The organism is Kitasatospora sp. NPDC127116 (assembly GCF_042677365.1).
Lineage (GTDB): Bacteria > Actinomycetota > Actinomycetes > Streptomycetales > Streptomycetaceae > Kitasatospora > Kitasatospora lactacystinica.
Genome location: NZ_JBHXTL010000039.1, coordinates 1 through 57,671, shown reverse-complemented (window position 1 = coordinate 57,671; position 57,671 = coordinate 1). Strand labels below are relative to the sequence as shown.

Annotated in this window: 33 protein-coding genes and 1 pseudogene (1 of these 34 running past the window's edge); 24 read left to right on the top strand and 10 right to left on the bottom strand. The window is 71.3% G+C overall.

From position 1 onward, the window contains the following. The 7 genes from ACFVHV_RS17935 to ACFVHV_RS17905 all read right to left on the bottom strand — a co-directional run. Positions 1 to 1,676 carry the start of an SDR family NAD(P)-dependent oxidoreductase gene (locus tag ACFVHV_RS17935; protein WP_380351979.1) on the bottom strand. 3,724 nt of this gene lie to the left of the window's left edge, so only the first 1,676 of its 5,400 coding nucleotides appear in the window; the start codon lies at positions 1,674 to 1,676; its stop codon lies beyond the left edge, outside the window. Next, positions 1,676 to 6,226: an SDR family NAD(P)-dependent oxidoreductase gene (locus ACFVHV_RS17930; protein ID WP_380351989.1), complete on the bottom strand. Its 4,551-nt coding sequence runs from the start codon at positions 6,224 to 6,226 to the stop codon at positions 1,676 to 1,678. Before ACFVHV_RS17930 ends, ACFVHV_RS17935 begins: the two co-directional genes overlap by 1 nt. Further along, complete coding sequence (locus ACFVHV_RS17925; protein ID WP_359899084.1) at positions 6,226 to 10,854, bottom strand: SDR family NAD(P)-dependent oxidoreductase; 4,629 nt, start codon at positions 10,852 to 10,854, stop codon at positions 6,226 to 6,228. Before ACFVHV_RS17925 ends, ACFVHV_RS17930 begins: the two co-directional genes overlap by 1 nt. Then, positions 10,847 to 13,387, bottom strand: coding sequence for an amino acid adenylation domain-containing protein (locus ACFVHV_RS17920; protein ID WP_359899082.1), 2,541 nt, complete (start codon positions 13,385 to 13,387; stop codon positions 10,847 to 10,849). Before ACFVHV_RS17920 ends, ACFVHV_RS17925 begins: the two co-directional genes overlap by 8 nt. 65 nt (positions 13,388 to 13,452) lie before the next feature. Further along, positions 13,453 to 14,016: a class I SAM-dependent methyltransferase gene (locus tag ACFVHV_RS17915; protein WP_359899080.1), complete on the bottom strand. Its 564-nt coding sequence runs from the start codon at positions 14,014 to 14,016 to the stop codon at positions 13,453 to 13,455. Positions 14,017 to 14,331: 315 nt separating this feature from the next. Continuing rightward, the gene (locus ACFVHV_RS17910; RefSeq protein WP_380351976.1) at positions 14,332 to 16,323 is read right to left on the bottom strand and encodes a carbamoyltransferase C-terminal domain-containing protein; all 1,992 of its coding nucleotides are present in this window, start codon (positions 16,321 to 16,323) and stop codon (positions 14,332 to 14,334) included. A 327-nt stretch (positions 16,324 to 16,650) separates the two neighbouring features. Further along, positions 16,651 to 16,890, bottom strand: a complete 240-nt coding sequence (locus tag ACFVHV_RS17905) for an acyl carrier protein (RefSeq protein WP_359899076.1) — start codon at positions 16,888 to 16,890, stop codon at positions 16,651 to 16,653. 167 nt (positions 16,891 to 17,057) lie between these two features. Between ACFVHV_RS17905 and ACFVHV_RS17900 the strand changes: the two genes are divergently transcribed. The 19 genes and pseudogenes from ACFVHV_RS17900 to ACFVHV_RS17810 all read left to right on the top strand — a co-directional run. Next, the gene (locus ACFVHV_RS17900; RefSeq protein WP_359899074.1) at positions 17,058 to 18,101 is read left to right on the top strand and encodes a TauD/TfdA family dioxygenase; all 1,044 of its coding nucleotides are present in this window, start codon (positions 17,058 to 17,060) and stop codon (positions 18,099 to 18,101) included. 279 nt (positions 18,102 to 18,380) lie between these two features. After that, positions 18,381 to 19,454, top strand: a complete 1,074-nt coding sequence (locus ACFVHV_RS17895) for a pyridoxal-phosphate dependent enzyme (protein ID WP_380351974.1) — start codon at positions 18,381 to 18,383, stop codon at positions 19,452 to 19,454. A gap of 76 nt (positions 19,455 to 19,530) precedes the next feature. Continuing rightward, positions 19,531 to 20,673, top strand: coding sequence for an acyl-CoA dehydrogenase family protein (locus tag ACFVHV_RS17890; RefSeq protein ID WP_359899070.1), 1,143 nt, complete (start codon positions 19,531 to 19,533; stop codon positions 20,671 to 20,673). A 20-nt stretch (positions 20,674 to 20,693) separates the two neighbouring features. Next, positions 20,694 to 21,959, top strand: coding sequence for a condensation domain-containing protein (locus ACFVHV_RS17885; RefSeq protein ID WP_380351972.1), 1,266 nt, complete (start codon positions 20,694 to 20,696; stop codon positions 21,957 to 21,959). 211 nt (positions 21,960 to 22,170) lie between these two features. Beyond that, positions 22,171 to 23,907: an ABC transporter ATP-binding protein gene (locus ACFVHV_RS17880; protein ID WP_359899066.1), complete on the top strand. Its 1,737-nt coding sequence runs from the start codon at positions 22,171 to 22,173 to the stop codon at positions 23,905 to 23,907. Then, a complete protein-coding gene (locus tag ACFVHV_RS17875; RefSeq protein ID WP_359899064.1) occupies positions 23,904 to 25,661 on the top strand; it encodes an ABC transporter ATP-binding protein in 1,758 nt (585 codons plus the stop codon). Before ACFVHV_RS17880 ends, ACFVHV_RS17875 begins: the two co-directional genes overlap by 4 nt. 49 nt (positions 25,662 to 25,710) lie before the next feature. Then, the gene (locus ACFVHV_RS17870) at positions 25,711 to 26,481 is read left to right on the top strand and encodes an alpha/beta fold hydrolase (RefSeq protein ID WP_359899062.1); all 771 of its coding nucleotides are present in this window, start codon (positions 25,711 to 25,713) and stop codon (positions 26,479 to 26,481) included. A gap of 31 nt (positions 26,482 to 26,512) precedes the next feature. Next, positions 26,513 to 28,180: an AMP-binding protein gene (locus tag ACFVHV_RS17865; RefSeq protein ID WP_380351970.1), complete on the top strand. Its 1,668-nt coding sequence runs from the start codon at positions 26,513 to 26,515 to the stop codon at positions 28,178 to 28,180. Further along, on the top strand, positions 28,177 to 28,872 hold the full coding sequence (locus ACFVHV_RS17860) for an alpha/beta fold hydrolase (protein WP_359899058.1): 696 nt from the start codon (positions 28,177 to 28,179) through the stop codon (positions 28,870 to 28,872). Before ACFVHV_RS17865 ends, ACFVHV_RS17860 begins: the two co-directional genes overlap by 4 nt. Before the next feature lie 88 nt (positions 28,873 to 28,960). Next, positions 28,961 to 30,151 carry a cytochrome P450 gene (locus ACFVHV_RS17855; RefSeq protein WP_359899056.1) on the top strand — a complete coding sequence of 397 codons (1,191 nt, stop codon included), beginning with the start codon at positions 28,961 to 28,963 and terminating at the stop codon, positions 30,149 to 30,151. Between the two features lie 34 nt (positions 30,152 to 30,185). Further along, positions 30,186 to 30,368, top strand: coding sequence for a hypothetical protein (locus ACFVHV_RS17850; protein WP_380351968.1), 183 nt, complete (start codon positions 30,186 to 30,188; stop codon positions 30,366 to 30,368). Continuing rightward, on the top strand, positions 30,368 to 32,083 hold the full coding sequence (locus ACFVHV_RS17845; RefSeq protein ID WP_380351966.1) for an amino acid adenylation domain-containing protein: 1,716 nt from the start codon (positions 30,368 to 30,370) through the stop codon (positions 32,081 to 32,083). Before ACFVHV_RS17850 ends, ACFVHV_RS17845 begins: the two co-directional genes overlap by 1 nt. Beyond that, on the top strand, positions 32,083 to 32,811 hold the full coding sequence (locus tag ACFVHV_RS17840; protein ID WP_380351964.1) for a hypothetical protein: 729 nt from the start codon (positions 32,083 to 32,085) through the stop codon (positions 32,809 to 32,811). Before ACFVHV_RS17845 ends, ACFVHV_RS17840 begins: the two co-directional genes overlap by 1 nt. Before the next feature lie 73 nt (positions 32,812 to 32,884). Then, positions 32,885 to 33,553, top strand: a complete 669-nt coding sequence (locus tag ACFVHV_RS17835; RefSeq protein WP_380351962.1) for a 4'-phosphopantetheinyl transferase — start codon at positions 32,885 to 32,887, stop codon at positions 33,551 to 33,553. A 58-nt stretch (positions 33,554 to 33,611) separates the two neighbouring features. Then, a complete protein-coding gene (locus tag ACFVHV_RS17830) occupies positions 33,612 to 35,000 on the top strand; it encodes a condensation domain-containing protein (protein WP_380351961.1) in 1,389 nt (462 codons plus the stop codon). A 36-nt stretch (positions 35,001 to 35,036) separates the two neighbouring features. Then, positions 35,037 to 35,252 carry an MbtH family protein gene (locus ACFVHV_RS17825; protein WP_380351959.1) on the top strand — a complete coding sequence of 72 codons (216 nt, stop codon included), beginning with the start codon at positions 35,037 to 35,039 and terminating at the stop codon, positions 35,250 to 35,252. Next, positions 35,249 to 36,001, top strand: a complete 753-nt coding sequence (locus ACFVHV_RS17820; protein WP_380351957.1) for a thioesterase II family protein — start codon at positions 35,249 to 35,251, stop codon at positions 35,999 to 36,001. The genes ACFVHV_RS17825 and ACFVHV_RS17820 overlap by 4 nt, the downstream gene beginning before the upstream one ends. 55 nt (positions 36,002 to 36,056) lie before the next feature. Further along, entirely contained in the window at positions 36,057 to 39,509 is a 3,453-nt protein-coding gene (locus ACFVHV_RS17815; protein WP_380351956.1) for an amino acid adenylation domain-containing protein, read from the top strand. A 224-nt stretch (positions 39,510 to 39,733) separates the two neighbouring features. After that, positions 39,734 to 42,394 (top strand): annotated as a pseudogene (locus ACFVHV_RS17810) (amino acid adenylation domain-containing protein); the annotation flags it as partial. Between the two features lie 147 nt (positions 42,395 to 42,541). On the opposite strand, the gene ACFVHV_RS17805 reads toward ACFVHV_RS17810, so the two are convergent. Further along, positions 42,542 to 43,846 carry a condensation domain-containing protein gene (locus tag ACFVHV_RS17805; protein WP_380351954.1) on the bottom strand — a complete coding sequence of 435 codons (1,305 nt, stop codon included), beginning with the start codon at positions 43,844 to 43,846 and terminating at the stop codon, positions 42,542 to 42,544. Positions 43,847 to 43,918: 72 nt separating this feature from the next. Next, a complete protein-coding gene (locus tag ACFVHV_RS17800) occupies positions 43,919 to 45,115 on the bottom strand; it encodes a MalY/PatB family protein (protein WP_380351952.1) in 1,197 nt (398 codons plus the stop codon). A 609-nt stretch (positions 45,116 to 45,724) separates the two neighbouring features. On the opposite strand from ACFVHV_RS17800, the gene ACFVHV_RS17795 reads away from it, so the two are divergent. The 5 genes from ACFVHV_RS17795 to ACFVHV_RS17775 all read left to right on the top strand — a co-directional run bounded on the left by ACFVHV_RS17795 (position 45,725) and on the right by ACFVHV_RS17775 (position 56,351). After that, positions 45,725 to 48,019, top strand: a complete 2,295-nt coding sequence (locus tag ACFVHV_RS17795) for a non-ribosomal peptide synthetase (protein ID WP_359899033.1) — start codon at positions 45,725 to 45,727, stop codon at positions 48,017 to 48,019. Between the two features lie 606 nt (positions 48,020 to 48,625). Next, complete coding sequence (locus ACFVHV_RS17790; RefSeq protein WP_380351950.1) at positions 48,626 to 50,593, top strand: B12-binding domain-containing radical SAM protein; 1,968 nt, start codon at positions 48,626 to 48,628, stop codon at positions 50,591 to 50,593. Between the two features lie 166 nt (positions 50,594 to 50,759). Next, the gene (locus ACFVHV_RS17785) at positions 50,760 to 50,984 is read left to right on the top strand and encodes a transposase (protein ID WP_380351987.1); all 225 of its coding nucleotides are present in this window, start codon (positions 50,760 to 50,762) and stop codon (positions 50,982 to 50,984) included. A 568-nt stretch (positions 50,985 to 51,552) separates the two neighbouring features. Next, positions 51,553 to 55,731 (top strand): DnaB-like helicase C-terminal domain-containing protein, encoded by a 4,179-nt coding sequence (locus ACFVHV_RS17780; RefSeq protein ID WP_380351948.1) that lies wholly within the window; start codon positions 51,553 to 51,555, stop codon positions 55,729 to 55,731. After that, on the top strand, positions 55,731 to 56,351 hold the full coding sequence (locus ACFVHV_RS17775) for a hypothetical protein (protein ID WP_359899027.1): 621 nt from the start codon (positions 55,731 to 55,733) through the stop codon (positions 56,349 to 56,351). The genes ACFVHV_RS17780 and ACFVHV_RS17775 overlap by 1 nt, the downstream gene beginning before the upstream one ends. Positions 56,352 to 56,495: 144 nt before the next feature. Here ACFVHV_RS17775 and ACFVHV_RS17770 read toward each other — a convergent pair whose 3' ends face one another. Further along, on the bottom strand, positions 56,496 to 56,801 hold the full coding sequence (locus tag ACFVHV_RS17770; protein ID WP_359899025.1) for a hypothetical protein: 306 nt from the start codon (positions 56,799 to 56,801) through the stop codon (positions 56,496 to 56,498). Positions 56,802 to 57,671 lie beyond the last annotated feature (870 nt).

Sequence of the window (57,671 nt, the reverse complement as noted above, 5' to 3'; positions counted from 1 at the left end):
CAGGCGCGGAAGACGGCTTCCTGCTCGTACAGGTCACGGGCCATGCCGGAGTGCTGGGAGCCCTGGCCGCTGAAGACGAACACCAGCGGTGTGGCGCCGCCCGCGACGTGACCGGTGACGACGTTGGCCGGGTCCCGTGCCTCCAGAGCGGCCGCGACGGCTTCGGCGGAAGAGCCGGTGACGGTGCGGCGGTGGGGGAAGGTGCGGCGGCCGGTGGCCAAGGTGTGGGCGGCGTCGGCGAGGTTGGGGCTCTCGCGGCGCAGGTGGGCGGCCAGTCGGTCGGTGGCTTCTTCGAGTGCCTGCGGGGTGCGGGCGGAGAGGATGAGTGTTTCGGTGGGGCGTGTGCCGGCGGGGGAGGCTTCGACGGCCGGGGCTTCTTCGAGGATGAGGTGGGCGTTGCTGCCGCCGAAGCCGAAGGCGCTGATCCCGGCGCGGCGGACGCGGCCGTCGGTGCGTGGCCATGGGCCGGGCTCGGCCTGGACCCGGAAGGGGCTGTTGGCGAAGTCGATGTCGGGGTTGCCGCGGGTGTAGTTCAGCGAGGCGGGGAGGAGTTCCTGCTTGAGCGCGAGTGTGGTCTTGAGCAGGCCCGCGATGCCGGCGGCGGCGTCGAGGTGGCCGATGTTGCCCTTGACCGAGCCGAGGGCCCAGGACCCGGTGTCGCCGAACGCCCGCGACAGCGCCTGCACCTCGATCGAGTCACCGATCACGGTGCCGCTGCCGTGCGCCTCGACGTAGTCGATGTCCTCGGGGTCGACCTCCGCGACGGTCAGCGCCTCCGTGATCACCTCGGCCTGACCGCCGACGGTCGGGGCGGTGAAGCTCGCCTTGACCCCACCGTCGTTGTTGATCGCCGATCCCTTGATCACGGCGTGGACGGTGTCGCCGTCGGCCAGCGCGTCCTCCAGCCGCTTCAGCGCGACCACGCCGACACCGTTGCCGAAGACCGTGCCCCGGGCGTCCGCGTCGAACGGGCGGATGTGTCCGTCCGGGGAGAGGAAGGCCCCCTCCTGGTAGGGGTAGCCGGTGTTCTCCTGCACCTTGTAGGAGACCGCACCCGAAAGGGCCATGTCGCACTCGTAGTTGAGCAGGCTCTGGCAGGCGGCGTGCAGCGCCACCAGCGAGCTGGAGCAGGCGGTCTGGACCGGGAAGCTCGGCCCCCGCAGGTCGAGCTTGTACGACACCCGGCTGGTCAGGAAGGCGAGTTCGAAGCCCAGGCCGACGTTCTCACCCTTGATCGCCTCGCCCTGCTCCAGGTTGCCGAGAATGTTCCCGAGGTAGGCGGTGGTACTGGCGCCGCCGAAAACGCCGGTTCTGCCCTCGTACCGGGCGGCGTCGTATCCGGCGTGCTCCAGCGCCTCCCAGGCCGTCTCCAGGAAGAGCCGGTGCTGCGGGTCCATGATCTTCGCCTCGCGGGCGGTGTACCCGAAGAACTCCGCATCGAACAGGCTGATGCCCTCGAACCTGGGTGCGGCCTTGACGTAGTGGGGCCGGCCGAAGACCTCGGGCGGCACCCCGGCCGCCGTCAGCTCCTCGTCGGTGAGGGCGACGATCGACTCGACGCCGTCGCGCAGGTTCGACCAGAACTCGGTCAGGTCCCCCGCGCCGGGGAAGCGTCCCGCCATCCCGATGATCGCGACGCCGTCCCGTTCCGGGAGATCCGTGAACTCATTGGTCATCATTCGCCCCTTGCTGTCCGACGCCGTTGCTGGTGCTGACGCCGGCGCTGCTGCATCTTCTCTCTGCGTTCCTCAAGTGCCTTGAGGTTGCTGCCCGTTGTCTGCTGCAGGGGCTGCTCGGCCAGGCCGGCCAGGTGTGCCGCCGTCAACCCCTCGTACAGGTCGCCGAGGGCGAGCTTCGTGCCCAGCCGGGTGTTGATGGTGCTCACCAGCTGGATCGCGATCAGGGAGTTGCCGCCCAGATCGAAGAAACTGTCCTGGATGCCGACCGTCTCGATGCCCAGCAGCTCCTGCCACAGCTCGCAGATCGCGCGCTCGGTGTCGCCGCGCGGTGCCACGAACTCGGTGAGGATGTCCGGGCGTTCGTGCGCGGCGCTACGGGGCTCCGCGGTGTCGCCCTGCTCCAGCGAGAAGGCGTTCTCGAACAGCGCCGAGAGCTCGGCGGGCGACACGATGACCTGCGACTCCGAGACGCCGGCCAGGATCGTGTCGAGGGCCCGCAGCCCTTCGGCGGGCGACATGGCGCGCTCGTCCACCTGCTCGACGCCGGACGGCGCGGCGGTACCGACCGCCATGCCGATCTCCCGCCACGGACCCCAGTCGATCGAGATCACCCGCCGAGTGCGCCCCCGGTCCTGGGCGAAGGCGTCGAGGAAGCAGTTGGCGGCGCAGTAGTCGACCTGGCCGACACTGCCGATGTTCGCGCCGTTCGAGCCGAACAGGACCAGGAAGTCCAGCTCCTGGTCCGCCAGCACCTCCTCCAGCACCAGGGTGCCGTGCACCTTCGGGAGCAGGACCTCGGCGGCCGCCCGGAGGTCCTTGAGCTGGATCAGGCCGCCACCGGCGACGCCCGCCGTGTGGAAGGCGCCGTGGATGGCCCCCCACCGCTGGGTGGTCCGCCGGACGGCCTCGCTCATCGCCGCCCGGTCGCTCACGTCGGCCTGGAACACCAGGAGCTCCGCACCCGCGTCCCGCAGGCGGACCAACTCCCTTACGGTGTCAGCGAGTCGGCCCTTTCCCGGGTTGCCGGCGAGCCAGGAGTCCCACTGTGCGGCGTCGGGCAGCCGGGTGCGCGCGGTGAGCGCGATCCTCGCCCCCGCTGCCGCGAGGTGCCCGGCCAGGGCCAGGCCCAGGCCGCCGGTGCCGCCGGTGACCAGGTAGACACCGTCCTTGCGCACCACCGGCGACTCGTCGCGTCGGGGCAGCGGCTGCGGCAGGTAGTGCTGGGACCAGCGGTGCCCTCCTCGGTGCGCCACCGTCTCCGTGCCGGGCTCCGACGCTGCTGCCAACTCGGCCATCAGCTTGCCCAGTTGGGCCTGGGTGGGCGCTTCCTGGCAGTCGAGGTCGACGCTGCGGCAGGTGGTGCCCGGCAGCTCGCGGGGCAGCACGCGGCACGGGCCCAGCAGGGTGGCCTTCAGCGGCGAGAGCGGCTCGGCGCCGGTGACGTTGTGCACGCCGTTGCTGAGCACCCAGATCCGGCGCGGCTCGCCGTCCGGGTGCCGGACGAGGGCCTGGGCGAGGCGGATCAGACTCTCGAAACCGTGCTGGAGGCTGCCCTCCTCGCCCGGCGCGGTGACGCTCCAGCCGTGCACGATGTGGGTGGGCACACCGGCAGGGCCGTTCCGCAGGGTGCTGATCAGCCGCTCGTAGTCGGAGCTGTCGGCCGGGTCGATGGCGTAGCGGTTGTCTCCCCGGTCGGACCAGGCGCCGGCCGCCGCCACCACGGTGACGGTGGCACCGGCGGCCCGCAGCTGCTCGGTCACCGCCTCGCCCACACCCAGGCCGTCGGCGAAGACCAGCCAGTGCCGGGTGCGGTCCGGCCGCTCCCCGGCCGGGAGAGGCGCCCGCTGCCAGGACGGGGCGTAGAACCACTGCGTGATGTCGTCGCGGCGCGCCGCGGCACGACCGGTGGCCCGGGCCGTCGTGGCCTGTCGGTCGAGCCAGTAGCGCTTGTGTTGGAAGGGGTAGGTGGGGAGGGGGATGCGGCGGCGTTGTTGGTGGGAGTGGTAGGTGGTCCAGTCGGGTGTGGTGGTGCCGGTGAGCCAGAGGGTGGTGAGGGCGCGTTGGACGGTTTCGGAGGGGGTGCGGGGGTCGCGTTTGTGGGGGAGTGAGGCGAGGGTGGTGGCTTGGGTGGCGGTGTTGGTGAGGATGCGGCGGGCGAGGCTGGTGAGGGTCTGGCCGGGGCCGATTTCGAGGAGGGTGGTGCCCGGTTCGGTGGTGGTGGTGCGGATGCCGGTGGCGTATTCGACGGTGGCGCGGATGTGGTGGCCCCAGTAGGCGGGGTCGGTGGCCTGCTGGTCGGTGATCCAGGTGCCGGTGAGGTTGGAGACGAAGGGGGTGCTCGGTGCCTGGCGGGGCACTCCTGCGACGGCGGTGGTGAATTCCGTGATCACCGGTTCCATGAGGGGGGAGTGGAAGGCGTGGGAGGTGGTGACGGGTTGGGTGGGCCAGCCGTGTTCTTCGGCGAGGGTGGTGAAGGCCCGGATGGCGTCGTGGGGGCCGGAGACGACGCAGTCGCGGGGGCCGTTGTGGGCGGCGAGGGAGAGGCCGTGGGGTAGGGCGGCTTCGACGGTGGTGCGGTCGGCCATGACGTTGAGCATGGCGCCGGGGGGCTGGGCCTGCATGAGGCGGCCGCGCAGGGCGACGAGGTGGAGGGCGTCGGGGAGGGTGAAGACGCCCGCGAGGCAGGCGGCGACCCACTCGCCGAGGCTGTGGCCGAGCATGGCGGTGGGGGTGATGCCCCAGGAGTGCCAGAGCCGGGTGAGGGCGTACTCGACGACGAAGAGGGCGGGTTGGGCCCACTGGGTCCGGTCGAGTCGGGGGTCCTGGGTGAAGATCACCTCGCGGATGTCCTCGCCGAGGTGTGGTGCGAGGAGTTCGGCGCATTCGTCGACGCAGGCGCGGAAGGCGGGCTCGTGCTGGTAGAGGTCGTGGGCCATGCCGGGGTGCTGGGAGCCCTGACCGCTGAACAGGAAGACCAGTGGCGCGGTTTCGCGGGTGGTGTGGCTGGTGGTGACGTGGGCGGGGTCGCGGGTCTCCAGGGCGGTGGCGATGGTGTCGGGGGTGGTGCCGGTGACGGTGCGGCGGTGGGGGAAGGTGCGGCGGCCGGTGGCCAGGGTGTGGGCGGCGTCGGCGAGGTTGGGCTGTTCGCGGCGCAGGTGGGCGGCCAGCCGGTCGGTGGCCTGTTCGAGCGCCGCCGGGGTTCGGGCGGAGAGGATGAGTGTTTCGGTGGGGCGTGTGCCGGCCGGGGAGGCTTCGACGGCCGGAGCCTCTTCGAGGATGAGGTGGGCGTTGCTGCCGCCGAAGCCGAAGGCGCTGATCCCGGCGCGGCGGACGCGGCCGTCGGTGCGTGGCCATGGGCCGGGCTCGGCCTGGACCCGGAAGGGGCTGTTGGCGAAGTCGATGTCGGGGTTGCCGCGGGTGTAGTTCAGCGAGGCGGGGAGGAGTTCGTGCTTGAGTGCGAGTGTGGTCTTGAGCAGGCCCGCGATGCCGGCGGCGGCGTCGAGGTGGCCGATGTTGCCCTTGACCGAGCCGAGGGCCCAGGACCCGGTGTCGCCGAACGCCCGCGACAGCGCCTGCACCTCGATCGGGTCGCCCAGCGAGGTGCCCGTGCCGTGCGCCTCGATGTAGTCGATGTCCGTGGGTGCGAGGCCCGCGCCGGCGAGCGCGGCGGAGATGACCGCGGCCTGGCCGGTGACGCTCGGCGCGGTGAAACCGACCTTCACCGCGCCGTCGTTGTTGATCGCCGAACCCCTGATCACGGCGTGGACGGTGTCGCCGTCGGCCAGCGCGTCCTCCAGCCGCTTCAGCGCGACCAGACCGACACCCGTCCCGAAGACCGTGCCCCGGGCGTCCGCGTCGAACGGGCGGACGTGCCCGTCGGGGGACACGAAGGACCCGTCCTGGTGCAGGTAGCCGGTGCCCGGGTTCGGGTCGACGTGGACGCCACCCGCCAGGGCGAGGTCGCACTCCCCGGCGAGCAGGCTCCGGCAGGCGGTGTGGGCGGCGACCAGCGCGGTCGAGCAGGCGGCGCGCAGCGAGACCGCGGGGCCCTTCAGGTCCAGCTTGTACGACACCCGGGAGGCCAGGAAGGCGAGTTCGTTGGCCACCAGGATCTGGGTCCGGCCCAGGGTTTCCACGATCTGCTGGTGCGAGTAGACGTGCTGGACGTAGCGGTTGGCCCCCGCGCCGCCGAAGACACCGATGCTGCCCTCGTACCGGGCGGCGTCGTAGCCGGCGTGCTCCAGCGCCGCCCAGGCCGTCTCCAGGAAGAGCCGGTGCTGCGGGTCCATCACCTCGGCCTCGCGGGCGGTGTACCCGAAGAACTCCGCATCGAACAGGTCGCTGCCGGCGAAGGCGGGCGCGGCCTTGACGTAGTTCGGCTGCCCGAAGACTTCGGGTGGCACCCCGGCCGCCGTCAGCTCCTCGTCGGTCAGGGCGACGATCGACTCGACGCCGTCGCGCAGGTTCGACCAGTACTCGGTCAGGTCCTCCGCGCCGGGTAAGCGTCCCGCCATCCCGATGATCGCGACACCACCGCGCGCCGTCATCACCGCGCCGCCCGGAGGTTGTCGACGAGCGCGCCGAGGGTGCGCACGGTGGGGCCCTCGTAGACGATGGTCAGCGGTACGGCCACCGCCAGTTTCTGACGCAGTCGGTGGACGACCTGCAGGCCGAGCAGTGAACTGCCGCCCAGTTCGAAGAAGTTGTCCTGCACGCCGACGCTCTCCAGGCCGAGCAGCTCCTGCCAGATCTCCGCCACCCGGTGTTCGGTCTCGCCGTTCGGGGCGACGAACGGGTTGCGCAGGTTGGGGCGCTCGTGCCGTGCGGCCGGGGCCGGCGCCTCGGCCACCGGGTCGGCCCACAGTTCCTGACGCAGCGTCAGATCACCGGTGGAAGTGATGATCTGCGCTTGGGGCACCGCGTCGAGCAGGGCGTCGAACACCTGTCGGCCCTCGGCCGGGGTGAGTGCCAACTCTCGTACCGCAGCGCCGAGTTCGGAATTCGCCCGGTCCTCCTGGGAGAAGTGCCAGGCCTCCCAGTTGACGCTGGTCCAGGGCAGGGAGGCGCTGTGGTGCCGCTGGGCGAAGGCGTCGAGCGCGGCGTTCGCGGCGGCGTACGCCCCGAAGCCGAGTCCGCCGAGCAGCGAGGCGATCGAGGAGCAGATGACGGCGAAGTCCACCTGCTGGTCGGCCAGCACCTCGTGCAGCACCTGCGTGCCGTAGAGCTTGGGGCCGAAGTGCCAGGAGGCCTCCTCCGCACCCAGGACCGCGACCTCCCGGTGGGCCGCCGTGCCGGTGGTGCCGGCACAGTGCAGCACGCCGTCGATCGGGCCGAACTCCCGCAGGACGCGCTCCTTCAGGGCGAGCATGGCCGTGCGGTCGGAGACGTCCGTGGCGGTCACCAGCACCTCGGAGCCGAGCGCCTCGATCTCCTGGACGGCCCGGATCGCGGACCGGACCGCTTCCGGGTGCTGCGGATCGGCCCAGCTCTCCCGGGGCGGCAGACCCGTCCGTCCGAGCAGCACCAGGCGCACCTCGGCCCGGTCGGCGAGGGCACGGGCCATCAGCAGGCCGATCTTCCCGAGGCCGCCGGTGACCAGGTACACCCCGCCGGGGCGAACCGGGGACCCACCCCGCGGGCGCGGCGCGCCGGTCACGTACGTCGGCGCCCAGCGGTGCCGACCGCGCAGCGCGATGGTGCGCTCGGCGGGCGGGGCGGCGAGCTCGGCCAGCAGCCGGTCGACCAGCCCGGGTACGGCCTGCGGGCCTTCGGGGCGGAGGTCGAAGTGGACGCAGCTGAGCGAGGGGTACTCCTGCGGCAGCACCTTGCACAGGCCCTGGACGGTGGCCTTCGGCGGGCAGAGCGGCTCGTCCCCGAGGACGGCGTGCACCTCGGAGGACAGCACGTCCCAGCGCTGCTGCCGCGTCATCAGCTCGGCCTCGGTGGCCTGGACCCAGTGGACCAGGCTGTCGAAGGAGCGGTGCAGCAGGGCCCGGACGTCCTCGGGCGCCGTGGCCCGGTCGGCGTCGTCGCCGACGCTCCAGCAGTGCACCACCCGACCGGGCAGCGGCCCCTCGGCGCGCAGCGCCTCGGCGAGTCGCTCGAAGTGCTCCGGCCGGGCGGGGTCGAGGACGTACTCACGCTCGTCCTTGCGGTGCCACTCGGCTCCCCGTGAGACCGTGCGCACGGTGGCGCCGAGACCTTCGAGGCGGTCGGCGAGGTGGTGGCCGACACCGGTCTCGTCCGCGAACACGAGCCAGCGCTCGTCGGCCAGGCCGACCTCGGCGGGCTGCGGTGCGCCGGCCAGCCGCTGCCAGGACGGCGTGCAGAACCACTGGGGCAGGTCGCCGCGCCGCTGCTGGGCCGAGCCGCTGCCGGGCTGGGCGGTGCCGGGTTCGAGCCAGTAGGTGCGCCGCTCGAAGGGGTAGGAGGGGAGCGGGACCCGCCGGGCGCCGGCCGTGGCCGGGAAGGGGCGCTCCCGGCCGGCGAGCCAGAGGCGTCCGGCGGCCCGCAGGAGCGCGGTGCGGTCGCTCTGCCCGAGGAAGGCGCCGGGGAGGGACGGGAGGACGACCCGGTCGGTGCCGGCGGCGGCGGGGTGCTGGAGGGCCCCGGGGGTCAGGGCCGGCGCGGGGCCGATCTCGACGATCGCGATGTCCGGGACGGACCACAGGGTGGCCAGGCCGTCCGCGAACCGCACGCTCTCCCGTACGTGCCGGGCCCAGTACTCGGGGCTGGTGGCCTCGTCGTCGGTGATCCAGGTGCCGGTCAGGTTGGAGACGAACGGCACGGCCGGGGCGTTCAGCCGGACCGAGCGCACCAGTTCGGCGTAGCGCTCGACGACCGGGTCCATCATCGGGGAGTGGAAGGCGAAGCGGGTGGTCAGCCGGCGGGTGGCGATGTCGGCGGCCAGCAGTTCGCCGGCCACCCGCTCGATGCCCTCGACGGTGCCGGAGAGCACGCAGGTCTGCGGGCCGTTGATCGCGGCGAGGCAGACCTCCGCGTCGGTGTACCGTGCGACGGCCTCCTCGGAGAGCGGCACGGCGAGCATCGCGCCCTCGCCCTGCTCCTCGATCAGCCGGGCGCGCTCCGCGACCAGGCGCAGGGCGTCGGGCAGCGAGAAGACCCCGGCCGTACAGGCCGCGACGTACTCGCCCAGGCTGTGACCGATCATCACCTCGGGCTCGACCCCCCGGGCGGCCCAGAGCTTGACCAGGGCGTACTCGAGGGCGAACACCGCGGGGTAGCCGAGGCGTGGCTGGTCCAGCGGGTGCTCGCTGCGCTCCGGCTGGAGCAGCAGCCTGCTGAAGTCGAGGAGCTTTCCGGGGGCGGCGTCCGCGGACTCGTCGACGGTGAACACGAGTTCGCGGATGTCCGTGCCGATCAGCGGCTCCAGCAGTCCGGCGCACTCGTCCATCGCTGCCCTGAACTCCGGCTCCTGGGAGTAGAGTTCGCGCGCCATGCCGGGGAACTGGGAGCCGAAGCCGGTGAACATGAAGGCCACCGGCCGGTGCGGGGCCTCGGGCGCGGTCGCGGTGAGCAGCCGACCGTCGTCGCGGGCGTCGAGCGCCGCCAGCGCCTCCTCGGTGCCGCCGGCCACCAGCATCCGTCGGTACGGGAACGCCCGGCGGCCCTGCTGGAGGGTGAACGCGACATCGGCCAGCGGGAGTTCGGGGTGCGCCCGGAGGTGGTCGTGCAGCTGGTCGGTGGCCGCCTCCAGGGCCTCCGGGCTCTTCGCGGAGAGCACCAGCAGCTGCTCGGCGCCGTCGGCCTGCCGGGATTCGCGCGGCAGCTCCGGGGCCTGTTCGAGGATGACGTGGGCGTTGGTGCCGCCGAGGCCGAAGGAGCTGACCCCGGCGCGGCGCGGTCCGTCGCCCTCGGGCCAGGGCAGCAGCTCGGTGTTGACGTAGAACGGGCTGCCGGCCAGGTCGATCCGCGGGTTGGGCCGCTCGAAGTGCAGGGTGGGCGGCAGCTGCCCGTGCTCCACCGCCAGCACGGTCTTGATCAGGCCGGCGACCCCGGCGGCCGAGTCGAGGTGGCCGATGTTGGTCTTGGCGGAGCCGAGGGCGCAACTGCGCTCCCCGACCCCGGAGTAGGCCGAGGCGAGTGCGGAGAACTCGATCGGGTCGCCCAGGATGGTGGCCGTCCCGTGCAGCTCGATGTAGCCGATGCTCTCGGCCGGCACGTCCGCGTTCGCCAGCGCGGTGGAGATGACGGCGGACTGGGTGGCGGCGCTGGGCGCGCTGAAGCCGGCCCGGCGGGAGCCGTCGTTGTTCAGCGCGGAGCCCTTGATGACCGCGTGGATGTGGTCGTTGTCGGTGATCGCGTCCTTGAGGCGCTTGAGCACCACCATCCCGACGCCGTCGCCGCCCACCGTCCCCTGGGCGCGGGCGTCGAAGGTGCGGCAGTAGCCGTCCGGCGAGAAGATGCCGTCCGGGCGGTAGACGTAGCCCTTGCTCCTGGTCCCGTCGACGGCGACGCCGCCGGCCAGTGCGGTGTCGCACTGGTAGGCCAGCAGCGCCTGGCACGCCTCGACCACGGCGACCAGTGACGTGGAGCAGGCGGACTGGATGTTGAGGGCGGGGCCCTCCAGGCCGAGCTTGTAGGAGACCCGGCTGGCGAGGAAGTCCGGCCGGTTGCCGATCACCGTCTGCTTGTCGCCGAGGATCTGCGCGGCGCCGGGCTGGGAGGCGATGTTGAAGAGCAGGTAGGTGTTGTTGCCCGCGCCCGCGTAGACGCCGACCGGGCCGTCCTGCCGATCGGTGTCGTATCCGGAGCTCTCCAGGGCGGCCCAGGCGCATTCGAGCAGGACCCGGTGCTGCGGGTCCATGAGTTCGGCCTCGCGCGGGGAGTAGCCGAAGAAGGCGGCGTCGAACTTCTCGCTGTCCGCCAGCGGGTAGCCCGCGCCGACGAAGTTCGGGTCGGCCAGGGTGGCGGCGTCCACGCCCCGGGCGGCGAGCTCCTCGTCCTCGAAGCGGGTGACGGAGCAGACGCCCGCCTTGAGGTTGCTCCAGTACTCCTCGACCGTCCGGGCGCCGGGGAAGCGGCCGGCCATGCCGACGACGGCGATGTCCAGACTGTCGTCGAACTCGGAGAAGCCGTCGGCCCGTTCGGTGTCCAGCTCGGAGTCCAGTTCGGTGTCCACGGTGGGGTCGAGCTCGGGGGAGTACTCACTCATGGTGACCTCGCTTCGCTTGCAGCTGCTGCTGGCGGCGCTTCAGCAGGGCGTTCTGCTGGGCGCTCCTGCCGCGGGTGGCGGCCGGTGCCACCCCCTGCCTCTGCTGCGAGAGCAGCTCGGCCTGGGCCCGGACGGTGGTGTGCTGGAACAGGTCGAGCAGGTCGACCTCCCGGCCGGTCGTCGCCCGGAGCCGGTGGTGCAGCCCGACCATGAGCAGGGAGTGCCCGCCGATGTCGAAGAAGTTCTGGTCGGTGCCGACCGCCTCGGTGTGGAGGACCTCCTGCCACACCTGCGCCACCAGTCGCTCCAGTTCGTTCCGCGGTGGCAGCGGTGCGGTGGCGGGCTCGGCGGGCCGGGGCAGCCTGCCGCGGTCGACCTTGCCGTGCCCGGAGAGCGGCAGCCGGTCCAGCGTCACCATCGCCTGCGGCACCATGTGCGGGGAGAGCCGGTCCCGCAGGTGGCGCTCCAGCCCGGCGGTGCTGAACCCGGGGCCGTGCGGCTCGATGTAGGCGACCACCCGCCGGTCGCCGGGGACGTCCTCGCGGACGACGGCGATGGCGTGGCGCACCTCGGGGTGGCTCTTCAGCGCGGCCTCGATCTCGCCCAGGGCGACCCGGAAGCCGCGGACCTTGATCTGGTCGTCGCGCCGGCCGAGGAAGGCGATCGTCCCGTCGGCCAGGCGGCGGACGATGTCGCCGGTGCGGTAGAGGCGGTCGCCCGGCCCGCCGCCGAGGGTGTCGGGGACGAAGGCCGCCGCGGTGAGGTCGTCCCGGCGGTGGTAGCCGCGGGCGAGGTTGTCGCCGCCGATCAGCAGTTCTCCGGCGACGCCGACGGGTGTGGGACGGCCCGCCGCGTCCACCACGTGGGCCCGGGTGCCCGGGAGCGGAACGCCGATCGGCGCGGTCTCCCACTCCGCCTCCGGGTGGTCGGCCACGGCGAGGGTCAGCACACCGACGGTGGTCTCGGTCGGACCGTAGTGGTTGAAGACCCGGCAGTGCGGGACGAGGCGCTGGAGGGCGCGCAGCCAGCGCCAGTCGGAGGCCTCGCCGCCGATGACCAGCAGGCGGCGCGGCAGGAGCTCGGCGAAGCGCGGCGAGGTCTGGAGGGCCCGGAGGTGGGAGGGCGCGATCTTCAGGCAGTCGACCCCTCGGGTCTGCACCCAGTCGGCCAGCCTCTCCGCGTCCAGCGCGACGTCACGGGAGATCAGCTGGACCTCGCCGCCGGTGCACAGCGGCGGGGCGAAGGCCGTGACGCTGGAGTCCACCGTCAGCGGCTGCACCATCGCGTAGCTGAGCGGCCCGTCGATGCCGAGCCGCCGGACGACGGCGCGGGTGTAGCCGACGAGCTGGCGGTGCTCGATCACCACGCCCTTGGGCTTGCCGGTGGAGCCGGAGGTGTAGAGCAGGTACGCGGCGTCCCCCGGGGCCGAGTGCCCGGCCGGCGGGTCCTGGTCCGGCCGGCCGGCCAGCACGGTCAGTCCGGCGTCGAGCTCGACCACCCGGTGTCCGGTGTCGAGCGGGGCCGTCGCCACCACGATCCGCACGGCCGCGTCGGCGAGGATGCCGTCCCGCCGCTCGGCCGGGTCGTTCGGGTCCACCGGTACGTACGCGCCGCCGGCCTTGAGGATGCCGAGCACGGCCACCATCAGCCGTACGTCGCGATCGGCGCAGAGGCCCACCGTCACCTCGGGGCCGACCCCGTTCTCCCGCAGCAGGTGGGCCAACTGGTTGGCCCGGGAGTTGAGTTCCCGGTAGCTGAGGGCGGCGCCCTCGGAACGGACGGCGATCGCTTCGGGGGTGCGGGCGGCCTGCTCCTCGAAGAGCCGGTGGAAGCACCGGTCCGTCGGCTCGCCCGGGACGCCGTTCAGCGCCTCGACGACGCGTTCCTCCCCGGCGGTGAGCAGGGGCAGCTCGGCCACCGACCGGTCCGGATCGGCCGTCGCGCCTTCGAGCAGGCGCAGCAGGTGGTCCACCGCGCGGCGGGCGGTGGCCGGGTCGAGGACGTCGGTCGCGTGGACCAGGTGCCCGGACAGTTCGCCGTCGGGGCAGGAGAGCCGCAGGTCCAGGTCGCAGTGGGTGGTCCCGGGCACGGGACGCGGTTGCGGCCGGAAGGAGAAGCCCGGCCAGAGGTGGACGGCCGCGCCGGTGCGGACCTCTTCGGCCGCCGCCAGCGCGGCGCCCGCCCGCCGGACCAGGTCCCGGAAGCTCCCGCCGGCCTCGACGCGGACCGGCGTGGTCACCCCGGCGCCGTTGGTCACCCCGACCGCGAGCTCGGTCTGTCCGCCGTACCGGTGCAGCAGGGCCAGGTGGAGGGCGAGGGCCGCCGCCGGGAGCCCTCCTCCGCAGGCTTCACCCAGGTGCCGCAGGGCGGCGGTCGCCCCGGCGGGGACGACGAGGGGGACCGAGCCGGCCCGGTGGTCGCGCCGGGCCGGAGGGGTCCGGTCCAACGGGAGCTCCGGGGCGGCGGGCAGCTCGGCGGGGCGCCCTTCGGCATCGGGGCCGGGCACGGGAGGTGCGGGGTGGCGCAGTGTCATGAGGGTTGCCTCGAGGAGTCTGGGGGCAGGACGTACGTCACCCGTCTCGCCGGAACGGGCCACGGCTACGCGGATCGCTTGGTGCAGAGATAGACCTGGTTGCGGCGGTGGTCGGCGGGGACGTCGATGATCTCGACCGACTCCGAGAGCGAGTGCAGCAGCGCCTCGAACGGGCCGGCGGCGTAGCGGTTGAGCCAGATGTAGCCGTCGGCCGTCTCGCGCCGCAGCAGCACCTCGGTCTCCCGCGGCACCTGGAACATGCAGATCACCACGGTGCGGCGGGAGACCCGGAACAGTTCGCGGACGGCGGTCTCGTAGTACGGCAGGCTCTCCAGCACGTGCCGGCAGTTCACCACGTCGAACGAGCCTTCGGGGAAGGTGAGGTCGGTGACGCTCATCTGCTCCCACCGCGCCTCGGGGTGGAGCCCGCGGCAGTCGTCGATGGCGGCCTCGTTGATGTCGATGCCGGTGTAGTCGACCTCCAGGCCCGCCGTCAGCAGGTGGCGGTAGGTGACCCCGGAGATGACACCGCAGTCGAGCAGTTCGAACGGTTCCTCGCCGTGCAGTGCCGCGATCCGCTCGGTCACGACCGCGTGCGAGGGGTGCCCGGCCCGGGACTCCTCGCTCATGTGAGCCATGTCAGAGGTGTGCGCCCAGAGCGATTTCGTGTTCACTGCGTTGATCCTCCGTACTGCTGGAGCGAAGCCGGTCATGACGGCACGGCCGTCCGGACGGTGGCTGTTGGGAGAGTGCCGGGCGCGCGCGGGACGCCGCCGGACCAGGGCCGTCGGGCGGCGCATGGCGGACGGTCCGGAGGGCCGTTCCAGGGTTTCCGCGGGCGCGGCACCCGGTTCCCTGCCACCCTCCGGAGCGGGAGAACCCTGGCAGCCGGCGGTGCGCGCGTGACATCCGTCCCGTCCCGGAGCACGGGAACTGATGTCACATCAGAAAGCCGCGCCTTCCTGGGACTCGGTGTCGAAGACGGCGTCCGGGCCGAACATCCGGGCGTGCTTCGCCGCGGCGAGGGCCAGCGTGCCGCTTGCATCCCGGGCGCTCGCGACCTCGGCCAGTTGGTTGACCACGGAGGGCTTCGCCAACGCCTGATCGCGCAGCTCGGGGGAGCGGGACATCAGGACCATGGCCGCGGTGGTGTAGCCCGACTCGACCCAGGACTCCCAGATCGCGTCGCGGTCCTGCTCCTGGCCCGCGAAGAGCTCCTCGCGACGATCGTGCCGACGCGTGGGAACGGGGCTCCGGCCGGCGGCCTCCGTGCGCAACCGGACGCGGCGGCCCGCGATGTAGGCGACGGCAGCGCCCTTGCGGATGGCGAAGTTCAGGGCCTGGGCCGCCGTGTCCACCACCGGCTCACCCTTGTCGTTCAGGGAGGTGTTGCACACCATCGGCACCCCCGTGGCTTGCCGGAACGCTTCGATCGCCCGGTGGAGCAGGGGGTTGGTCTCGGCGGACAGGGTCTGACGCCGGGCCGAATCGTCGAGGTGGAGGATGGCCGGGACCAGCCGGCGCTTGGACTCGGTCACGTACGCCGTCTCGAGCATGTAGGGCGAGGGCCAGGGGTCCTCGAACCACTCGCCGCTGTACTCCTCCAGGACGATCGGGGCCACGGGGCGCCACCACTGCCGGCTCTTCCAGTCGTTCAGCAGCTCCTTCGACCGGGGTGAGCGGGGATCGGCGAGGATGCTCCGGTGGCCCAGTGCGCGCGGACCGATCTCGGCCGCTCCGTCCGCCCACACCAGCGGTCCGGTGGAGAGGTCCTCGACGAACCGGGCCTCGGTGAACTCCTCGACGTCCTCGATGAAGTCGTCGAAGTGCCGCAGCGCGCTCTCGACGTCGGTGAGCTCGGAGCCGTGGTAGGCGGACTCGAGCCGGAAACCACCGCCCGGGAGCAGCCCCTCGCCGAGGAGGCCGAGGAGGCCGATCCCGAGGGACTGGCCGGAGTCGTTCGCGCTCGGCGGCGTGAGCAGGCCCTTGAATCCGTAGCGGCGCAGGAGGAAGGAGTTGGTCGGACAGTTGAGGGCGAAGCCGCCGCTCAGGGAGAGGTACGCCTGGCGCGGGTCCACCCCTGCCGATTCGAGCAGCCGGTCGACGTTGCGCACCATGACGAGCTCGCAGGCCGTCTGGACGATCTTCATGACCGCGGACTGCAGGTGCTCCTGGTGGGTGAAGCGGCTGTCCAGCTCCATGGACGGCAGCTGGGACTCGGCTGCACGAATCACGGCCTGGACGAAGGGAAGCGTGTCGACCAGCGGTACTCGTCGGCCTCCGAACAGCTCCAGCTCCCGCACCGCCGCCTCGGTGTCGAAGGCGATTTCGGTGGGGCAGGCCGACGCCAGGGCCATCAGGGTGCCCGGCTCCTTGCCGAACTCCGACGACGCGGCGTCGTAAATCGGGGCCGGGGATTCGACCGGAGCGAAGTCGACGTCGCCCTTGGCCGACACGCAGCCGGTGTACCAGTACTTCTTGCCCGTCCGGTCGAGGCCGAAGTCGGGCCGGCCGTCCAGGGCCATTCCGATGATGGTCTCGCCGCGGAACACCTCGGAGTCGAGGAGCAGTCCGCTGTAGAGGTGGGCGAGGCTGTGGATCGGGAAGTCCTCGGCGCCCGCCGGTAGCTTGATGTCGGCGTGGTGCGGCAGGCCGGGCGTGCCCCAGGACAGGCTCACGTCCTCCGGGGAGAGCCCTTCGGCCGCGAGCAGTTCGGTCAGCACCTTGTTGTAACGGTCGACGGTGAACAGCGGCCAGAAGTGGTGCTTCTGTCCGCTGACGCGCTCGAGCTCCCAGACTCTGACGAGTTCGACCCGCGAGTCGTGACTGCGCCAGAGCGCGATGTTCTGGTCGTGGCGCGGTGCGATGACGGATAAGCTGCCGGGCGGGGAGATGTAGCTCGACAGGAAGTACTTCGCGGCTGGGTACGCGGTCACGATGTCTCTTTCGGCGGTCGGACAGTGGCTGCTGGCTCTTCGGGCCAGACGGTCCTGGAAACGGCCCGCGTAGGCGGTCGCGAGGCTGCCGGGGCCGGCTCGGCCGGGCGTCGGTGTCCACCGGCGACGTCAGGTGCGACAGACTGTCCCGGTCGGGTGCGATCGGGCCTCGGGCCGGAACCCCGGCGGCGGCCTGCACGGGGACTTCGACCCTCTACGAGGCCTCGGGACGGGGACGGCGGGGACGGACTCCGACCCCGCATCCTCATGTGTATGCGCCGGCCCCGAGGCGAGCGACGGGATCGCTCCGGTCCGTCCGTGGCGGGACTACTTCGAAGCGGGGATCCGCTCCTCGACGAGCTGGACCAGTTCACCGACGTTGGCCACGGTGAACATGTCGACGACGTCCAGATCGACGTCGAACGTGCTCTGGATCGAGACCATCAGGCGGAGCAGCGACACGGAGGTGGCTCCGAGGTCATCGAAAGTGCTGTCCAGCGAGACTTCAAGGGGGGCGAATACTTCGGAAATCACCGACATCAACTCGTCGGACTGTGCGTTCGACATTTTGTGTTCCAGATCTCTTGCATTCGAGGCCTATGCAGGTAATTGACCCTATGGTGTTGCTGGGACATCGTCAAGTCTCTTTTTCTGGTTGGCAGACGGCTGATGTCCAGATTGTGTCGCGTTGGGTCAGGTGGGCGAGATTGGTGTGAAACGGGCGTAGTGAAGCAATGGTTTGTCGAGTCGGCGCGCTTTCCCTGGTCGAAGGCTCGACAGGACGTGGGTACCCTGGGGTAGGGTGGTCCACGTTTGATCGCACAGGCACGCCATTGGGGGTTCTGGTGTCAGAAATGACTTTTCGGCCTCTCACGCCTATCACTGGCGCGGAGGTGGAAGGCGTCGATCTCGCGGCGGAGTTGTCGCCGGCCGTAGTGGCCCGCCTTCGTGAGGCCCTGGTGCGTCACAAAGTTCTCGTTTTCCGGAATCAGCCGATGAGTGACGCGCAACAGGTCGAACTCACCAATGCTCTGGGCGGTGCCACTGCGGCACATCCCATCGTGAACGGTCTGAGCGAGGCCCCCGCCGTGTTGCGGACCGCACTGTCGGAGGAGCGGCGGGCGCTGGTCGAGGCCGAGGCCGGCCTCAGTCATCCGTTGAAGGGATCGACACCGCGGCGCCTGCGAACCGAGTGGCACGTCGACAGCACCTTCGTGGTCAATCCGAACGCCATCACCATTCTGCGCGGTGTCGAGATTCCACCGGTCGGCGGCGACACTCTCTTCGCCAATCTGGAAGCGCTCTACGAAGGGTTGTCGCCTTCCCTCCGGGGGTACGTCGACACCTTGCAGGCGATACACTCCCGACACGCCCCGACGGCCGCGCCCCGCTTCGACGGCAAGCCGGCCGGCCCCTTCGCGGCCGTGCACCCGCTGGTGCGGGTGCACCCCGAGACCGGTGCGCGCAGCCTGCTCGTCAGCGCCGTCTTCCTCCAGGCCATCCGCGGTCTCAAGCCCCGCGAGAGCGCGGCCCTGCTGGACTTCCTTCTCGACGAGCTCGCCGGGCGGGACGAGATCCACGCCCGGGTCCGCTGGGAGCAGGACACCCTCGTCATGTGGGACAACCGCGCCGTGGCCCATGCCGGTCCGGTGGACGGCCTGATGTTCCAGGAGGAGCGGATCGTGCACCGCACCACCGTCGTCGGCGACGTGCCCCGCGGGCCCGACGGCTTCGTGTCGCGTGCCCTCATGGGAGGCCGGAGCGAAGCGCTGGCCTGAGAGGCCGCGCCGTGACGCCACGGCGATCAGGTGGTGCGTGCAGGTCAACTCGGTCATACATGTAGATGTACTGGCATCGTGGCTCCGGCATAGATTCGGGTCAGTCGGTCCATTCTCCGGTAACTTCTGTGGGGGAAAAGCAAAATGCCGGTCATCGACCACTGTGCAAAAGCCGAAGCGCCGCCCAAGTACCGCCTGTTATGCGTCGACTGCGGCTGGGAATCCGACCCGGAATTCCGGCTCCGATGTCCCCGGTGTTCGGGTGCACTCGATCCAAGGATGAACCTGGAGAACGTCACCGAGCATGACGGTGACCGGCCTGAGCTGACCTACCTGGACTTCCTTCCGGTCGAATCCGAGCACTTACACGACGCCGGCATCAGCGTGCGGACCCCCTGCCGTCCGGCCTCGCGCCTCGGAGCGGCCATCGGTCTGCCCCGCCTCTGGGTGAAGGACGAGTCCCAGCAGCCGACCGGGACCACCAAGGACCGGCTGGCCTCCGTGGTCCTGGCCGTGTTCCGGCAGTTCGGGATCAAGGAGTTCGTCGCCTCCAGCACCGGGAACAGCTCCACCGCCCTGGCCCGCGCTGTGCGGAGGGACCACTCGATGCGGGCACACTTCTTCTGCGGCCGTGACTTCACCGGCGACCACGACATCGAGACCGGCGACCGGGTGTCCCTCACCGTGGTGGACGGCAACTACGCACAAGCCACCCGGGAGGCCCAGGAGTTCGCAGCTCGGAAGGGCCTGGTCTGGGAGGGCGGGTTCTTCAACTGGGCCCGTCGCGAGGGCCTGAAGCTCACCTACCTGGAAGCCTTCGACGCCATGGACGACAAGCCCGACGTCGTCGTCCAGGCCATCAGCAGCGGCATGGGGATGATGGCCGCGCGCAAGGGCGTGGCGGAGTACCTCGCCTGCGGCCGGCTCACCTCCTCGCCCCGCTTCGTGATGGTCCAGCAGGACACCTGCGCGCCGATGGCCGCGGCCTGGCGGGAGGGACGGGCCGAGCTCACCGAGGACGACGTCATCGAGCACCCGACAGGTCTGGCCCGGGCCATCCTGCTCGGCGACGGCCGGGCCACCTATCCCTACATGCGGGACATCGCCACCGGGAGCGGCGGCTCCATCGTCTCGGTGAGCCAGGACGAACTGGTCCGAGCCCGTACGATGCTCCGCGAGCTGGAGGGGCTGGACGTCTGCCACTCCTCGGCCGCGACCATTGCCGCGCTGCGCAACGAGGTCGCGGCCCGGCGGATCACCCCGGACCAGGTCGTCCTGGTCAACCTGACCGGCCGTGAGCGGTACACCGCCGCCGACGCCGGACCGGCCCTCGCCGTCGCCACCGCCGGCTGAGCCTCCCCCTCTCCGAGCCGGATGCCACCGCTCCCACCGGAGTGATGCGCCCGCCCCCACGTTCGCAAGGAATGCGTTGATACTCAGTCACCTCACCCCGCAGCAGGCCGAGCGCCACGCCGAGTTCCGTGCCTTCGCCGACCGTGTCCTGGTCCCGCAGGCGGACCGCTGCGACCGCGAGCAAGCGGTCTCCCGAGAGATCGTCGCCGACCTGGCCGGGCAGGGCTACCTCGGCGCGCCCGTCCCGAAGGAGTTCGGCGGCCTCGGCATGGACTGGGTCGAATACGGACTGCTCACCGAGGAACTGGGCCGAGGCTGCCAGTCGATCCGTAACCTCGTGGCCGTGGAGGACATGGTCGCCCACTCGATCCACAAGTGGGGAACGGAGGAGCAGAAGCAGCGGTGGCTCCCCCGGATCACCTCGGGCCGAACGCTGGCGGCCTTCGCCCTGACCGAGCCGGACGTCGGCAGTGACGCCGCCGCCGTCGGGACCACGGCGACGGCCGACGGCGCCGATGTCGTCCTGCGCGGCACCAAGAAGTGGATCAGCTTCGCGCAGATCGCGGACCTCTTCCTGGTCTTCGCCACGTTCGACGGGCAGCACACCGCCTTCCTGGTGGAGCGGGACACTCCCGGCCTGTCGGTGGAGCCGATCGAGGGCCTGCTCGGCCTGCGCGGCTCGATGCTCGGCCGGATGACCTTCGACGACTGCCGGATCCCGGCCGCCAACCTGGTCGGGCGTCCCGGCCTCGGCCTCACCTTCGTCGCCTCCAGCGCCCTCGACCTAGGCCGCTACAGCACCGCCTGGGGCTCGGTCGGCCTGGCACAGACCTGTCTGGAGGCCTCGACGGAGTACGCCGGCCGCCGCACCCAGTACGGCACCGAGATCCGCAACCACCAGCTGGTCCAGCAGCTGCTGGCCGACATGCTCACCGACACCATCACGGCCAGGCTGCTCTGCTACCACGCCGGGGTGAGCAAGGAGCGGGGGGAGACGGAGTCCGTCAACCACACCCTGCTGGCGAAGTACCGGACCTCGACGATCGCCGTCAAGGCGGCCGCCGACGCGGTGCAGATCCACGGTGCCCAGGGCATCGGGGCGGAGGCTTCCGTTCAGCGTCACTACCGGGACGCCAAGGTGATGGAGATCATCGAGGGCACGACGCAGATCCAGCAGACCATGCTCGGTCAGTTCGCCGTCCGGGCGGCCCGGCTGTGAGCGAGCTCCGGACGGGGGCGGTGACATACGGGCAGCTGTCGGTCCTGCGTTCGCTGGAGACACACGGCCCCGACCATCGGGCGGTCGCCAATCTGGTCAGTGTCTGGGAGGTGCCGTTCGGTCTCGGCGCGGCCCAAGTCATGGACGCCTGGCTCCAGTTGGTGGCGAAACACGAGTCGCTGCGGACCACCTACGACCTGAGCGGCCCGACACCGGCCCAGACGGTCCACCCGTACCGCCCGTCCCGGGTGGCTGCGCTGGAGCTGGCCGAGGACAGCTTCGCGGCGGCCCTCCGGCTGGGCGGCGAGGCGGCGGTCGAGCCGATCGACATCGAGACCGAGTTGCCGTGGCGCGCGTTCGTCACCACTCACCAGGGGGACGCGCTCCACCTGGTCACCGTGATCCACCACGTGGCGGCCGACAACGGTGCGCTGCGGGTGCTGGAGGAGCAACTCGGTGTCCTCCTGGAGGGCGGGGCGCTCGGGCCGGTGGTGCAGCCGCTGGAGATGGCGCAGGAGCAGCAGGAGGAACCGGGCACCCGGAGCGTCCGGCACTGGACCGAGGCCTGGAGCCGGCTCGTCCCGGCGGACCGGGATCCGGAGGACGCCACCGAGCGACGCCGGGCGTCGCTCTACAGCCTGGAGGGGCTGACCGCCGCGCAGGAGCTCTCCGACCGGCTGAAGATCTCGGTCCAGTCGGCGGTGCTCGGCGTCGGCGCGCTCGCGCTGTCCCGGCTCAAGCGCACCGAGCGGATGACCTTCGCGCTGATGGCCGCCAACCGGCTCACCACCCGGTGGGTGCCGCTGGTCGGCTCGCTCAACCAGTTCGCCCCGGTGACCGTCACGGTCGACGAGGAGGCCCACCCGCTGGAGTATCTGCGGGCCTGCTACGTCCAGTCCATGACGGCGTACATGAACGGCTGCTACGACGTCGACGCGCTGAAGGAGAGTCTCCGGGAGGCCGGCCTGCCGGACGCGGACCCCACCGCCTTCGCCAAGCACTACAACTTCCTCGGCGATGTGGACGCCGAGCCGGCCGCCGGGTCCGCCCTGCGCACCGGGATCGAGTGGCGTCCGTCCACCCAGCGGTCGGGGCCGAACTTCCACCTGGCAGTGGCCACGGGGAAGGGAATCCTCATCGGAGTGGGCGCGAGCCGCGAATATCTCGACGGAAATCTCCCAGCCGTTCTCGCGGCGTCGATCGAGGCTGGTCTGATCAATATGTCCAAGGGGTCCGAGAAATCCCTGGCAGAAGTTTCACTGGATAATCCTTGGCGAATGTTCTGAAGAGCGGAAGAATGCGGGGAGAAAAGCTTCTTCCCCCCGCACTTCGGCATCCCTGGGCTTGGTCGAGCCAGTTCTAGAAGCCTGCACAGATTCCTCGAAGCTGCTTCTTCATCATGACCACCTCCTGTCCGTGGTGACTATAGCCACAGACGGTCGGGAGGTGGAAGGAAAATCTGGATAAGGCCCAGGAAAGATGGTTAGGATTTCACTCATGACGGATTCGTACGCCGATCCGGGAACCCCGGATCACCGAAGTGCCGCGCGTTACCTGTGGTGGCTGACCATGAGTCAGCGCCGACGGGTGACGGGCGGCGCGGTGATCGGCACCCTCTGGATGGTCGGCCTCCTGCTGCCGCCGTACCTCATGCAGCGTGCGATCGACGACGGGCTCCAGCGGGGGAGGACCGGCGTCCTGGTCGCCTGGGTGGCCGCACTGATCGGCGCCGCGCTGCTCAACGCATGGCTCGGCATCATGCGCCACCGCATCATGACGCGGGTCCGGATGGACGCCACCTTCCGCACCATCAAGGTCGTGGTCGCGCACTCCACCCGGCTGGGTGCCGAACTGCCACGAAAGGTGACGGCCGGCGAGGTGGCCAGCATCGGCGTGGGCGACGTCGCGCAGATGAGCCAGACACTGACGATCACCGGCCCCGGCGTCGGCGCTGTCGTGGCGTACCTGGTGGCGGCCGCGCTGCTGCTGTCGGTCTCCGTCGCGCTCGCCCTCGTGGTCCTGCTCGGGGTGCCGTTGCTCGCGGTCGTGGTCGGACCGCTGCTGGAACGCCTCCAGGGCGCGGAGTCCAAGTACCGCGCGCAGCAGGGGGCGCTGACCGCCCGGCTCGGGGACATCATCGGCGGCATGCGCGTGCTCAACGGCATCGGCGGCAAGGAGATGCTGGCCGGCCGCTACCTGCGCGGATCGCAGGACCTGCAGGCCGAGGGCTACCGGGTCGGCGCCGTGACCAGCTGGATCCAAGCACTCTCGGTCGGCCTGCCCGCCCTCTTCCTCGCGCTGGTGACCTGGCTGGCCGCCCGGATGGCAGCCGAGGGCACCATCACGATCGGCACGCTGGTCGCCGTCTACGGCTACGTCGCCGTCCTGGTGGTACCGGTCTCCAACTTCATCGAAGGCGGATACGACCTCACCAGGGGCCTGGTCGCCGCTCGACGCGTCGTCCGGATGCTCGACCTGAAACCCGCCTTCGAAGACGCCGCAACACTCCGGCCCACCCATGACGAGCCATCAGCACTGCACGACGCCGACACCGGTGTGGAACTGGTCCCGGGCCGGCTGACCGCGATCGTGAGCGCTCGCCCAGCCGACTCCGCGGCCGTGGTCGACCGGCTCGGCCGGTACAGCGCGTCCGCCGCGACCTGGGGCGGCGTGCCGCTCGCCGAGGTCGCCCTGGCCGAGATCCGCAGGCGGATCGTGGTGGCGGACAACGACGCCGACTTCTTCTCCGGCACGCTGCGCACCGTGCTCGACGGCCGGTCCGAGCACACCGGCCCGGCCATCGCCCAGGCCGTCCGAGATGCCGCGGCGCAGGACATCGTGCAGGCACTGCCCGATGGCCTGGACACCATGATCCAGGCCCAGGGCAGCAACCTCTCCGGCGGACAGCGCCAGCGGCTGCGGCTGGTCCGTGCCCTGCTGGCGGACCCGGAGGTGCTCCTGCTGGTCGAGCCCACCTCCGCCGTGGACGCCCACACCGAGGCCGCCATGGCCGCCGGGCTGCGCCGGGCGCGGACCGGGCGCACCACCGCCCTCACCTCGACCTCCCCCGTCCTCCTGGAACAGGCCGACACCGTCTGCTACCTCGTCGACGGCCGCCTGGCGGCGGCCGGCCCGCACCAGGAACTGCTCGCAACAGAGCCCGGCTACCGCGCGCTGGTGGCTCGCGGCGAAACCGCCACCGAGTCCACGCCCGCCGAGGAGGCCGTCCGATGACCGCTCAGACCGAGACCGCCCCCGGACGGCTCCCGATCGCCGGTCCCGCCGAGGTCCGCCGGGCCGCCGTGCACCTGATGAGGCAGGACGGCCGTGCCGTCGCCGCGACGCTGACCCTCAACGGACTGGCCGCGGCCGCCGGACTGGGCGGCCCCTGGCTGCTGGGCCGCATCATCGACGACGTCCGGGGCGGCGCCGGCACCGGACACGTCGACCGACTCGCCCTCGGCATCCTCTGCTTCGCGCTCGCGCAGCTGCTCCTCGGCCGCTTCGCCCGCTACGCCGCCCACCGCTTCGGCGAGCGGACCCTGGCGCGGATCCGCGAGCGGTTCGTCGACCGCTCCCTCGCCCTGCCCGCTTCGGTGGTCGAACGCGCCGGCGTCGGCGACCTGCTGACGCGCGGCACCGCCGACGTCGCCACCGTCGGCTCCACCCTGCGCGACGCCGGGCCCGAGGTCTCCGTGGCGCTCGTCCAGATCCTCCTGATCCTGGTCGCCATGCTCGCGGTCAACCCGCTGCTCGGCATCTGCGGGTTGCTCTGCCTCTCCGGGATCTGGTTCGCCACCCGCTGGTACCTGCGCCGCGCGCACACGGGCTACCTCGCCGAAGGCGCCGCCAACTCCGCGCTGATCGAGATCCTCACCTCCACCGCGACGGGGGCCCGCACCGTCGAGGCCCTGGGTCTCCAGGACCGCCGCATCGCCGCCACGGCCGAGGCCGTCGAGCACTGCCGGGCCACCCGTACCTACACCCTCAGCCTGCGCACCGTGCTCTTTCCCGTGGTCGAGTTCTCGTACATCGCCCCGGTCGCCGGCATCCTGCTGCTCGGCGCCGCCCTGCGCGACACCGGCGCGGTCACCACCGGCGCGGTCGTCGCCTGTGCCCTCTACTTCTGGAAGCTCTCCGAGCCGCTGGACAAGGTCCTGCTCTGGCTCGACCAACTCCAGCGCAGCAACGCCTCCTTCGCCCGGGTCGAGGGCATCGGCCAGGTGGACGCCCCGGCCGTGACCGGCGGCGGCCGGCCCGAGGACGACCGGATCGACGTGGTCGACGTCCGGTACGCCTACCAGGGTGAGCGGGACGTCCTGCACGGCGTCGACCTCACCGTCCGTCCGGGCGAGCGGCTGGCGATCGTCGGCCCGTCCGGAGCCGGCAAGTCCACCCTGGGCCGGCTGCTGGCCGGGGCGGAGACGCCCCGCACCGGACGGGTGACGGTGGGCCAGGTGCCCGTCGCCGAGCTCGACCCGGCCCAGCTGCGCCGACACGTCGTCCTGGTCTCCCAGGAGCATCACGTCTTCCTCGGCACCGTCCGGGACAACCTCCTGATCGCCGCGCCCGCCGCGACCGACCAGGACCTGCTCGCGGTGCTGGCCGCCGTCGACATCGACTGGGTGGACGAGCTGCCGGACGGCCTGGACACCGAACTCGGTGCCGGCGGGCTCCGTCTGGACGCCCAGCAGGCCCAGCAACTCGCCCTGGCCCGGGTGGTCCTGGCCGATCCGCACACGCTGATCCTGGACGAGGCCACCTCCCTGCTCGACCCGACCACGGCCCGGCACACCGAGCGCTCGCTGGCGGCCGTGCTCAAGGAACGCACCGTGATCGCCATCGCCCACCGCCTGCACACCGCCCACGACGCGGACCGGGTCGCGGTCATGGACGGCGGCCGGGTCACCGAACTGGGCAGTCACGACGAGCTGTTGGCGGCCGGCGGCGGATACGCCGCGCTGTGGAAGTCCTGGCACGGCGCCTGAGCGCGCCCCGGCCCTCCCGACCTCTCCCGACCAGTAGGAGCGGAACTCCATGCACTCGGCACCACCGCAGGCCCAGAGCTGGGTCCGGCCGATTCCCGGCCGGACCGAGCCCGGCGCCCTCCGGCTCTTCTGCTTCCCGTACGCCGGGGCAGGCGCCTCGGCCTTCCGGGGGTGGGGCGCCGGACTCCCGGAAGGAGTGGAGGCACTCGCCGTGCAGCTGCCGGGTCGGGAGGACCGGTTCTTCGACCGGCCGATCGCGGACCTGGAAGAACTGCTGGACGTCCTTCTCCCCGCCCTGCTCCCGTACCTGGACCGGCCGTTCGCCTTCTTCGGGCACAGCATGGGCGCCATCGTCAGCTGGGAGCTCGCCCGCAGGCTGCAGCGTGAGCAGGGGCTGGAGCCGGTCCGGATCACGGTGTCCGGCTGCCGGGCGCTACCGGCCCACGAGTCCAGAAAGCCGAGCGAACTCGACCTCTCCGACGAGGAGCTGATCAACGAGCTCCGCCGTCTCAACGGCACACCGGAGACGCTGCTGCAGAACCCGGACTTCGCCGCCTTCATCCTGCCGACCTTCCGGGCCGACCTCTCGCTGTTCGCCGGCTACGTCTACCGGCCGGGCGAGTTGCTCACCTGCCCCGTCTCGGCCTTCGGCGGTGACGCGGACCCCAGGGTCGCCGAGGAGCACCTCCATGGCTGGGCCGAGCTGACCACCGGCCGGACCGAGGTGGAGGTCTTCCCCGGCGGCCACCTCTTCCTCAACGACGAGCGGGAGGCCGTGCTCCGGAGCGTGTCCCGGGCGCTCCCGGTCGTCGGCCACTGACCAGTACTTCTTTCGAACCCAGGGGGCTCGCGTGGAGACAGTGTGGAATGTCGTCCAGGCTCAGGCGGAGCGGACGCCCGAGGCCGTGGCCGCGCGGACGGCACGCACCTACACCTACCGTGACCTCGCCGCGCTGGCCGCAGACCTCGGCGAGCGGATGGCGGCGAAGGTCCGGCCGGGCTCCGTCGTGGCGCTCGACGCGTCCAGCCGGTTCAGCGGGGCCGTCGGCATCCTCGCCGCGAACGCCGCCGGCTGCGCCGTGCTGCCGCTCGACCGGCAGAGCCCGCCGGCCAGGCGGGCCCGGGTCCTCGACGACGCCCGCCCCGCCCTGCTGCTGCGCGAGCTGGCCGAGGGCGAGTTCGCCCTGGAGGGGAACGGACTTCCGTCACCGCCGAGGGAACCGGACCTGGGGGAGATCGCCTACATCCTGTACACCTCCGGCTCGACCGGGCAGCCCAAGGGCGTGATGGTGGGCCACCAGGCCCTGATCGACCGCCTCGCCGCCCTGGCCGAGCGGCCGGGGCTGGCGGCCGGCGAGAGCGTGCTGGCGATGGCCGCGCTGTCCTTCGACATCTCGCTGGTGGAGCTGATCCTTCCACTGACCGTGGGGGCCTCCTTCACGGTGGTCCCGGAGGAGATCAGGGCGGATCCGCTCGCCTTCGCGGAGCTGGTGGCGGGGGCCGCACCGGACGTCGTCCAGGCCACCCCCAGCTTCTGGCGGATGCTGACGGCCTCCGCCTGGAAGGGTGCGCCCGGCAGCCGACTGTGGACCGGCGGAGAGACGCTCACCCCGAGCCTCGCCCGGGAGCTGCTGCCGCGGTGCGGCGAACTCTGGAACGTGTACGGCCCGACCGAGGGAGTCCTCTGGGCCACGGCGGCGCGGGTGGACTCCGCCGAGCGGATCTCGCTCGGCGAGCCGGTGGCCGGGGTGGGCCTCCTCACCGACGAGAGCGGTGAACTCCTGCTCTACGGGGAGGGGCTGGCGCACGGCTACCTCAACCGGGAGGAGCTGACGGCAGAGCGTTTTCTGCACGGCGACACCCCCGACGGCCGCCGCCGCGTCTACCGCACCGGGGACCGGGTCGGACGGGGACCGGACGGCGCACTGACGTTCCTCGGCCGCCTGGACAGCCAGGTCAAACTGCGCGGACACCGGATCGAGCTGGGCGAGGTGGAGGCCGTCCTGGAGGAGCACCCGGAGGTCTCGCAGGCCGTCGTGCTGCTCCAGGACGCCGACCGGCCCGACACCGCGGCGCTGGTGGCCTTCGTGGTACAGCGCGGCGAGGCGGACCTCCAGGGCTGGCTGAAGGACCGGCTGCCGTCGAGCCACCACCCCGCCAGGATCACCGCCCTGTCCGCGCTGCCCCGCACCACCACGGGAAAGGTGGACCGGATCGGATTGGCGGCCGGCCCGGCCGTCGACGACCGGGTGGTGCAGGCCGCCGAACCGCCCGCCGCAGCGCCCTCGGGGGACGTCCGGGCACTCGTGGCCGAGGCGTGGCGCCAGACGCTCGCCGCGGACCCCGTCGACGAGGACACCAACTTCTTCGACGCCGGCGGGAACTCGGTCCTCCTGACGGTGCTCCAGAAGCGGCTCACCGACGGCCTCGACATCCGGGTGCCGATCAAGGAGATCTTCCGGCACCCGACCGTCGCCTCGCTGACCGACCACATCCTCCGTACGGAGACGCCCAAGTGAACCTCTACTGCATTCCCTACGCCGGGTGCTCGGCACGCGTCTACGACCCGTGGCAGCGGCACCTGCCGGACCGCGTCACCGTCGTGCCGCTGGAGCTCCCCGGCCGGGGCTCACGCTGCGTGGAGGAGCCGATCGACGAGCTGGCAGCCCTGCTCGCGGACCTGTACCAGCAGCTCGACCCGACCTCGCCGTACGTGCTGTTCGGCCACAGCTACGGTGCTGTGATCGCCTTCGAGCTGACCAAGCTGCTCCGCTCCAAGGGCGCTTCGGAGCCGTCGGCGCTGCTGGTCTCGGCCAGCCGCGCACCCCGGCTGCCGGCCGCCGACGCGGACAGCCACCGACTCTCCGACGCCGAACTCATCGAGCGACTGGCCGCGTTGGGCGGGACCCCGAAGGAACTGCTGGAGAACGAGGAGCTGATGGAGATCTACCTCCCCGTCATCCGCGCCGACTACCGGATCCTCGGCGAGTACGGCACCGGCACCCCGGGCACGGTCGGCTGCCCGGTGGTGGCGTTCTACGGGGACACGGACGACGAGGCGGACCTGCCCTCGGTCGAGGCGTGGGCGGAGTACACGGACGGTCCCTTCCGAGTGGAGGAAATCCGCGGCGACCACTTCTTCCTGCACTCCGCCGAGCGTGAGCTCGTGGCCGCCGTCGAAGCGGTCTGTACGAAGGGGGAGCCGTGCTGAGTCCGGCCGTCGCACCGGTGACCCCCGGCCCGTTGTCGGTCGCCCCGCCGCGCCGGGTCGACCAGAACCCGGAGAGTACCAAGTGACCGTGACACAGGCCCCACGCTGCCCCTACCGCGACGACGACCGCCCGGCGGCCGACCCCTGCGCGGACTACCTCCCACTGCGGGAGGAGGAGCCGGTCCGCTGGGACGAGGACCTGGAGGTGTGGATCGTCTCCGGGTTCCGCGAGACGACGGCCCTGCTGCGGCACCCCGCTCTGTCGGCCGCCTGGCCGCAGCGGGGCACCACCACCCTGCACCGGGAGGGAGAGGGCGGGGGGCGGGCCGCAGAGGTCGTGCGCAGGTGGTTCATGTTCAACGACGACCCCGAGCACGCGGCGGCCCGCCGGGTCGTCGCGCCGCTCTTCGCGGCCGACCGGCTCGCCGCGATGCGTCCCGCCGTCGAAGAGCTCGTCGACGAGCTCCTGGCGGGGCGGACGGACGGGCTGGAGGTGATGGCGGAACTCGCCGTCCCGCTCTCCAGCCGGGTCATCTGCCGGATCCTGGGTCTGCCCGGGGAGGTCGCGCCCCGGCTGCACGACTGGGCGCCCGACATCGCGGCGCTGCTGATGGCGGACTACCTGCCGGAGGTCAGGACCAGGGCTCATCGCGCCTTGCGGGAAATCGCGGACGTGGTGGACGAGGCCCTGCGCTCGGAGGTCCGCGAGGGCACCGGGCTCTGGCTGCTGCGCAACGCCCACCAGGGGGGCGTCATCGAGGCCGCCGACGTCTGGGCCACGGCGAGCCTGCTGATCTACGCCGGGTTCGAGACCACCTCGACCTTCATCGGCAAGGCCGTTCGGGCCGCGCTGCACGCCGATGCCTGGGCCGACCTGCGGAGCGGTGAACCGGGCTCGGTGGTCGACGAGCTGCTCCGATTCGACACCTCGGTCCAGCAGGTGGCCCGGGTGGCCACCGCGCCGGTGGAGGCGGCCGGTCACCTGATCGCGGAGGGGGATCTCGTCCTGCTGATGCTCGGCGTGGCCAACCGCGACCCGGCCGTCTTCGACGACCCGGACCTTCTGGACTACGACCGCGAGATCAGGCGGCACCTCAGCTTCGGCTTCGGCGCGCACTACTGCCTGGGGGCTGGGCTGGCGCGGATGGAGTCCGAGATCGTACTGGAGCGCCTCGCCGGCAGGTGGGCGGATCTCGCCCTCGACGGGCCGCCGGTGACGAGGCAGCACTTCGGCGTCACCCTCCTGGAGCGCCTGGCCGTGCGCGGCACGGCCTCCTGACGGCCGACCGCACATCCCCGAAAGGAGAGTTGGGATGACACGAGTGACGAGCGGCTCCCCGGAGTCGGCGGACAGCCCCATCGGCGGGGAGCGGGTGTCGCGGCACCACCTCCGCCGGTTCCGCACCCACCAGGATCACCGGGGCGACAGGGACGTGGTGGAGCGCGCCGCCCGGGCGGACCGGGAACTGCTCGCCGGGGACAGGAGTGGTCTTTGATGCAGGGCATCGTGAACGAACGGACGGTGGTCCGGATGCTCGGCGCGATCGTCGACGCGCATCCGGACGTGGTCGCGGTCGAGTGCGGCGGGCAGAAGCTGACCTACCGTCAGTTCTGGGACGCGGCCGCCGCGGTGGCCGGACGCATACGGCAGGCCGAGGGCCACCGGAGCGGCTGCCTCGTCGGCCTGCTCTTCGAGCGCGGCATCGAGGGCATCGTGGCGCAGCTCGGAAGCTGGCTCGCGGGTGCCGCGTACCTGCCGCTCGACCCGGCACTGCCGGACGGCCGGGTGGAGGCGATCCTGCACGACGCCCGGCCGGTGGCCGTGCTCGCGCAGGAGGGGCTCGCCGGACGGGTGCCCGCGGGTGTTCCGGTACTCGACGGCACCGGGGCGGCCCCGGCGCCGGTGTCGCCGGCCCCGCCGGCCCCGCTGGCCTACGTCATCTACACCTCCGGTTCGACCGGTACGCCCAAGGGCGTCGAGGTCGGCCACGCGGGCCTGGCGAACCTGGTGTCCTGGCACCGGGAGACCTACGGCACCCGGCCCGGGGTGCGGGTCGCAGCCTTCGCCGGGCTGGGGTTCGACGCCGCGGTCTGGGAGGTCTGGGCGGCTCTCGCGAGCGGGGCGACGCTGGTGCTGCCGACCGAGCGGCTGATCGTCGACAGCGCGGTGGTCGCCGGGTTCATCGAGCGGAGCGCCATCACGCACTGCTTCCTGAGCACCCCGCTCGCCGAGCAACTGCTCGCCCTCCCGGCCCCGCCCGTCGGCCTGGCCGTCCTGCTGACCGGCGGGGACCGTCTTCGGGTCAGCCCGCCGGCCGGCTTCCCCGCCGCGGTCTTCAACCACTACGGGCCGACCGAGGCCACCGTGGTGACCACCGCCAGCGCGGACCTGCGCCGCTGCCCCACCGAGGGCGCGCCGGTGATCGGACGCCCCATCACCGGCGCGAAGGTCCGGCTGGTGGACGCCGACGGGGTCGAGGTCGCCGAGCCCGGCGTGCCCGGGGAACTGCTGATCGGAGGCGACGTCCTGGCCTTCGGCTACCGGGGCGACCCGGAGCTCACCGGCCGCAAGTTCGTCGCCGACCGGGACGAGAACCGCTGGTACTCCTCCGGCGACCTCTGCCGCTGGACGGCCGACGGCGAGCTGGAGTTCGTCGAGCGGCGGGACGCCCAGGTCAGCATCCGCGGTCACCGGGTGGAGCCGGCCGAGGTCGAGCAGGAGATCCTGGCCGTCCCCGGAGTGGACCAGACGGCCGTCGTCCACGTGCCGGACCAGGACGGCGGATCGCTGCGCGCCTACTTCTGCGGCGAGGCCGAGCCGGACGACATCCGCGCCGCGCTGACCGGTCGGCTGCCCGCGTACATGCTCCCCGCCGGGCTGCACCGGCTCGTCGCGATGCCGCTGACACCCAACGGCAAGATCGACCGGAAGGCCCTGCCGGACACTCCGGTCGCAGCCGCGGCCGAGCCCTCCCCCCTCGGCGCCACCGAGGCGCGGATCGCCGAGATCTGGTCGGATCTGACCGGGAACGTCCCCCGCTCCGGGGACAGCTTCTTCGAGATCGGTGGGCACTCGCTGATCGCCGCCCGGGCGGTGTCCCGGACGCGCGAGCAGTTCGGCATCAAGATCGGGCTGCAGGCCATCTTCAACCATCCGGTCCTCGCGGACTTCTCCGCCGAGGTCGACGAAGCCGTCAGGAGTGCAGAGTGATGCAGGACCAACGGCCCCTCGTGATACTGGAGTTCGGGAACGAGGTGCCCCGCAGGACCTTCGGCGCCATCCTGCCCGACGGCTGGCAGGAACGGACCCTCAGGATCGACCCGTTGCACTACCCCGGCCTCGCCGACGGAGTCGTCGGGACGGCCGAGCAGGCCGCCCACTGGGCCGAGCGGATCACCGCCGCCGGGCCGCTCCCGGTCGCGGTGCTGGCCTACTGTTCGGCCGTCGGCCTGGCCTCGGCACTGGTGGAGGCGCTGCCCGGGCCGGACGTCCCGCTCATCGTGCTCGACCCGGCACCGGCCGATCCCAGGACTCCTCAGGAACTGCTGGACGACCTCGCCCTGGCCATGGACGAGTCCGCCGAGGTGCCCACGATCACCGGCCTGCCGTCCGGTGACGCGCTCGCCCTGGCCGGCTCCTTCCTGCTCTCGGTGATCGTCGGCTGCTCGCCCGGGCTCGACGAGGAGATCCTGGTCGAACTGACCGAGGGGCAGCGGGCCTGGCTCAGCTTCACCCTGACCGCGGCGGTGCCCCCGCAGGCCCCGCCGGCTCCCACCCACGTCCTGCTGAGCGAGGCGCTCGACTGGCCGGGCCCCGGGGCGGTGCACCGGGTCGATGTGACGGCGGAGGAACTGTTCCACGCGCCCGCCGTGAAGGTCCTGCTCACCGACCTGCTGGCCACCGGGGAGAAGGAGGAGCCGTGCAGCCCGCCCTCGTAGAGCGGGACGCCGTCGACGTACCCACCCCGGAAGCGGTGGAAGCCGTGACGGCCGAACTCGACGGGGCCGCCTCGTGATCACCCTCCTGCCGCCCGGCGCGGAGGTCGAGGAGGCGTACGGTGATCTGCCCGACGTCCCGCTGCAGCCGGGGGAGGCCGAGGCGGTCGCCCGCTCACCGCTCGCCAGGCGCCGCGAGTTCGCCACCGTCAGGCACTGCGCCCGCACCGCCCTCGGCCGGCTCGGCATCCCCCCGGCCCCGATCCTCCGGGGCACGGCGGGGGCACCGCAGTGGCCGCGCGGCGCGGTCGGCAGCATGACCCACTGCTCGGGCTACCGGGCGGCCGCGGTCGCCCGGGCCGGGGCATTCCGCTCCCTCGGCATCGACGCGGAGGTCCACCAGCCGCTGCCCGACGGCGGCCTGCGCCTGATCACGTCGCAAGCCGAACGGCGCCACCTCGCGGAGCTCCTCCGCCGGGACGCGGAGGTGCACTGGGACACGCTGCTCTTCGCCGTCAAGGAGAGCGTCTACAAGGCGTGGTACCCCCTGGGCGGCACCGTGTTCGACTTCGCCGACGCCGAAGTCGCCCTCGACCCGGACAACAGGACCTTCACCGCCCGGCTGCCGGTTTCGCAGGCGACGGCCGACGGGGCCGGCCCGGTCTTCTTCGAGGGGCGCTGGCGGGTGGCGGACGGGCTGGTCCAGGCCGCGAGCGCCGTTCCGGGCCGGCCGCGCACGTCCTGAACCGGTCGCGTCGGTCCGGGTATTCCGTAAACCATTGATGTGAGGATTGGCTGGCCAAGTGGAAGACCCCGACGATTTCGAGGACGACAGGGCCTGGTTCGAACTGTGGAACGGCCAAAGGGGGCTGTGGCTCCAGCATCAGCTGGACGAGGGCCGGGCGGAATCCAACCTTCCGTACTGGCAGCACCTGTACGAGGCGGTGGACATCGTCGCCGTGCGCCGTGCCGCAGCCTTCCTGATGGACCGGCACCAAGCGCTGCGGCTGTCCTTCCGGGACACTCCAGAAGGTCCGCGCCAGCGTGTCCTGCCCGCATTCGACCTGGACGTGCCGCTCGTCGACCTGACCGGCGCCGCCGATCCGACGGCCGAACTGAATCGGCGCGTCCGGGCCGAGAACGCGACCCCCTTCGACGAACTCGCCACCCCGCCGGTACGGCTCAAGGTGTTCAAGCTGGCCGCCGACCACCACTGCCTCTACGTGAACGTGCACCACATCATCACGGACGGCACCAGCATGGGCATCCTCATACGCGAACTGCTGCTCTGCTACCGAGCCTTCGCCGCGGACGGAGAGCCGCAGCTGCCCCCGCTCCCGACGACCTACGACGCCTTCGTGCGGGGCCGGCGGGAGTGGCTGGCGAGCGACCAGAGCAAGGCCATGGAGGCGTACTGGCTCGACCAGTTGGCCGCCCCGCTGCCGCGGCTGCGCATCGGGGACCACGACGCGCCCGCCGATGAGGTGGTGAACGAGACGCTGGAGTTCGACGTCGAGGCCGACACGGCCGCAGGGGTGGCGGCACTGGTCAAGAAGCTGCGCGTCACGCCGCACATCCTGCTGCTCAGCGCCTACGCGGTCGCGTTGCGGGACATCAGCGCCGACGACGACATCGTGGTCTGCGTCCCGTTCTCCGGCCGGGACACCAAGGAGTTGAACGGCATGTTCGGCAGTTTCGTCAACCCGCTCTCCGTCCGGGTGCGGATGTCGGGTGCGGACCCCTTCGAGGAGGTCGTGCGCCGGACCAGGACCGTGAGCATCGGCGCCTACGCGCACAGCCGCTATCCGTTCACCCTGCTGCTCGAGAAGCTCGATGCGGAATCCCGACCCGGCCGGAACCCGGTCTTCTCCACCTCCTTCCAGTTCGCGGACTTCCTGCCCCCGGCCCGGCAGACCTCGCAGCTCGACCTCTGCCTGTTCGGCAAGCCGGACGGCGACCGGCTCGGTCTGCGGCTCAACTACAACTCCCGACGGCTGGCGAAGTCCGAGGCCGAGGAGGTCCGGTCGGCCTTCCTGGCCGTCCTGCGGACGGTCGTCGAGGACGTGACGGTCTCGCTGGCCGCCCTGGCGGAGCCGCTGGCGCGGGCCCGGCGGGCGGCACGGACCGTACCCGCCGGCCGCCGTCGGCTGGGGGCCCTGCGAGCCTCCCGGCCCGGGACGCCGAACGCCTGAGCCGGTATCGCGCCATCTCACCGAAAGGAAGGGCCCATGGACGGACAGCGTGACGACGACGGCTACGTCGTGGTGACCAACTCCGAGGAGCAGTACTCCATCTGGCCGCAGGGCCGCGAGCTGCCCCCCGGCTGGCGGGAGACGGGCGAGCAGGGCTCGAAGGAGGCCTGCCTCGCGCACATCGACGAGGTGTGGACGGACATGCGTCCGCTGACCCTGCGCCGGGAGATGGCGGGCGGGACCGGCCGATGAGGGTGACGGTCAGGCCGCTCGCCGAGCGGCCGCAGGCGGCCACGCGGCTGTTCTGCTTCCCCTACGCCGGCGGCGGTGCCTCGGTGTTCCGCGACTGGGCCGCCGCCCTGCCCGCCGACATCGAGCCGTGGTCGGTACAACTTCCGGGCAGAGAAGACCAGTTGGGCACCCCGCTGTTCGACCGGATGGGCGCGGTGCTCAACGTCCTGGTGCCCTCGGTCATCCAGCACCTGGACCGTCCGTTCGCATTCTTCGGGCACAGCATGGGCGCCCTGATGGCCTGGAACCTCACCCGCACCCTGCAGCGGATGGAGATCGGCTCACCCACCCGGCTGTTCGTCTCGGGGTGCGTACCGCCCCAAGCCCGGAAGGAGACCGCGCACCACGCCGGTCCGGAGAAGGAGCTGATCGGGAAACTGCGCTCCTGGTCCGCGACACCGGAAGCGGTTCTGGCGGACCCGGAACTGATGCGCCTGATGCTCCCGGTGATCCGGGCCGACCTCGCGGTGGTCGAGACCTACCGGTTCACCGACGGGCCGCTGCTGACCTGCCCGGTCACGGCGTTCGGCGGGACCGAGGACGACCCCGCGGGCACTGCGGCGATGCCGCGCTGGGGCGAACTCACAGCCGGCGGCTTCGACCTGCGGATGTTCCCCGGCGGCCACTTCTTCCTGCACTCCGCCCGTCCGGCCGTGCTCGCCGAGATCGCCGGGCGGCTCGCCGCCGTGCCCCGCCAGCACGGTCACTGACCCGAAGCCCTTCGAAACAACCATCCTCTCGATCGACGGATTTAGGTGGAACGACATGTCGCAGCGGTCCGTGATGGACGTCGTCTCGGATGTGTGGACGGCAGTCCTGCACACCGAGATATCCGGTCCCGACGCCAACTTCTTCGCGCTGGGCGGAAATTCACTGCAAGGCGCCAGAGCGATCAGCCGGCTGCGCGAGGAGCTGGGCATCCGGATTCCGCTCAGCGTGCTCTTCGACGCACAGACCCTCGTCGAGCTGACCGCGGCCATCGAGGCGATGCGGGAGACGGAGCCCGGGGCGGAACAGACCATCGAGCCCTTCGACGGGCGCTCGGGCGAGGTCTTCCACGCGCCCACCTCGTTCACCCAGCAGCGGCTGTGGGTCGACGAGCACATCCAGGGTCCGAGCTCCCGCTACAACATCCCGATGGCGCACGAGCTCGTGGGCCCGCTCGACATCACGGCCCTGGGGCAGGCCGTCCAGACGCTGGTCGACCGGCACGAGGTCTTCCGCACCACCATCGAGGCGGTCGACGGCATCCCCGAGCAGGTGATCCGGGCCAAGGCCGAATTGCCGCTGACCGTGGTCGACCTCCGGGACGAGCCGGAGGAGAAGCAGGAGCAGGTTCTGGCCGCTCTGCTCCTCGACTCCGCCCAGCGGCCGTTCGACGTGGAGCGGGGGCCGCTGCTCCGGGTCGAGCTGTACCGGCTGGACGAGGACTGGCACGTCCTGCTCATCAACCTGCACCACATCATCACCGACGTGTACTCCTTCGAACTCGCCGTGGCCGAGCTGCTGGAGCTCTACGCCGCCGCCGCCGACGGCGGGATCCCGGCGGCCGCGAAGCCGCCGGTGCAGTACGCCGACTACGCCGCCTGGCAGCGGCGCACGGTCACCGGGACCACGCTCGAACGCCAACTGGACTACTGGAAGGACCGACTGCGCGGCCCGCTCCCCGTGCTGGACCTTCCGACCGACCTGCCGCCCCGGGAGACCGGCACGAGCCAGGGGGCGTCGGTGGACATCGAGCTGCCCCGAGCGGTGTCGCGCAGGATCCGCGAGCTGTCCAGGGAGCACAACGCCACCCCGTTCATGACCATGTTCACGCTGCTCAACGTGCTGCTCAGCCGGTACAGCGGCCAGACGGACATCGTGGTCGGCATCCCCAGCGCCAACCGTGATCTGCCGGAGCTCGAGTCCATGCTCGGGTGCTTCCTCAACACCCTCGCCGTGCGCAGCGACCTGTCCGGCGACCCGACGCTGGCCGAGCTGCTCGGCCGGGTCCGGGGCAGGATCCTGGAGGCCTTCGCCCACCAGGACGTCCCCTACGAGCGGGTGGTCAACGCGGTCTCGACCGACCGTTCCTCCCGGCAGGGGCCGTTCCGGGTCATGCTGGCGTACCAGCACGCGGTCCCGGCGCCGGAGCTGGCCGGGATCACCGTCGACGACGTCGAGTTGGGCCTGAACCTGAAGGCGGTCAAGTTCGACCTGGTGTTCCGGGTCGTCGAGACCGAATTCACCTACCGCCTCGCGGTCGACTACAACACCGACCTGTTCGTCGAGGACAAGGCCTGGCGCATCCTCGACCACCTGGCCGTGCTCGCGGCCGACGCGGTGGCCGCTCCCGCCAAGCGCCTCTCCGGGCTCACCATCCTTCCCGAGGAGGAGCGCCGTCAGCTCGAGAAGTGGTCCACCGCCGACTGCGGTCCCTACCCCACGGACCTCTTCCTGCACCGGCTGTTCGAGGCCCAGGCGCTCAGCACCCCGGACGCGGACGCGGTGGAGAGCGGCGACGAGCGGGTCAGCTACCACGAACTCGACCGCAGGGCATCCCGGTTGGCCGACGAGTTGACGGCGCGCGGCATCGGCACCGACGACCTGGTCGGCCTGTGCGCGGACCCGTCGGTGGACCTCATCGTCGGCATCCTCGGCATCCTGAAGTCCGGTGCCGCCTACGTGCCGATCGATCCGCTCGCCCCCGTCGACCGGATGTCGTACGTCGTCGCGGACAGCGGGATGACGATCCTCGTCACCACCCCGGAACTGCGCGACCAGCTGCCGACGGCCGTCCTGGAGAGCGTGGACGTGGTGAGCACCGCCCAGGACGGCGCGCAGGACCAGGCGCGGGACGGCGCCCCGGGTTCCGCGCTGCACCCCTCGCAGCTGGTGTACCTGATGTACACGTCCGGGACCACCGGCCGGCCCAAGGGCGTCGGCCTGCCGCACACCGCGATCACCCCGTGGATCCAGTGGGCCCAGGACATCCGTCCGATCGGGCCCGGCACCCGGGTGGTGCACAACCTCTCCTACCACTTCGACTGGTCCGTCGAGCAGATGTTCCACGCACTGACCGCAGGCGCCTGCCTGGTCATGCTGCCCCGTGAGGTCAAGGCCGACGGCCGGGCCACCGCCCGTTTCATCAACGAGCAGTCGATCCACATGCTGTACCTGACGCCGACCCAGATGCGCGGCATCACCGACGCCGGCCTCGACATGCCGACGCTGCGGCACGTGTCCATGGGCGGAGAGAACCTGGACGCCGACCTGGTGGCGCGGACCCGTGCGGTCGTCCCCGCCGGGTGCGAGATCTGGAACGAGTACGGGCCGACGGAGACCGCGGGCGCCGCCCTGGTCGGCCGGATGGGCGACGAGCCGCTGGAACGCAGCTCCATGCCGCTGGGGGAGTTGATCGCCAACGCCTCCTGCGCGGTGGTCGACCGCTGGGGGAACCTGCAGCCCATCGGCGTGCCCGGCGAGCTCTGGATCGGTGGTGACGGCGTCGCCCGCGGCTACCGCAACCAGCCCGCCCTGACCGCCGACCGGTTCGCCCCGGACCCGGCCCGGCCCGACCGACGCCTCTACCGCACGGGTGACCTGGTGCGCCGCCTGCCCAATGGGGAGATGGAGTTCCTGGGCCGGGTCGACAATCAGGTCAAGATCCGCGGCGTGCGGGTCGAGCTGGAGGAGATCGAATCGGTGCTGCGCGGTCACCCGGAGGTGGCGAACGCCGTGATGGTCCTGGAGCCCGACCAGCGGCTGGTAGCCCACGTGGTCAGGACACCGGGCAGCGGGCTCGACGAGGCCGCGCTCCGTGCCCACCTCGCCCCGAAGCTGCCCATCGTCATGCAGCCGGCCGTGTTCATGTGGCTCGACGCCATGCCGCTCTCCCCGACCGGCAAGGTGGACCGCCAGCGGCTGCCCCGACCCGAGCCGATCCCCGTGCTTGCGACGGCCGTGACGCCGCCGAGCACGGAGACGGAGCGCACCGTCGCAGCGGCCTGGGCGGAGGTGCTCGGGTTCGCCGAGGTGGACGTGCGGGCCAACTTCTTCGAGGCCGGCGGGGACTCGTTCTCCCTGCTGGCGGTCGTCAGCCGACTGCGGGCCGAGCTCGAGCTGGACATCCCGGTGCGCGCCCTGGTCGACGCGCCGACCGTCGAGACGCTGGCCGCGCACATCGAGGCACTGCGCCGGGCGGCCTTCCATCCGTCCGCGGCGCCCCTTCCGTAGCCGACCTCAGGAGAGGACGATCCGCGTGAGTGGACCCCCCGAGAACAGGACCGCCCTGGCGAGCCGTGGCGGTCGCGGAACGGCGAGAGCCGAGTCCCCGGCAAGCCGTACGCCCCTGCGGGTCCGCCGCGGGGCGACGAATCCTTCTCCGCCTCGTCGGTGCCTGTCCCGGTCCGGCGGTCAGTTCGACAACGATGGGAAGTGACGTCATGAGCGACACCGCGGCTCACGACATGGCGGCAGAGACCCTGCCCGATCTGTTCGCGGCCCAGGCGGCCCGTACCCCTGACGCCGTCGCGCTCGTCGGAGGCGATGCATCTCTCACGTACGCCGAGCTGGACGCCAGGGCCGGCCGACTGGCGCGGTTGCTCATGGCCAAGGGGGCGGGGCCCGAAACCGTCGTGGCGGTCGCGGTGCCGCGATCCGTGGAACTGGTGGTCGCCCTCTACGCGGTGCACAGGGCCGGGGCCGCCTACCTTCCGATCGATCCGCAGCTGCCCGCCGAGCGGGTACGGGAGATGACCGAGGACGCGCGGCCCGTGCTGATGCTCGACAGCGAGGACGTCCGGCGGATGTCGGAGGAGGGCGCGCCCGAGGCGGACGGGACCGGGTGGCCCTCGCCGCACCCGTCGAGCACCGCCTACGTCATCTTCACCTCGGGATCCACCGGCCGACCCAAGGGGGTGGCCGTGTCCCACGAGGCCATCGTCAACCGCCTGCGCTGGATGCAGGCGGAGTATCCGCTGGGCCACGACGACCGCGTCCTGCAGAAGACCCCCGCCGGATTCGACGTCTCCGTGTGGGAGTTCTTCTGGCCGCTGTGCGTCGGTGCGCGCCTCGTCCTGGCCGGGCCGGACGAGCACCGGGATCCCGCCCGGATCGCCGAGCTGATCCGGGCGGAGCGGATCACGACCGTGCATTTCGTCCCGTCCATGCTGCGTCATTTCCTCGAAGGGCCGACGACGGCCCGATGCGATTCGCTGCGCCGGGTGTTCGCGAGCGGCGAGGCGCTCTCGGCCGATCTGCGGTCACGGTTCTTCCGCCTCCTGGACGCCGAACTGCACAACCTCTACGGGCCCACCGAGGCCGCGGTGGATGTGTCCCACTGGCGCTGCGGCCCGGGCGACCCACCCGGCCCGGTGCCGATCGGCGCCCCGGTGCGCAACACCCGGCTGTACGTTCTGGACGAGCAGCTGAACCAGGCCGCGCCCGGTGCGGCCGGCGAGCTCTACATCTCGGGCGTCCAGCTGGCCCGGGGGTACGTCAACCGGCCGGGGCTGACAGCAGAGCGCTTCGTCCCCGATCCCTACGGCCCCGAAGGCAGCCGGATGTACCGGACCGGGGATCTCGCCCGGCGGGACCCCGACGGGGTCCTGCACTACCTGGGCCGCAACGACCACCAGGTCAAGGTGGGAGGCGTGCGCATCGAACTCGGCGAGATCGAAGCGACGTTGGCCCGGCACGCCGCGGTCGCCGACGCGGTGGTGGCCGCGAGGCCCGACGAGGCCGGCGAGGCGCGGCTGACCGCCTACCTCGTACCCGACCCCGACGAGGCCGCCGCGCTGCGGAACCTGTGCCGCCTCGAAGAAGCCGGGCTCCTCGACCGGAAGGACCTGCAGACCCTGCCGAACGGCATGGCCGTCGTCGCGTCCAACCGGTCGGAGGCGGACTTCCTGTACCGCGAGATCTTCGAAGAGGGCGAGTACCTGCGGCACGGGATCACGCTGCCCGACACCGGGGCCTGCGTCTTCGACGTGGGCGCGCACATCGGGTTCTTCTCGCTCGCGGTGGCCCGCTCCCGTCCCGGCAGCGTGGTCCATGCGTTCGAGCCGATTCCGCAGCTGTTCCGCATGCTCGAACTCAACACCCGGCTGCACGGAGTCGACGCCAGGCTGTTCCCGTGCGGCCTCGCCGAAGAGGCGGGTACGGCGTCGTTCACCTACTATCCGCAACTTTCGATAATGTCGGGGCGATTCGGGGACATCGGCGAGGAGCGCGGTGTCCTGGAGGCCTTCGTCCGCAACGAGCAGCCGATGCAGGAAGCCCTTCCGCACAGCGGTGCGGCGGATCTCGACAGTCTGCTCACGGAGCGGCTGCAGCACACCGACGTGACCTGCGAACTGCGCACGCTGTCGGACGTCATCGACGAGACCGGTGTGGAACGGATCGACCTGCTCAAGATCGATGCGGAGAAGAGCGAACGCGCGGTGCTTCTGGGGCTCCGTGAGGAGCACTGGAACCTGGTCCGCCAGCTGGTGATCGAGGCGCACAACGCCCCGGGCCGGATCGACTGGATCCGGGGCCAACTGGAGGAGCGGGGGTACCGGGTCACCGTCGACGGGCTGGCGATGCTCTCGGAGACCGGTCTGGTCACCCTCTACGCGGTCCGCGGCGGGCAGCCGGCCTCCGGTGGCGGGGAGAGTGCCGCACCGGCGTACCGCGGGTCGGATTGGTCGTCCCCGGACCTGTATGTCGAGGACGTGCGGCGAGAAGCGCAGCTCCGGCTCCCGCCGCACATGGTTCCGGACCACTTCGTGATCGTCGACGCGCTTCCCCTGACGGCCAACGGCAAGCTCGACCGGGCGGCACTGCCTGCGCCCCGGCGCCGGCCGACCGGGAGAGCGGCCGCTCCGCGCGACACGACCGAGGTGCTGCTCCGCTCCCTGTTCGCCGACGTGCTCGCCGCACCCGACATGGGGATCCACGACGACTTCTTCCGCCTGGGCGGCAACTCGTTCGATGCGATCCGCCTGGTGGCCCGGATCCGTGAGGCGCTGGGTGTCGGAGTGACCGTCCCGAGCCTGTTCAAGGCCCCGACAGTGGCCGCCTTCGCCGAACTGCTGGCCGATGGATCCGACGGAGCCCCGTTCCCGCCCGACGCATGACCCTTCCGCGCGTCGATCGTTGAACCGCCCCTCCCGTCCGGGCACCCGGATGGGAGCGGCAGCCAGCACGGCGGACCCCTGAAAGCTGTCAGGGACGGTGGACCCCGGCTCCCGCACCGGTGTACGGCGGCCACGTCGATGTGGTGGTCATGCGGGAGCTTCCGAGGAGAAGGAGTGCGGCGTGGCCGACGTCGTGGCCGACGGGGCGATTTCGGAGAGTCGGCTGTCGAAGGCGCGCAGCAGATCAGGGAGCCGCTGCGGCCAGGAACCGGTCAGCGGAGCCTGGACGACGCATTTCAGGGTCCCGTCGGGCAGTTCGCACACCTGGAGCTGAACCTCGGCGACCGCGCCGACCGGCGGCACCGGAACGGCGTGCATCCTTACCGGACCGGCCGAATGCTCGACGCGCTGCCAGTTCTCGAAGGCGAACAGCACCTGGTAGACGGGCATCCGACCACCGGGGACCGTCTGCACGGCCCGGACGATCTCGTAGCGGGGCAGCGCGGAGCCCAGGACACTCTCCCGCACGGCGGCCCAGACCCGCTCGACCACCCCGGGTGCGGACAGCTCGGGCATCCGCACCGGCAGGATGTCGATCAGGCAGCCGAGTTCGTCCTCCTGCCCGGCCGAGCGGGTGGCCACCGGTGTGCCGACGCAGAAGTCGGAGCCGCCGGTGATCTCGGCCAGAGCCCGGCCGTACGCGGCCAGCAGCACCGCGAACGGTGAGCAGGCGCTGCGCCTGGCCCGGTCGCGCACCGCCTGCCAGGTGCTGGGCGGGTAGGTGGTTCGGAGCTCGGCCGACCCACCTGCGGCGAGCTCGTGCTGGTTCGGCGCCGGGCTGCCGTCCGGGGTGGGCAGGTCGGCCGCTCCGGTCAGCACGGTGCGCCAGTGCGTGGTGAGTTCGGCGTGTTGCGCCGGCGTGAGTTCTGCGGCCTCCACTCGTTCCAGCACGGGCAGATCGGTCGAGACGCCGTCGACGGCCCGTGCGTAGGCGCGCGCCAGATCGGCGGCGAACACCTCCTGGGAGAGGCCGTCGAAAGCGATGTGATGGACCGCCAGGAAGACGGTGGCGCCCCGTGCGTCCGGGGCGACCGCGGCCCTGTAGACGCGGCCCGCGGCGAGATCGAAGGTGTCGGCGTTCAGCAGGGTGGCGGCGGCCTCCTCGAAGCCGGTGCCGGACCCGAGGCGCAGCAGCGGCTCCGCGACCGGCTCCGCGAGGACCTTGCGGACCACCTGCTCGTGCTCGAAGACGAAGGCGGTGCGCAGCGCCTCCTGGCGGCGCGCCACGGCCGACAGCGCCGCGTCGAGGGCGGGCAGATCGAGGGGGCCGTCGACGCGGACCTGGGCGAGGATCCAGCCGGCGGGGCTCGCCGGGTCGATCTGCTCACCGAGCCAGAACTGCATTTCCAGAGCGGAGGCCGGCTGGACCCGCACCGTCGTGTGGTCAGTCACAGGAAAGCTCCTTGTCCGCGCCTGCGGGGTTGTTGGTGCCGATCGGAACGTCCGTGTCGCGCAGCTCGCGCTTCAAGCACGTCCGCACCGTCGCAACGCGGCGCTCATGCGGTCCAGGGTCTCTTCCAGGACCTGCGGGGACGTGCCGAAGTTGAGCCGTACGAATCCGTCGCCGCCGGCTCCGAAGGCCGGACCGGAGAAGAGCAGCACCTTGGCCTCGTCGCGGAAGAAGGGCATGGGGTCCGGACCGATCCCCAGCTGCCGGCAGTCGAGCCAGGCAAGGAAGGTGGCCTCCGGAGTCCGACACCGGATCCGCTCCGGGAGCCGCTCGGCCAGCAGCCGACGGTTCCGGTCCAAGATGGCCAGCACGTCGTCCAGCCAGGCATCGCCCGAGGTCCAGGCGGCCTTCAGTGCCTCGACCGCGAGCACCCCCACTTGGCCGAAAAGCAGCCCGCGCCGGGCGTCGACGGCATCCCGTACGGCCCGCGGTCCTATGTGTGCCAGCGCGCAGCGGATCCCGGCGAGGTTGAACGCCTTGCTCCCCGAGGTGAGGGTGACGGTGCGGGCGGCGATTTCCGGGCTGAGCGAGGCGAAGGGGATGTGCCGGTGCGGGGCATGGGTCAGATCCGCGTGCACCTCGTCGGAGATCACCAACAGGTCGAACCTGAACACGAGTTCCGCGAGCGACTCCAGCTCGTCACGGCGGAACACCCGGCCGGTGGGGTTGTGGGGGTTGACGAGGAAGAGCACACGGCAGCGCCCCGAGCCCTCGTCCGCCGCGGTCCGCTCCATGAGCGCGGGATCGAACTCCCACCCGCCCTCGCCCTCCTGGAGCGGAACGGTCAGCGCCCTGCGGCCGATCCTCTCGATGACATCGACGAACGGCGGGCAGGCGGGGGTGTGCAGAAGTACCGCATCGCCGGGGTCGGTGGCGACCTGGAGCGTCGCGAGCATCGCCTGGTTGATGTCCGTGAACAGCCGGACGTGCGTGGGATCGGGCCTGTGGCCGTACCGGTGCCGCGTCCGCTCGGCGAACACCTCGCCGAGCGGGCCGCCGCGGCTCTCGTCGAACCACGGGGGGTAGCCGAGATCGCCGTCGGCGCGGCGCAGCAGGGCCTGGCGAATCGCGGGTGCGGTCGGAAAGTCCATGTCCGCGACCCAGGAGGCCAGCATGCCGTCGCCCGCAGTGGCCCACTTCTCCCCGTCCCGCTGTGACAGGCGGCTCAGTTCGAGGGAGTCGAGAGCAGTTGACGAAGTGTCGGCCTTCATAGTCCTGTTCCGTGTTGGTTCGATGGCACAGCGTTGTGCGGACCAATGCCGGTGCGATGCCGCACGACGGAGAGGAGGCCGGTACGGAAAGCCCGCGACAGGAAACCGATCGCCCGGCAGACCTCCTGCGGGCCCCCCGGCCCTCCAGTCGCATCCCCATAACCCTGTTGGGCTACACGGGAGTTCCCCGAGCACGTCATGGTTGCCCTACGGGGGGGAGCACACAAGGTTATGCGCCAGCCTTCGACCGCGAACGTGTGACGTCGGCCACATTGCGGCGTTCGCGACCCGCCGATACTGTCGCCAGCAGCGCCTTCCTCGGCCCGGATCAGACGCTGAGGCTGGTCGCTCGCAAAGCTTGGAGCTTCCTGGCCCGGCAGTCGGTGCGCCCATGCGCCCATCCGATATTCACAGTCGAATTACATCTGCGATGTCGAGAATCTGTGACAGGAGACAGGATTGTCCTCCCATGCCGCCCAAATCCCTGCGGACCGGCCGCGTGGCGTCGACGCACCCCGTTGCACGGGGGTAGTACGCCGAGAAATTCCCGGTCTTTACGCCGGCGCCGTCAGGGATGTGGCGGTGTCCTGTGCGACCGCCCCGGAGAGTGTGCTGATCGCCGGCTTCGCCGCGCTGCTGTACCGGTATTCCGGCCAGAACCAGGTCGAGTTCCACGTGCACCGCGAAGGAGGTGAGGACTCGCTGCTCCGCTTCTCCGTCACCGGGGAGAGCACGCTCCGCGGACTGACCGGTGCGACCGGTACCGGGGCGGCCCCCGGGAAGGAGCCCGCCCGCATCGGCGTACGTTTCGGTGCGGATCGGGCCGGCGAGGGCGATCAGCCGTACGAGGTCGAGCTCGTGCTGCCCGCGGCCGGGGCGGCGTCCCGGTCGGCCGCTCTCCACTTCGACGGGCGACTCTTCGAAACGGCGACCGGCGACCAACTGCTTGCCCACTTCCAGAACCTGCTCGAGGACGGCGCGAACCGGCCGGACCGGGCGCTGGCGGATCTCGTGCTTCTCACCGGGCCCGAGGCGCACCGGATCCTCGTGGAATGGAACGACACCGCTGTCCGGCTGCCCCGCGAGGAAAGCTGTCTGCACGAGGCGTTCGAGGAGCGGGCCGCGCGGTCCCCCGAGGCCGTCGCCGTGATCCAAGGAGCGACCCGGCTGACGTTCCAGGAGATCAACGTCGCGGCCAACCGGCTGGCACACCATCTGAGGGACCTGGGCGTCGGCCCCGACGACCGCGTCGGCCTCTACCTCGAGCACTCGCCCGATCTGCTGATCTCGATGCTCGGGGTGCTCAAGGCCGGCGGGGCCTATGTGCCGCTCGACCCCGGCTATCCGCAGGCCAGGGTGTCCACCATGATCACCGGTGCTTCCTGCGTGGCTCTGATCAGCCACAGCAAGCTCGCTGCCGCTCTGACCGGGGAGGACTCCGTACGGCAGGAACTCCTGGTGCTACTGGACCGCGAGACCGCCGCCCTGTCCGCTCGGCCCGATCACGATCCGAAGGCCCAGGCCGGGCCGGACAACCTCTGCTACGTCATCCATACGTCCGGTTCCACCGGAAAGCCGAAGCCGATCGCGCTGCGCCACCGGGGCGTGACGAACAACATCGAGGATCTCAACTCCCGCTTCGCCGTGGGCATCGGCGACAGTGTCCTCGGCCTGTCATCCCCGAGTTTCGACATGTCGGTCTACGAATTCCTCGGGATGACGGCGGCAGGCGGCACTCTCGTCCTTCCCGCGCCCGACCGGGCCAAGGATCCGGCGCACTGGGCCGAACTGGCGGCGGAGCACGGCGTCACGGTGTGGAACACCGCACCGGCGCTGCTGGAACTGGTACTCGATCATGTCGAGCGCGGCGGGGGTGGCGGCCCCTCACCGGTGAACGCACTGCGGCTGATCATGGTCGCCGGAGACTGGATCCCGCTGAAGCTGCCCGGACGCGCCCGCGGAGCCGCGCCCGATGCCAGGTTCATCTCCCTCGGTGGGGCCACCGAGGCCTCGATCTATTCGACGATATTCGAGGTCGAGGCCACCGAACCCACCTGGAGGAGCATTCCCTACGGGCGCCCGATGGCCAATCAGCGCACCTACATCCTGGACGAGTCGCTTCAACCCGTTCCACCGGGTGTGACAGGCGAGTTGTACCTCGCCGGCGTCGGCCTCGCGCTCGGCTACCTGGACCGGCCCGCCCTCACCGCCGAGCGATTCATCGAGTGGACGTACGGCCCAGTGGCCGACGAGCGGCTGTATCGCACCGGCGACTTGGCGAGGTTCGGTGCCGACGGACTGATCGAACTGATCGGCCGGACCGACCTTCAGGTGAAGATCCGCGGGCTGCGGGTGGAGCTGACCGAGATCGAGTCCGTGCTCCGCGACCATCCTCAGGTCAAGGAAGCGGCGGTGACCGCGCAGACCGATGCCGCCGGCGTCCCGGTCCTGGTCGGATACGCCGTGCCGCGCGACGGCGAGGTCCTGGACCCGGAGGACGTCCGCAGGACCCTCGCGGCCAGCCTCCCGGCTCACATGGTTCCCGGCACTGTGCTCGTGCTGCCGGCCATGCCGCTGAGCCCCAACGGGAAGCTGGACCGCAAGTCGCTTCCCACGGCCCCCTCACCGCACGAGGAGCGCCGTGGCGCCACCGTGCCCGTGGGTGCCGAGCCCAGCGGTCCGTGGGAGAAGCGGATCGCCGCGGCATGGCGGGACGTTCTGGGCATCGATGCGATCCGGCGTGACGACGACTTCTTCGCCCTGGGCGGCGACTCGATGAAGGCCATGCGCAGCATGGCGCAGGTGCCCGAGCTGACGTTGGTGGCCCTGCACCGCCATCCGACGCTGGAGAGCCTGGCCGCGTACCTTCAGGCCACGGCCGCTCTGCCCGGGGCGGGGAACTGACCGAGCAGGAACCGCCGCACACAGACGGTGGCCGGCCGGGCGGGCCGGATGCCCGGGCGTCCGTCGCGCGGGTACCGGCCCGCGAGGTCCTCGTCGCACCACAGCCCGTCCCGCCGGTCTCCCACCCACGTCGCCGTCGTACCGCCCGGGTTGCTCGCCCGCGCGATCTGCGCGGTCGGAGACGGGAATTGCTCATTCGCCGAGCTGCCGGGTGATTTCTTCGATGCGGGCCCGGAAATGCCTGGTTCGGTCGGCCGGTTCGCGTTCGCGGAAACCCCGGTCGAAACCCTTGGCCGGCGCGCGCACGTGAATGACCGAGGAGTGATGCGGACGTGAAATTTGAAGACACGGCCCAGTAAGGTCGAGTAAGATCGCGGGTGAGTTCGAGGTCGTGCCGGGTGGGCCCTCGATTGAAGAGCTGATGGATCGCCACAAGAAATATGCGGCCAGGCTTTGAGAATGTCCCGATCTGTGACGGATTGGGATGTGTGTTTTTCGGGAAAGCAGAAGGACGGGAATGTCCATCGATGGCCCGCCGGAGTAATTGCGTCATCGATGTCCGTGTTCGGGGATAAGATCCTGGAAGAACCAGAATCCGGAGGACCGATGGCCACGCACGCTATTCAGAAGACGCATTCGGGGCGCGGCGGAATTCAGATGCACCGCCAGGGGGAAGTGTCCGATCTGGACGCGTTTCGGGAACGGCGTCTGACGCGCAGGCGCCGGCTGTTGGATGACCTGGCGAGTGCGAGAACGGACACCCGCTATTTCCCTGTGCTGTCGGTACTGGCGCCCGTCATGACCCAATCCGAGGGTGAAATCACCTACCCGGGCGACCCGATGTGTCTCTACACAGCGCTGAGCGCCGCCGTGCACCGTGCCGTGGCGGACGCCGGCCCGCTGGAGGACGCCGTGCACTACAGCGACCTCGCGCCCGAGTGGACCCGATTCCCGTCCAAGGAGTACCGGCTCTCCGCCAGTGACGACGGATACCGGGCCTACGGCACGTCACCCAACACCGACCAGACGGTGTTCGACCCCCGGGTCTGGGACGACGCGGCGCGCACGAGATGGCTGCGGCTGCTGCGCGAGGTCCAGCCCAGGGTCGTGCTCATCAGCGCCGTGTCACCCGCGCACCGCTACGCGCTCGAAATCGCGAGGTTGGTCAAGCGCGAGGTCCCGGACGCCTTCGTCATACTCGGAGGCCGTCATGTGGACGAGACCGTCACCTGCACCCCCGACGGCCAGTCCCTCGTGTGCGAACCCAGCAGCACGGTGACAGTCATTCAGGAGGGCAAGGCTCCCGGAGTGGTCGACGCCGTCGTCGGCGGCGAGGCCTACTTCGCCGTGGACCTGCTCATGCGGGCCATCGCCCTTGCCACCGATCTCGACCGGCGTTGGGTGGACCGTGACCAGGTCCTGCCGTGCCTGCAGGGGCTGCTCGCCGAAGAGGGGCCCGTGTCCGGCTCGTCGGTCGTCGTCCTGGCGGCGGGGGAGACCTTCGACGCCGTTCCGCTCCGTGGCCGAACGATCGACCTCGCGTCCTTACCCTCGCCGTACGAGGCATTCGCGATCCGGTCCCGATTCCCCATCTTCACCCGCCCCGGGACGGGGGAGGTGATGCGCACCGCGCACTTCATGGTATCCAACGCCTGTCCGTACCGATGTAATTTCTGCTCCGAGTCGTCGCAACTCGGCACTGGGCTCAAGCGGTTCAAGGACGATGCGATAGGCGCGGCGGCGGAGCGGGTCTGCGAATACGTCAGCTACGGCGCCGAGTCGCTCTTCTTCGACGACTCCGTCTTCTGGAGCGGCCGGTACCGGGACATCGAGAACTTCTGCGACGAGCTCAGCCGGATCCGCCGGGACGAGAGCGGTTCACTCGAACCGCGTTACCGCAGATTCGTTCGCGAGGAAGACGATGTCCAGCGGCTGCGCGACCTCCAGTGGGGTGCTCAGCTGACCGTCGACACCCTCGTCGCGCTGCATTCGGCTGAAGAGTCGTCAAAAATCCTGGGAAAGATGAAGGATGCCGGATGCAGCTACATCTACATCGGCATCGAGAGCATGTCGACGCAAGTCATGAACAACATTCACAAGAATATCCGCCGGGACGAACGGAAGCCCTGGAGGGAAAAGGTCAGGGAAGCTGCGGCCCTCGTCAAGGAGCAGGACCTGCAGCTGGGAACCTCCGTTCTTTTCGGCCTCGACGGTGAGACGCGGGACAGCATCGACGAGACCATCCACGAAGTGGGCCGCCTCATCGACGACAAGCTGATCGATCTGGCCAGCCCGAACATACTCACCTACCACCCCGCGACACCGGTCACGCGCCAGCACGGCATGCAGGACCAACTCGACTACCACTCCCCGCGCATCGACAACCGGAAGCCCTACATTTATTTCGAGGAAGCCTTCCCCGGTGTCGTCTCCGTCCTCCTCACCGAGGACGACATCTGGCACATTCACAGGGAGACCGAGAAACGCTGGGGCGGGGCCCGCAATGATGCTGCCGCAGTTCCTGTCCAGGAAGACCAGTCCGACAGCCCCCGGCACGTCCACGCCGGACCATGACGACACCTGAAGGCGCCCAGAGCTCCGGCCACGGCTGCAAGGGCTGAGCCGCCGGACGGCCTACGGGACTTGCCCACCCGGAGCCCCGTGACGACTCGATCGCTACTGCAGGACAACGCCGGCGAGGTCGACGCGAGTCGAGCCGGCGGAAGGGGACGCGACCAAGATCTGGGCCGGGGCGGATATCGGCAAAACGCACCCCCATGCCGTGGTGATCAACGAGGAGGGCGAGCGGCTACTGTCCCGCCGGACCGAGAACGACAAGACTGAACTGCCGGCTCTGATCGGCGATGTGCTGTTATCGGGGGTGCGCTCTAACCATCTGAGCCACCGGCCTGTTGACCAAGATCATACGTACATACCGCAGCTGTTGCCTGTTCCGGCCGGGTGACCGGGGGAAGTGGTCTCTCCGTCCCGTCCCGACGGCCCGGCTCGCGCCGCGCCCGCCGTCGCTCCGGGCCCGTGCGGTCTCTCCACCTTCGCCGGGCCTGTGCAGGGCCCGCCGCCGCCCCCCGGCTGCGGTGCAGCCCCGGCCGCCGTCGCCGGGCCGCCGTGCGCCGTCCGCCCGGGGTTGTTCCCGGGCCGTCCTCCGCGAACCCGCCTGTCCGGGCGGGGGTATCCGCGCCTCGGCGGCGCGGCTTCACTCATTCTCGTTACAACAATCCGCCCCGGTGTGTACCGGTGTGGCTAGACTGACGGCCAGCGTTACACCTTGCGTGTGGGTGCGGGTGGCCTGTGGTCCGGGCCGTGCCGCGCCCTGCCCGGGACTGGGGCGGCCTCCTGCCGTCCGCCGGTCGCCACCGCCGCCCGTCGGCGGTGGCGCCCGCCCGCTCCGGGCCCGTGCGCCTTCGGCCCCCGGGCCGTTGCCGGTCGTTCCTGTCTGTCTGCTGTGTGCCCTTCTGTGTCTGGAGTGCCTGGTGTCCTCTTCTCGTTCGGGTTCCTCCCGCGCCGCTGCCGGTGTGGCACGCGGTGCGGACGAGGTCCCGCCGGTGGCGGTCAAGGGCCCGGCCGGTGCGGACCCGCTCGTCCCGGCCGCAGGGGACGCCGGCGCTGCGCCGGGTCCGGCCCGCTCCGGCAGCGCCCCGCGCGGTGCCGGTTCCTCGCGGCGGTCCGGCCGTCCCGCCGCCGCACCGGCCGTCTCCGCCCCGGAGCCGGAGCCGGGAGCGGCCGGATACCTGAACCTCCCCGGCCCGGAAGACTCGCTGTGGGCCTCGGTCCCGCTTCAGCTGCGCCAGAACCTGGCCATGCCCGCGTACCAGCTGGTGAACCCGGCGCGCGGTCACCTGGCCACCCCGGCGGGCCGCAAACTGAAGTCCGCGCTCGGGGCCGCCGTCCGGGGCAAGATCACCGGGACGCACTGGCTCGCGCTGCTCACCGCTCCTCGTACCGCGTTCGGCGGTCCGGCCAGCGCCCGCGCCGAGCAGGCGTACAAGGCCCTGGAGCAGCTGGTGACCGACTTCCTGCGGCCCGCGCTGGGCACCGTCGCCGGGGCCGAGTTCGCCGCCGGGGTGGAACTGGCCGCGCCCGTGCCCGCCGCCCCGGAGACCGACGCCACCGCCGTCCCGGCCCCGGCCCCGGCGGCCGCCGTGCCCGTCCCGGCCCCGGAAGCCGTCACGCTCCCCGCCCCCGTCGGGCCGCCCCGGGACAGCGCCGTCCCGGCCCAGCCCGGCCCGGCGGCCGGAACCCCGGCGCCGGTGCCGGTCGGCGACCTGGCCGAGCTCCTGCGCGTCACCACTCAGACGCCGGGGACGATCCTGGCAGTCACCAGCGCGCACACGACCACCGCGCAGACCGCTCTCGCCCAGGCCCAGGACCTCGAGCCCGCTCACCTGCCGACCGTGCAGGTGAGCGGCCACGACCGCTCGTCCCTGATCCGCGCCCTCTACACCCGGCTCGGCCTCGGCCAGCGCCGCCGACTCCCCGGACTCGACGAAGCCGAAGACCTGATCACCGCCGAGCTGCAGCACACCCCCCGCCTGGTCATCACCACCACCACCCTCGGGCTGAGCCCCTCCGCGCTCCAGCTGCTGCACCGCCTGTGGGAGCCGAAGCCGTTCCCGCTGGTGCTCGTCGGCGACAGCACCCTCGACGGCCTCCTCAAGCGCCACGACCTCGCGGAACTCCACCCCCACATCACCCACCACCGCGTCCAGGAGCCCGCCGCCACCCCCGCGCCCGCGGCAGACCCGGACCTGGCCTCCGACACCGCCCCCGCCGCCTCCGGCGACGACCTCGCCGCGCCCCACCCCGCACCGGTCATCCCGACCCCAGCCCTCGACCCGCCGCCGTCCGGCCCGCTCCCGCCGGCCCCCGACCTGGTCCTGGCCCCGAGCCCGCAGACACTGCACCAGGCCCGCAGCACCCTCCCGCAGATGATCCGCGCCGCCGGCGAGGGCACCTCCACCCCACTTGCCCGCGGCACCCACCACGCCCTGCTCACCGCCCCCACCACCGCCACCGCCCTGGGCTGGGACCTGACCACCGCCACCGCGCACGGCACCGCCGACGCCCGCAAGAAGCTCGGCGACCTCATCGCCCTGGCCGCCGCCGGCACCCCCCAGGTCCTGCGCCGCCACGTCACCCCCCTCGCCGTGCTGCTCCCCGCCGCCCCCGACGGCACCCCGCTCCCGCCCGCCACCCACCCCGACCAGCCCACCCCCGGTACACCCGGCGTGGCAGCAACGACCGCACACAGCAACAGAGTTGTAACGCCCACCCCGGGCGCCGTCCCCGCCGCAGCCGCGCCAACCGCTCCGGACCACAGCAGCGAAGCCGAGCCGGACGACACCCTGTTCTCCACCCCGGCCGCTCCCGCCGGCCAGCCGGCCCCGGCCCCCGCCACGGCCGAGCCCGACCAGTCGGCCCCCGCCGATACCGAGCCGGCCACCTCGAGCGCGCCCGCGCCGGCCGCCGGCGAACCCGCCCTGCAGGACCCCACGGCCGCGGCCCCGTCGGCCGACCATCCGGCCACCACACCCCCCACGCCCCCCGCGGCGCCCGCCACTCCGCGGCGCCCACGCCGCCTCGCACCGCTCGCCGACGCCCTCACCACCGTCCTCACCCCCCAGGCCCCGGACCACGACACCAACACCCCGGCCGGCCCGCGCGCCCTGTCCACCGGCATCCGCACCCTCGACGACGCCCTCGGCGGCCTCCAGCCCGGCCGCTTCTACCTCGCCGCCGCCGCCCCCGGCACCGGCGCAAGTCTCCTCGCCACCACCACCGCCCGAACCACCGCCCTCGACCACCACCTCCCCGTCCTCTACGCCGCCTCCGGCCTCACCCACGCCGACGTCGCCGCCCGGATCGTCGCCGCCCACCTGCCCGTCGACTACCGCCGCCTGCGCACCGGCCGCCTCACCTCCACCGAACAAGCCGACGCCACCACCCTCCACACCGAACTCGCCGCCGCCCGCCTCTACATCGACGACGGCACCGACCTCACCCCCGAAGCCATCGCCGAGACCGCCGCCGACCTCGCCCACACCACCACCACCCAGCCCGCTCAGCCCGGCCTGGCCCTGGTCGTCGTCGACCGCCTCCAGGCCCTCGACGACCCCCGCCTCCCGCTCTCCGGCCCCCGCCTCACCGACGCCGCCCAGGCCCTGGCCCACCTCGCCCGCACCCACCACGTCCCAGTCCTGGCCATCCTCGACACCGACCACCCCGACCTGATCACCACCCTCGGCCTCGACACCACCCTCACCCTCCACCCCCACCCCGACGCCCCCACCACCCAACTCCTCATCACCATCGCCGAACGCGACCTCGGCACCCAAGCCACCCTCACCCTCACCGCCGACCGCACCCACGCCCGCCTCACCGACCCCACCCCCCACGACCCCTACACCCACCCCCGCCCGGCGCCGGAGGCGCCCAACACCCCCGCCCCCACGGCCCCGGCGCCGGAGGCGCCCACACAGGCCTCCGCCCGGCCCACCATCGCCGTCCCCGGCCACCCCGCCCAGGACACCGCCGCCGCGCCCCAGCCCGACCCCGACCCGGACCCCGACCCCGACCCCGAGGTCACCCCGGGCACCGCCGCCGCCCTGGACGCCCTGACGCCAGACCAGCCCCCCGCCCACCCGCTGCGCCCGACCCGGGACCGCGCGGCGCGTACGGTCGCGCCCCGGCCCGCCCGCCCCGGCGGCGGGGACTACGCGGGCCGGGACTACAGCCACTTCCTCAACATGATCAACTCGGTCGTCGAGCAGACCCTCCAGGAGCACAGCGGCGACACCGAAGCCGCGATCACCGCGCTGGAGCTGAAAGCAATTCCGAACGGAATGGCCCTCTTCGAGGCAACCCGAGTCGGCGGAAATTACGAGCACACCGTCTACCCGGAACGCCTCGAATTCCTCAGCAAGAAATCCCGCGACGGAGCCGACGACATCTGGGAGGGCCGCCACAAGTGGGAGAACGGCCCACTCATGGACCAGCTCAAGGCCGGCACCCACCAGGACATCGACGTCGACGTCCTGGACACCAACGCCGCCTTCTGCAGCTCCCTGAAGACCTGGCTGCCCATCGGCGCCCTGCAGCACCAGCCGGACGGCGGCTTCAACCCCAAGCGCTCCGGCATCTACCTCCTGCCCAAGCGCCCCACCTGGGAACACCCGCACCTGCCCGACCCGATCGGCAACCGCCGCGAGCCCGGCCCGGTCCTCCTGGACGACGCCACCATCCGCCTCCTGATCCGCTGCCACAAGCTCGGCCTCGCCGAGGCCCCGCACATCACCCAGGCGTGGACCTCCGGCGCCTCCGAAAACATCGCGGAGAAGTTCCGCCGCGTCCTCACCACCGCCCGCGAAAAGGCCATCCTCGACGGCGACGACGTCACCGAGAAATACGTCAAGGCGATTTACTCAAAGTTCGTCTCCACCATCGGTGAATCCACCTACAACCGAGATCTTCGCCGACCCGACTGGATGCATATCATTCGCAGCCAGGCATTCGCCAACCTCTGGTACAAGGCACACCGCGCCCACGAACACGGCCTCACCATCGTCCGCCTCCGCGGCACCGACGAACTCCACATTACCGGCGACACCGCATGGCGCACGGTATTCACTGAAGGCCGCCTCACCACCCAGCTGAAGCTCAAGAAGCAGTACACCCTTTACGCGAAGGCCACCTAATGTCGACCGACGGCTGGAAGAACTTCGGCAAATACGGCGCCGACCTCGACCCCGAAAATCGCCACGGGAAAATCGTCCTCGCCCGCGCCCTCGAAGACGCCCTGGAACGGATGATCGTCGAAGGCGGCATCAAGTCCCCCGTCACCACCCGCCGCGGCCTCACCGCCCGGATGCGCTACCTCACCACGACCCAAGGCGGCGCCCAGGCCATGGCCGACGCCGGCATCACCGCCGTCCCCAAGACCATCAGCGCCTGGACCAAGGGCACCCAGAACCCCCTCCCCGCCAACCTCGACGCCATCGACACTGCCTACTGGAACCTCCGGGCCGCCAACATCCTCAACAACCCCGGCGCGTTCAAGCAGCACCTCAACAACCAGGGCAAGGGCACCAAGGTCGAGATCCACCCCATCAACCAGGACGTCGTCGACGAACCGCGCCGCCGCGACAACCTGCGCATCCGCACCCTGCGGGTCCGCTACGTCTGGGACGACGCCGTCGACGCGATGATCGCCGGCGACATCGGCAAGCTCGAGGAGATCTGGGACGACATCATCGCCGACCTCGACTCCGACTGGGGCGCCTACACCTACGTCCGCCACATCGGCCTCGGCGCCTGACCACCCCCACCAGCCGCGCGCCCGCCCCACCGGGCACAGCAGCGCGTACATCCCCGCCCCCGCAACTGCGCCTCCGCGATCTCCCAGGGACCGGTGATACCGCCGGCCAGGGCGAAGAAGACAGCGTGACGGCGCGCGAGCTGTTCAGGCCGCCCTCACGTAGAAGCAGACGCCGGCCCGGCCGGTCACCGTGAGGACGCCGTCGGCCACGTCCAGGACAGCCGCCCAGCCGACCGTCGGCCCCGCCCAGCCCTCCAAGTCGTCGAACCGCGCCCACCCGCCGGACGCCAGCCCGGCCAGGCGCGGACCTGGCCCGCGGCCGCCGGCCGACGCGAACGTCTCGACCCGGTGCGAGGCCGCGAAGACCACCTGCGCCCGCCGCGCGTCGACGGCCCACGCCTGCATGCCCAACGGCCGCAGCGGCCCGCTGCCGACGTCGACGGCGCACATCGTCCGCCGTCCACCGGCGCCGCCTCGTCGCTCACACCAAGCCAACGAGCCGGACCCCGGAGGCAACCCGCCAGCGGCCGGCCCCGCCCCGCTGCGCACCACCGGGCCCCGGACCGGAGCTCCACCACCTTGGCCAAGCCGCCCGCCAACCGGCACCGCGCCACACGCCCGAACGCCCGGCCTCCCGGAGGACTTCCCGGTACAATTCTCGAAGCGCCGCATCATGAATCCCCGGTACAACCCGGAGGGGAGACGGGGCATCAGGCGGGATTCCCTGACCGTGAAATTCTGATACAGGCTCAGGCTGATAGAGTCCGGTACAACTTCCCTGCCCCACAGCGGGAAATCCGTCGGATATGAAGGGCAATCAGCCCGATGCGGTTGACCGCCAATCAGGCGCGTTACAGAAAATGTCACCACTGCCTTGCACAAGCCTCGATTTGGTCGCTAGAATTGCCTGACTGGTTCAGACCATTTGACGAGGGTTATAGCTGACTCAGAGTCACAGACTCCCCGGCCAACAACTTGTAACGAGACAGGGACCGTGACATACCGGAGCCCGGTACACAACAGGGCAGGCGCCCGGAGGGCGTCCACCGAAGGAGCCGGTCGAGCCCGGGAGTGAGCCCGGCCGGAGCAAGCAGAGCCCGAGAGCATAGAAGAAAAGCCTAGTTCAGAGCCCTAAAGGGCCGAGTCCATGAGGGGAGAGGCCACCCAAAGGCTCGAACACGGTACAAGGGCCGGCCCCGAAGAGACGCCACCGATGAGGCGAGAGTTGTACCGACCCTCCCTCCTAGCTTGCCAAGAGCCACGGAGTGGCGTTACATCATTCCGTCACGATAGTGACGGCGCGTCATGTGTCCGGAGGAC

Excerpts from the sequence above, each read along its gene's own strand:
- ACFVHV_RS17930 (WP_380351989.1), bottom strand. The coding sequence starts at position 6,226 with ATGACGGCGCGCGGTGGTGTCGCGATCATCGGGATGGCGGGACGCTTA.
- ACFVHV_RS17925 (WP_359899084.1), bottom strand. The coding sequence starts at position 10,854 with ATGAGTGAGTACTCCCCCGAGCTCGACCCCACCGTGGACACCGAACTG.
- ACFVHV_RS17920 (WP_359899082.1), bottom strand. The coding sequence starts at position 13,387 with ATGACACTGCGCCACCCCGCACCTCCCGTGCCCGGCCCCGATGCCGAA.
- ACFVHV_RS17915 (WP_359899080.1), bottom strand. The coding sequence starts at position 14,016 with ATGAGCGAGGAGTCCCGGGCCGGGCACCCCTCGCACGCGGTCGTGACC.
- ACFVHV_RS17905 (WP_359899076.1), bottom strand. The coding sequence starts at position 16,890 with ATGTCGAACGCACAGTCCGACGAGTTGATGTCGGTGATTTCCGAAGTA.
- ACFVHV_RS17900 (WP_359899074.1), top strand. The coding sequence starts at position 17,058 with ATGGTTTGTCGAGTCGGCGCGCTTTCCCTGGTCGAAGGCTCGACAGGA.
- ACFVHV_RS17895 (WP_380351974.1), top strand. The coding sequence starts at position 18,381 with ATGAACCTGGAGAACGTCACCGAGCATGACGGTGACCGGCCTGAGCTG.
- ACFVHV_RS17880 (WP_359899066.1), top strand. The coding sequence starts at position 22,171 with ATGACGGATTCGTACGCCGATCCGGGAACCCCGGATCACCGAAGTGCC.
- ACFVHV_RS17875 (WP_359899064.1), top strand. The coding sequence starts at position 23,904 with ATGACCGCTCAGACCGAGACCGCCCCCGGACGGCTCCCGATCGCCGGT.
- ACFVHV_RS17870 (WP_359899062.1), top strand. The coding sequence starts at position 25,711 with ATGCACTCGGCACCACCGCAGGCCCAGAGCTGGGTCCGGCCGATTCCC.
- ACFVHV_RS17850 (WP_380351968.1), top strand. The coding sequence starts at position 30,186 with ATGACACGAGTGACGAGCGGCTCCCCGGAGTCGGCGGACAGCCCCATC.
- ACFVHV_RS17845 (WP_380351966.1), top strand. The coding sequence starts at position 30,368 with ATGCAGGGCATCGTGAACGAACGGACGGTGGTCCGGATGCTCGGCGCG.
- ACFVHV_RS17840 (WP_380351964.1), top strand. The coding sequence starts at position 32,083 with ATGCAGGACCAACGGCCCCTCGTGATACTGGAGTTCGGGAACGAGGTG.
- ACFVHV_RS17825 (WP_380351959.1), top strand. The coding sequence starts at position 35,037 with ATGGACGGACAGCGTGACGACGACGGCTACGTCGTGGTGACCAACTCC.
- ACFVHV_RS17820 (WP_380351957.1), top strand. The coding sequence starts at position 35,249 with ATGAGGGTGACGGTCAGGCCGCTCGCCGAGCGGCCGCAGGCGGCCACG.
- ACFVHV_RS17815 (WP_380351956.1), top strand. The coding sequence starts at position 36,057 with ATGTCGCAGCGGTCCGTGATGGACGTCGTCTCGGATGTGTGGACGGCA.
- ACFVHV_RS17800 (WP_380351952.1), bottom strand. The coding sequence starts at position 45,115 with ATGAAGGCCGACACTTCGTCAACTGCTCTCGACTCCCTCGAACTGAGC.
- ACFVHV_RS17790 (WP_380351950.1), top strand. The coding sequence starts at position 48,626 with ATGGCCACGCACGCTATTCAGAAGACGCATTCGGGGCGCGGCGGAATT.
- ACFVHV_RS17775 (WP_359899027.1), top strand. The coding sequence starts at position 55,731 with ATGTCGACCGACGGCTGGAAGAACTTCGGCAAATACGGCGCCGACCTC.
- ACFVHV_RS17770 (WP_359899025.1), bottom strand. The coding sequence starts at position 56,801 with ATGTGCGCCGTCGACGTCGGCAGCGGGCCGCTGCGGCCGTTGGGCATG.